The 57,671-nt window shown below is 53.3% G+C and carries 53 protein-coding genes and 1 tRNA gene (1 of these 54 running past the window's edge); 27 read left to right on the top strand and 27 right to left on the bottom strand.

Features of this window, described 5'->3' with window-relative positions:
* The 5 genes from BLO43_RS09900 to BLO43_RS09880 form a co-directional block, all read left to right on the top strand.
* Positions 1-1,945, top strand: the 3' portion of a protein-coding gene (locus BLO43_RS09900) for an acyl-CoA dehydrogenase (RefSeq protein ID WP_090906930.1). 455 nt of this gene lie to the left of the window's left edge; the window shows 1,945 of its 2,400 coding nt (coding positions 456-2,400); its start codon lies beyond the left edge, outside the window; its stop codon occupies positions 1,943-1,945.
* A 30-nt stretch (positions 1,946-1,975) separates the two neighbouring features.
* Positions 1,976-3,790 carry an AMP-dependent synthetase/ligase gene (locus BLO43_RS09895; protein WP_090906929.1) on the top strand — a complete coding sequence of 605 codons (1,815 nt, stop codon included), beginning with the start codon at positions 1,976-1,978 and terminating at the stop codon, positions 3,788-3,790.
* Between the two features lie 29 nt (positions 3,791-3,819).
* Positions 3,820-4,236, top strand: coding sequence for an acyl-CoA thioesterase (locus BLO43_RS09890; RefSeq protein ID WP_090906928.1), 417 nt, complete (start codon positions 3,820-3,822; stop codon positions 4,234-4,236).
* Positions 4,237-4,437: 201 nt separating this feature from the next.
* Positions 4,438-6,978, top strand: a complete 2,541-nt coding sequence (locus BLO43_RS09885; RefSeq protein WP_090906927.1) for a 3-hydroxyacyl-CoA dehydrogenase/enoyl-CoA hydratase family protein — start codon at positions 4,438-4,440, stop codon at positions 6,976-6,978.
* A 232-nt stretch (positions 6,979-7,210) separates the two neighbouring features.
* The gene (locus tag BLO43_RS09880) at positions 7,211-8,410 is read left to right on the top strand and encodes an acetyl-CoA C-acyltransferase (RefSeq protein WP_074630630.1); all 1,200 of its coding nucleotides are present in this window, start codon (positions 7,211-7,213) and stop codon (positions 8,408-8,410) included.
* Positions 8,411-8,562: 152 nt separating this feature from the next.
* Here the strand turns inward: BLO43_RS09880 and BLO43_RS09875 are convergent, their stop codons facing one another.
* Positions 8,563-9,306, bottom strand: a complete 744-nt coding sequence (locus BLO43_RS09875; RefSeq protein WP_090906926.1) for an SDR family oxidoreductase — start codon at positions 9,304-9,306, stop codon at positions 8,563-8,565.
* A gap of 101 nt (positions 9,307-9,407) precedes the next feature.
* Between BLO43_RS09875 and BLO43_RS09870 the strand changes: the two genes are divergently transcribed.
* Positions 9,408-10,328, top strand: coding sequence for an AraC family transcriptional regulator (locus tag BLO43_RS09870; RefSeq protein ID WP_090906925.1), 921 nt, complete (start codon positions 9,408-9,410; stop codon positions 10,326-10,328).
* 82 nt (positions 10,329-10,410) lie between these two features.
* Here BLO43_RS09870 and BLO43_RS09865 read toward each other — a convergent pair whose 3' ends face one another.
* A complete protein-coding gene (locus tag BLO43_RS09865; RefSeq protein ID WP_074630631.1) occupies positions 10,411-10,599 on the bottom strand; it encodes a DUF3460 family protein in 189 nt (62 codons plus the stop codon).
* Positions 10,600-10,771: 172 nt separating this feature from the next.
* Positions 10,772-11,533: a polyamine aminopropyltransferase gene (locus tag BLO43_RS09860; RefSeq protein ID WP_090906924.1), complete on the bottom strand. Its 762-nt coding sequence runs from the start codon at positions 11,531-11,533 to the stop codon at positions 10,772-10,774.
* 142 nt (positions 11,534-11,675) lie between these two features.
* Here BLO43_RS09860 and BLO43_RS09855 point away from each other — a divergent pair, with 142 nt between their 5' ends.
* Entirely contained in the window at positions 11,676-12,155 is a 480-nt protein-coding gene (locus BLO43_RS09855; protein WP_090906923.1) for a hypothetical protein, read from the top strand.
* A gap of 388 nt (positions 12,156-12,543) precedes the next feature.
* On the top strand, positions 12,544-13,992 hold the full coding sequence (locus BLO43_RS09850; RefSeq protein WP_254773420.1) for an SEL1-like repeat protein: 1,449 nt from the start codon (positions 12,544-12,546) through the stop codon (positions 13,990-13,992).
* A gap of 115 nt (positions 13,993-14,107) precedes the next feature.
* On the opposite strand, the gene BLO43_RS09845 is transcribed toward BLO43_RS09850, so the two are convergent.
* Positions 14,108-14,290, bottom strand: a complete 183-nt coding sequence (locus BLO43_RS09845) for a hypothetical protein (protein WP_090906922.1) — start codon at positions 14,288-14,290, stop codon at positions 14,108-14,110.
* 493 nt (positions 14,291-14,783) lie between these two features.
* Between BLO43_RS09845 and BLO43_RS09840 the strand changes: the two genes are divergently transcribed.
* The 3 genes from BLO43_RS09840 (at position 14,784) to trbK (ending at position 16,298) form a co-directional block, all read left to right on the top strand.
* Positions 14,784-15,263 (top strand): hypothetical protein, encoded by a 480-nt coding sequence (locus BLO43_RS09840; RefSeq protein WP_254773419.1) that lies wholly within the window; start codon positions 14,784-14,786, stop codon positions 15,261-15,263.
* Between the two features lie 129 nt (positions 15,264-15,392).
* A complete protein-coding gene (locus BLO43_RS09835; protein ID WP_254773418.1) occupies positions 15,393-15,872 on the top strand; it encodes a hypothetical protein in 480 nt (159 codons plus the stop codon).
* A gap of 228 nt (positions 15,873-16,100) precedes the next feature.
* The gene (gene trbK, locus BLO43_RS09830; protein WP_090906921.1) at positions 16,101-16,298 is read left to right on the top strand and encodes an entry exclusion lipoprotein TrbK; all 198 of its coding nucleotides are present in this window, start codon (positions 16,101-16,103) and stop codon (positions 16,296-16,298) included.
* 472 nt (positions 16,299-16,770) lie between these two features.
* Here the strand turns inward: trbK and BLO43_RS16460 are convergent, their stop codons facing one another.
* The 3 genes from BLO43_RS16460 to BLO43_RS09810 all read right to left on the bottom strand — a co-directional run bounded on the left by BLO43_RS16460 (position 16,771) and on the right by BLO43_RS09810 (position 19,005).
* A complete protein-coding gene (locus BLO43_RS16460) occupies positions 16,771-16,968 on the bottom strand; it encodes a hypothetical protein (protein WP_139149265.1) in 198 nt (65 codons plus the stop codon).
* Between the two features lie 640 nt (positions 16,969-17,608).
* Positions 17,609-18,781, bottom strand: a complete 1,173-nt coding sequence (locus tag BLO43_RS09815) for a patatin-like phospholipase family protein (RefSeq protein ID WP_090906918.1) — start codon at positions 18,779-18,781, stop codon at positions 17,609-17,611.
* Between the two features lie 148 nt (positions 18,782-18,929).
* Positions 18,930-19,005 (bottom strand) — tRNA-Arg (locus BLO43_RS09810).
* A 69-nt stretch (positions 19,006-19,074) separates the two neighbouring features.
* Between BLO43_RS09810 and BLO43_RS09805 the strand changes: the two genes are divergently transcribed.
* From BLO43_RS09805 to BLO43_RS09790, 3 genes are all read left to right on the top strand, one after another.
* Entirely contained in the window at positions 19,075-20,271 is a 1,197-nt protein-coding gene (locus tag BLO43_RS09805; protein WP_254773417.1) for an MFS transporter, read from the top strand.
* Between the two features lie 356 nt (positions 20,272-20,627).
* On the top strand, positions 20,628-21,155 hold the full coding sequence (locus BLO43_RS09795) for a peroxiredoxin (protein WP_175443925.1): 528 nt from the start codon (positions 20,628-20,630) through the stop codon (positions 21,153-21,155).
* Between the two features lie 124 nt (positions 21,156-21,279).
* Positions 21,280-21,675, top strand: a complete 396-nt coding sequence (locus BLO43_RS09790) for a TraR/DksA family transcriptional regulator (RefSeq protein WP_090906916.1) — start codon at positions 21,280-21,282, stop codon at positions 21,673-21,675.
* Positions 21,676-21,710: 35 nt separating this feature from the next.
* Here BLO43_RS09790 and BLO43_RS09785 read toward each other — a convergent pair whose 3' ends face one another.
* The 7 genes from BLO43_RS09785 to BLO43_RS09750 all read right to left on the bottom strand — a co-directional run bounded on the left by BLO43_RS09785 (position 21,711) and on the right by BLO43_RS09750 (position 29,386).
* Positions 21,711-22,310: a Smr/MutS family protein gene (locus tag BLO43_RS09785; RefSeq protein WP_090906915.1), complete on the bottom strand. Its 600-nt coding sequence runs from the start codon at positions 22,308-22,310 to the stop codon at positions 21,711-21,713.
* Between the two features lie 35 nt (positions 22,311-22,345).
* Positions 22,346-23,296 carry a thioredoxin-disulfide reductase gene (gene trxB, locus BLO43_RS09780; protein WP_090907011.1) on the bottom strand — a complete coding sequence of 317 codons (951 nt, stop codon included), beginning with the start codon at positions 23,294-23,296 and terminating at the stop codon, positions 22,346-22,348.
* A 49-nt stretch (positions 23,297-23,345) separates the two neighbouring features.
* The gene (alaS, locus tag BLO43_RS09775) at positions 23,346-25,949 is read right to left on the bottom strand and encodes an alanine--tRNA ligase (protein ID WP_090906914.1); all 2,604 of its coding nucleotides are present in this window, start codon (positions 25,947-25,949) and stop codon (positions 23,346-23,348) included.
* 47 nt (positions 25,950-25,996) lie between these two features.
* The gene (locus BLO43_RS09770) at positions 25,997-26,344 is read right to left on the bottom strand and encodes a hypothetical protein (RefSeq protein ID WP_090906913.1); all 348 of its coding nucleotides are present in this window, start codon (positions 26,342-26,344) and stop codon (positions 25,997-25,999) included.
* Positions 26,341-26,805 carry a recombination regulator RecX gene (recX, locus tag BLO43_RS09765; RefSeq protein WP_074630646.1) on the bottom strand — a complete coding sequence of 155 codons (465 nt, stop codon included), beginning with the start codon at positions 26,803-26,805 and terminating at the stop codon, positions 26,341-26,343. Before recX ends, BLO43_RS09770 begins: the two co-directional genes overlap by 4 nt.
* A gap of 21 nt (positions 26,806-26,826) precedes the next feature.
* Entirely contained in the window at positions 26,827-27,846 is a 1,020-nt protein-coding gene (gene recA / locus BLO43_RS09760; RefSeq protein ID WP_074630647.1) for a recombinase RecA, read from the bottom strand.
* Between the two features lie 220 nt (positions 27,847-28,066).
* Complete coding sequence (locus BLO43_RS09750) at positions 28,067-29,386, bottom strand: tetratricopeptide repeat-containing S1 family peptidase (RefSeq protein WP_175443924.1); 1,320 nt, start codon at positions 29,384-29,386, stop codon at positions 28,067-28,069.
* Between the two features lie 173 nt (positions 29,387-29,559).
* Between BLO43_RS09750 and BLO43_RS09745 the strand changes: the two genes are divergently transcribed.
* On the top strand, positions 29,560-30,198 hold the full coding sequence (locus BLO43_RS09745; RefSeq protein ID WP_090906910.1) for a TIGR00645 family protein: 639 nt from the start codon (positions 29,560-29,562) through the stop codon (positions 30,196-30,198).
* Between the two features lie 14 nt (positions 30,199-30,212).
* On the opposite strand, the gene BLO43_RS09740 is transcribed toward BLO43_RS09745, so the two are convergent.
* From BLO43_RS09740 to BLO43_RS09710, 7 genes are all read right to left on the bottom strand, one after another.
* Positions 30,213-30,734: a CinA family protein gene (locus BLO43_RS09740; RefSeq protein WP_254773416.1), complete on the bottom strand. Its 522-nt coding sequence runs from the start codon at positions 30,732-30,734 to the stop codon at positions 30,213-30,215.
* A gap of 20 nt (positions 30,735-30,754) precedes the next feature.
* On the bottom strand, positions 30,755-31,258 hold the full coding sequence (locus BLO43_RS09735; RefSeq protein ID WP_090906909.1) for a phosphatidylglycerophosphatase A family protein: 504 nt from the start codon (positions 31,256-31,258) through the stop codon (positions 30,755-30,757).
* Positions 31,239-32,210 (bottom strand): thiamine-phosphate kinase, encoded by a 972-nt coding sequence (thiL, locus tag BLO43_RS09730; protein WP_090907009.1) that lies wholly within the window; start codon positions 32,208-32,210, stop codon positions 31,239-31,241. The genes BLO43_RS09735 and thiL overlap by 20 nt, the downstream gene beginning before the upstream one ends.
* Positions 32,211-32,323: 113 nt before the next feature.
* Positions 32,324-32,833 (bottom strand): transcription antitermination factor NusB, encoded by a 510-nt coding sequence (nusB, locus tag BLO43_RS09725; protein WP_090906908.1) that lies wholly within the window; start codon positions 32,831-32,833, stop codon positions 32,324-32,326.
* A 10-nt stretch (positions 32,834-32,843) separates the two neighbouring features.
* Entirely contained in the window at positions 32,844-33,326 is a 483-nt protein-coding gene (gene ribH, locus BLO43_RS09720) for a 6,7-dimethyl-8-ribityllumazine synthase (RefSeq protein WP_090906907.1), read from the bottom strand.
* A gap of 39 nt (positions 33,327-33,365) precedes the next feature.
* Complete coding sequence (ribBA, locus tag BLO43_RS09715; RefSeq protein WP_090906906.1) at positions 33,366-34,487, bottom strand: bifunctional 3,4-dihydroxy-2-butanone-4-phosphate synthase/GTP cyclohydrolase II; 1,122 nt, start codon at positions 34,485-34,487, stop codon at positions 33,366-33,368.
* Between the two features lie 124 nt (positions 34,488-34,611).
* Complete coding sequence (locus BLO43_RS09710) at positions 34,612-35,223, bottom strand: riboflavin synthase (RefSeq protein WP_090906905.1); 612 nt, start codon at positions 35,221-35,223, stop codon at positions 34,612-34,614.
* 156 nt (positions 35,224-35,379) lie between these two features.
* On the opposite strand from BLO43_RS09710, the gene BLO43_RS09705 reads away from it, so the two are divergent.
* Positions 35,380-36,645: an ATP-binding protein gene (locus BLO43_RS09705; RefSeq protein ID WP_090906904.1), complete on the top strand. Its 1,266-nt coding sequence runs from the start codon at positions 35,380-35,382 to the stop codon at positions 36,643-36,645.
* Positions 36,642-37,211 carry a response regulator transcription factor gene (locus tag BLO43_RS09700; RefSeq protein ID WP_090906903.1) on the top strand — a complete coding sequence of 190 codons (570 nt, stop codon included), beginning with the start codon at positions 36,642-36,644 and terminating at the stop codon, positions 37,209-37,211. The genes BLO43_RS09705 and BLO43_RS09700 overlap by 4 nt, the downstream gene beginning before the upstream one ends.
* Before the next feature lie 62 nt (positions 37,212-37,273).
* Here the strand turns inward: BLO43_RS09700 and ribD are convergent, their stop codons facing one another.
* The 3 genes from ribD to glyA form a co-directional block, all read right to left on the bottom strand.
* Positions 37,274-38,359 (bottom strand): bifunctional diaminohydroxyphosphoribosylaminopyrimidine deaminase/5-amino-6-(5-phosphoribosylamino)uracil reductase RibD, encoded by a 1,086-nt coding sequence (gene ribD / locus BLO43_RS09695; protein WP_090906902.1) that lies wholly within the window; start codon positions 38,357-38,359, stop codon positions 37,274-37,276.
* Positions 38,360-38,603: 244 nt separating this feature from the next.
* Positions 38,604-39,083 carry a transcriptional regulator NrdR gene (gene nrdR / locus BLO43_RS09690; RefSeq protein ID WP_090906901.1) on the bottom strand — a complete coding sequence of 160 codons (480 nt, stop codon included), beginning with the start codon at positions 39,081-39,083 and terminating at the stop codon, positions 38,604-38,606.
* A gap of 1 nt (position 39,084) precedes the next feature.
* Complete coding sequence (gene glyA, locus BLO43_RS09685; protein WP_090906900.1) at positions 39,085-40,335, bottom strand: serine hydroxymethyltransferase; 1,251 nt, start codon at positions 40,333-40,335, stop codon at positions 39,085-39,087.
* Between the two features lie 330 nt (positions 40,336-40,665).
* Here glyA and BLO43_RS09680 point away from each other — a divergent pair, with 330 nt between their 5' ends.
* A complete protein-coding gene (locus tag BLO43_RS09680; RefSeq protein WP_090906899.1) occupies positions 40,666-42,966 on the top strand; it encodes a hypothetical protein in 2,301 nt (766 codons plus the stop codon).
* A 96-nt stretch (positions 42,967-43,062) separates the two neighbouring features.
* Here the strand turns inward: BLO43_RS09680 and gyrB are convergent, their stop codons facing one another.
* The 3 genes from gyrB to dnaA all read right to left on the bottom strand — a co-directional run bounded on the left by gyrB (position 43,063) and on the right by dnaA (position 48,302).
* Positions 43,063-45,489: a DNA topoisomerase (ATP-hydrolyzing) subunit B gene (gene gyrB / locus BLO43_RS09675; protein WP_090906898.1), complete on the bottom strand. Its 2,427-nt coding sequence runs from the start codon at positions 45,487-45,489 to the stop codon at positions 43,063-43,065.
* Positions 45,490-45,609: 120 nt separating this feature from the next.
* Positions 45,610-46,719 carry a DNA polymerase III subunit beta gene (gene dnaN / locus BLO43_RS09670; protein WP_090906897.1) on the bottom strand — a complete coding sequence of 370 codons (1,110 nt, stop codon included), beginning with the start codon at positions 46,717-46,719 and terminating at the stop codon, positions 45,610-45,612.
* Between the two features lie 200 nt (positions 46,720-46,919).
* Entirely contained in the window at positions 46,920-48,302 is a 1,383-nt protein-coding gene (gene dnaA / locus BLO43_RS09665) for a chromosomal replication initiator protein DnaA (RefSeq protein ID WP_090906896.1), read from the bottom strand.
* 180 nt (positions 48,303-48,482) lie between these two features.
* Here dnaA and rpmH point away from each other — a divergent pair, with 180 nt between their 5' ends.
* The 9 genes from rpmH to BLO43_RS09620 all read left to right on the top strand — a co-directional run bounded on the left by rpmH (position 48,483) and on the right by BLO43_RS09620 (position 57,085).
* Complete coding sequence (gene rpmH / locus BLO43_RS09660) at positions 48,483-48,617, top strand: 50S ribosomal protein L34 (RefSeq protein WP_004175644.1); 135 nt, start codon at positions 48,483-48,485, stop codon at positions 48,615-48,617.
* The gene (rnpA, locus tag BLO43_RS09655; RefSeq protein ID WP_368086140.1) at positions 48,559-49,002 is read left to right on the top strand and encodes a ribonuclease P protein component; all 444 of its coding nucleotides are present in this window, start codon (positions 48,559-48,561) and stop codon (positions 49,000-49,002) included. Before rpmH ends, rnpA begins: the two co-directional genes overlap by 59 nt.
* Positions 48,990-49,199: a membrane protein insertion efficiency factor YidD gene (gene yidD / locus BLO43_RS09650; protein WP_074630666.1), complete on the top strand. Its 210-nt coding sequence runs from the start codon at positions 48,990-48,992 to the stop codon at positions 49,197-49,199. The genes rnpA and yidD overlap by 13 nt, the downstream gene beginning before the upstream one ends.
* 70 nt (positions 49,200-49,269) lie before the next feature.
* Positions 49,270-50,979: a membrane protein insertase YidC gene (gene yidC, locus BLO43_RS09645; protein ID WP_090906895.1), complete on the top strand. Its 1,710-nt coding sequence runs from the start codon at positions 49,270-49,272 to the stop codon at positions 50,977-50,979.
* A 91-nt stretch (positions 50,980-51,070) separates the two neighbouring features.
* Positions 51,071-52,426: a tRNA uridine-5-carboxymethylaminomethyl(34) synthesis GTPase MnmE gene (gene mnmE, locus BLO43_RS09640; RefSeq protein ID WP_090906894.1), complete on the top strand. Its 1,356-nt coding sequence runs from the start codon at positions 51,071-51,073 to the stop codon at positions 52,424-52,426.
* A 278-nt stretch (positions 52,427-52,704) separates the two neighbouring features.
* Positions 52,705-54,615 (top strand): tRNA uridine-5-carboxymethylaminomethyl(34) synthesis enzyme MnmG, encoded by a 1,911-nt coding sequence (gene mnmG, locus BLO43_RS09635; RefSeq protein WP_090906893.1) that lies wholly within the window; start codon positions 52,705-52,707, stop codon positions 54,613-54,615.
* Positions 54,612-55,241 carry a 16S rRNA (guanine(527)-N(7))-methyltransferase RsmG gene (gene rsmG / locus BLO43_RS09630; protein WP_090906892.1) on the top strand — a complete coding sequence of 210 codons (630 nt, stop codon included), beginning with the start codon at positions 54,612-54,614 and terminating at the stop codon, positions 55,239-55,241. Before mnmG ends, rsmG begins: the two co-directional genes overlap by 4 nt.
* A 174-nt stretch (positions 55,242-55,415) precedes the next feature.
* Complete coding sequence (locus tag BLO43_RS09625) at positions 55,416-56,198, top strand: ParA family protein (RefSeq protein ID WP_090906891.1); 783 nt, start codon at positions 55,416-55,418, stop codon at positions 56,196-56,198.
* A 47-nt stretch (positions 56,199-56,245) separates the two neighbouring features.
* Positions 56,246-57,085 carry a ParB/RepB/Spo0J family partition protein gene (locus BLO43_RS09620; protein ID WP_090906890.1) on the top strand — a complete coding sequence of 280 codons (840 nt, stop codon included), beginning with the start codon at positions 56,246-56,248 and terminating at the stop codon, positions 57,083-57,085.
* Positions 57,086-57,671 lie beyond the last annotated feature (586 nt).

Here is a 57,671-nt window from a genome sequence, read left to right as displayed (position 1 = left end):
CAGTGGCACCGCGGCGGTATCGGTAATGGTGCCAAATTCGCTGGGGCCGGCGGAACTGCTGTTGCATTACGGCACGGAGGAACAAAAAGATTACTATCTCCCGCGTCTGGCGAAAGGGCAGGAAGTCCCCTGTTTCGCTCTGACCGGACCGGATGCGGGGTCGGATGCGGGTTCTATTCCTGATTTTGGAATCGTCTGCCATGGCGAATTCAACGGCGATCAGAATGTGCTGGGCATGCGGGTCACCTGGGAAAAACGCTACATTACCCTGGGCCCGGTGGCGACTCTCCTCGGACTTGCATTCAAGCTGCATGACCCGGATGGGCTGCTGGGTGATGAAAAAGATCTGGGTATCACGCTCGCGCTGATCCCCACCCGTACACCGGGTGTCAATATCGGACGCCGCCACTTCCCGCTCGATGCCGCTTTTCAAAATGGCCCCAATTCCGGCAAGGATGTGTTCATCCCGATGGATTGGGTAATTGGCGGGCGCGACGGAATAGGGTGCGGCTGGCGCATGCTGATGAACTGCCTTGCGGCCGGACGATCGATTTCCCTGCCGGCCACCAGCACCGGCGCAGCCAAACTGGCGGCGCGCACCAGCGGCGCGTATAGCAGAGTGCGCGTGCAATTCAAAATGCCAATCGGGCGCTTTGAAGGCGTGGAGGAGGCGCTGGCGCGTATCGGCGGCAATACTTACATGATGGACGCGGCGCGTGTGATGACGGCGGGCGCGGTGGATCTTGGCGAGAAACCCTCGGTCATCTCGGCCATTGTCAAATATCATCTCACCGAACGCGGACGCCAGGTCATCAACGATGCGATGGATATTCATGGTGGCAAGGGTATCTGCATGGGGCCCAGCAACTACTTGGGACGCAATTATCAGCATATTCCCGTCAGCATCACGGTGGAAGGCGCCAACATCCTGACTCGCAGCATGATTATCTTCGGTCAGGGTGCGATACGCTGCCACCCTTATGTATTAAGGGAAATTCGCGCGGCGAATGACAGCAATGCGGCGCGTGCCTCGGTGGAATTCGATCGCGCATTGATGGGGCACATTGTTTTCAGTATCGGCAATGGTATGCGTTCCCTGCTGCATGGACTAACCGGCGGCTATCTTGCGAGCGCTCCCGGCAGCGTGGGTCCCGAGGTACAAGGTTACTATAGCCAACTAACACGTTTCTCTGCTGCTTTCGCGCTGCTCGCCGACATATCCCTGCTTGTTTTGGGAGGATCACTGAAACGCAGGGAAAGATTATCCGCTCGCCTGGGCGATATTCTCAGTATGCTTTATTTATGCTCGGCGACGCTCAAGCGCTTTAAGGACGATGATCGCCCTGCGGCTGATTTACCGTTGTTGCATTGGTCGATGCGGGATGCACTTTATCGCATGCAGGAAGCTTTCGATGGCTTGATGGGAAATTTTCCTGGGGGCGCTGTAGGAATGCGGCTGCTTCGGTTTCTTGTATTTCCTTTGGGCAAATCATTCTCGCCACCATCCGATGAATTGAGTCATAAGGTAGCCAAACTGATGCTCACGCCGGGGGAAACGCGTGACCGTCTGACCACGGGCATTTACGTGCCGGAATCCGCTGAGGAGTCGCTGGGCATTCTGGAACACGCACTGCGATGCGCAGTCGTAAGCGAGGCAGTGGAATCCAAGTTGCGCGCAGCCGTCAAAGCGGGCCGGATCCCCGCACAGCGGGAGGAAAAAATCACCGCTGCCCTTAAGCAAAGGGTTATCACCACCAACGAGTTGGAATTGATGGGAAAAATGGAGACCCTGCGCCGGCGTGTCATCATGGTGGACGATTTTCCCGCGGATTTTGGCAGCGAGCCGCATGCTGGCCCTGAACCAGCGGAAACGATCCCGGAAATGGCCGCGGAAGTGACCCATGACACGACAGCTGGCAGCCTGCCAGGACCCTCGATTAGTTAACAATAAAACCGTGGCCGGGGGAAACGACTCATGCAAAACAGTCAGCACGACCTGAACATTATTCCGGTGGAAGTAGCCGGGACACTGAACGGTCTGTTCAGTGAGCGAGTCCGCCGATCACCCGAAGGGGTGGCTTACCGGGATTACGACCGGTCAAGCGGCAAATGGCGCGATCTCACCTGGGAACAGATGGATCAGGGTATCCTGCGCTGGCAGGCCGCGCTCTCTCAGGAGAATCTGGTGACCGGCGACCGGGTGGCGGTGATGTTACGAAACTGCCCGGAATGGGTGATGTTCGAACATGCCGCGCTGAGAATGGGGTTGGTGGTCGTGCCTCTTTACACGGCTGATCGCGTGGAAAATGCCGCCTATATTCTGTCCGACGCTGGCGTCAAAGTTTTATTGCTGGAAGAGCTTGCGCAGTGGCGGGCATTTTCCGGCTTGGTCCATCAGGTTGGCGATCTGACGCGCGTTGTGACAATTCAGAGCAGTCCCGAAAAAGTTGACGACCGTCGCGTGCTTGCGCTGCATGACTGGCTGCCGGAGCAGGCCGGAGAGATACAGTCCATCAAAGCCGATCCGCATCAACTGGCCACTATCATATACACCTCCGGCACTTCAGGGCGCCCCAAGGGGGTGATGCTGAGCCATCATAATATACTTACAAATGCCTATGGCTGCTCGCAGATTGTGCCGCTATCACGGGATGATCTGATGCTCTCATTTCTTCCCCTGTCGCATGCCTATGAACGCACGGGTGGTTATTACGTCCCCATGATGTGTGGGGCCACGGTGGCTTATGCCCGCTCGATTCAGCAGTTGCCGGAGGATCTGCTGATCATTCGTCCCACTATTCTGGTTTCGGTACCCCGAATCTACGAGCGGGTGTACGGCGGAATTCGCGCCAAACTCGCGGAAGGGTCTGCCGTCAGCCGTAAGCTGTTTAACTTGACGGTTGACGTCGGTTTCAGCCGCTTTGAATATCAGCAGCAGCGGGATTCGTGGCGTCTTTCTCACTTGTTATGGCCGTTGCTGGACAGCCTGGTGGCAAAGAAAGTGATGGCCAAACTAGGCGGGCGGCTTCGCGGGGCAATGACTGGCGGGGCGGCGTTATCGGCTGACGTTTCGCGGATATTTATCGGTTTGGGACTGCCGCTGCTGCAAGGCTACGGCATGACCGAAAGCAGCCCCGTGGTATGCAGCAACACCTTTGACAACAACGTCCCGGGAACCGTGGGGCGGCCCATTCCGGGTGTGGAAGTGAAGCTTGGTGAGAATAATGCGCTGCTGATTCACGGACCCAATGTAATGCTCGGTTACTGGAATGATCCGGAAGCCACCAAGGCGGTGCTGACACCTGATGGCTGGCTGAACTCCGGTGACATCGCACGCATTGATGAAAATGGCGGGATAACGATCACCGGACGCCTGAAGGAAATCATCGTCATGTCTACCGGTGAGAAAATCCCGCCAGCGGATATGGAAGCCGCGATTCTGCGCGATCCATTATTCGAGCAGGTGATGCTGATCGGTGAAGGGCGCTCATACTTAAGCGCACTAGTGGTTCTGAATTCCGGCCACTGGGAAAGTCTGTCAGGACAATATCACCTTGATCGTGACTGGCGTAACCTGGCGCAAGACCAGAAACTTGAGGAAATCCTGCTGGAAAAAATTACCCGTCAGATAAGCGAGTTTCCAGGCTATGCCAAGGTATACCGCGTGGCGCTGGCGCAAGAGCCATGGACCATCGAGAACGGCATGCTCACGCCAACCTTGAAACTGCGGCGGGGACGGGTCCTTGATCGCTATAAGGCCGAAGTGGGCAGACTTTATGAAGGGCATTAAGGCCACTAAGGAACGATGACAGGACAAAGATGAGTCATAGCCCGGAAATCCACACCCCGCTGCCGGAAGGCTGCGACCCTATTCTGCGTCTGGTGCCAATGCCCACCGACACCAACTATGCGGGCGACGTATTCGGCGGCTGGATCATGGCACAGGTGGACATTGCGGGCAGTCTACCGGCAATCCGTCGCGCCCGCGGACGCGTAGCCACGGTGGCGGTAAATTCATTTGTTTTCAAGCAGCCGGTATTCGTCGGCGATGTGGTGAGCTTTTATGCCAGCATCGTCAAGATCGGGCGCACTTCCATCACGGTGGATGTTGCAGTCTATGCCCAGCGCGGGCTGCGTCAAGGTAGCGACGAAATATGCATCAAGGTCACGGAGGCGGTTTTGACTTATGTAGCGGTGGATGAGAATCGAAGACCACGAGTTGTTCCACAGGAATGATAGGTCCCTCAAAAAATTCAAAGTTATATACAAGCTCATTAGCCAACTCATTAACCAACTGCGAGCGCTTACAAAAAATATCGACACAGCATATGTCCTATGCAGGAAGCATTCGAGTTTGGCAATCGGGGAGCAACAAGGTATTGTGACGAAATCTGGATTTTTGCCTGATGTAAAAAATGAATCAAACTGGAGGCGAAATTGACTAACGGTAAATTCGTCGTACGCAAGGCCGCTGTTCTGGGAGCCGGGGTGATGGGCGCACAGATCGCGGCGCATCTGATTAATGCCAATGTGGAAACGCTGTTGTTTGAGCTTCCTGCTGAGCAGGGAGACCCCAACGCCAATGTGACCAAAGCGGTGGGGAATCTGCAGAAACAAGAACCCGCACCGCTATCCGTCTCCGCCAGGGCAGCCTTTATCCAGCCCGCCAACTACGGCCAGCATCTTGAATGGCTTCGGGATTGCGATATTGTGATCGAAGCCATCGCCGAGCGCATGGACTGGAAAACCGAGCTGTACAAGAAAATCGCGCCACACCTCGGCGAACACACCATTTTTGCCAGCAACACGTCCGGGCTTTCCATCAACCGGTTGGCACAGGCATTCCCCGAGAACCTGCGTCACCGTTTTTGCGGTATCCATTTTTTTAATCCGCCGCGCTACATGCACCTGGTGGAGTTGATCGCCTGCGAAGAAAGCAACACCGCGATGCTTGATGATCTGGAAAAATTTCTGGTCACTTATCTGGGCAAGGGGGTGATTCGCGCAAAGGACACCCCTAATTTCATTGCCAATCGCATAGGGGTATTTTCCACGCTCGCCACCATGCATCATGCCAGCGAATTCGGCCTTGGATTTGACCTGGTGGATGCTTTGACCGGTCCGCTGATCGGACGTCCCAAAAGCGCGACCTTCCGCACCGGCGATGTGGTGGGACTGGATATCCTCGCCCACGTGATCGAAACCATGCGCGACACGCTGCCGGACGATCCGTGGCACTCCTACTATGCCGTGCCCGGCTGGCTGCAAGCCTTGATAAACAGCGGCGCGCTCGGACAGAAAACCAAACGCGGGATATATCAGAAAGTGGGCAAGGAAATCCAAGTGCTCGATCTCGCCACACAGAAATACCGTATTTCCGCAGCAACGGCCGACGACAGCGTAAAGGAATTGCTCAAACGTAAAAATTCCGCGGATAAGTTTGCCGCGCTGCGAACAAACCCTGATCCTCAGGCACAATTCCTGTGGGCCCTGTTTCGTGACCTGTTTCACTATTGCGCTGTCCATCTCGCCGAAATCGCCGACAATGCGCGTGATCTTGATTTCGCCATGCGCTGGGGATTCGGCTGGAATCAGGGACCGTTTGAAATCTGGCAGGCAGCAGGATGGAACGAGATTACAGGGTGGATCAATGAGGATATCGCCGCGGGCAAGAGCATGAGCGCAGCGCCGCTGCCTGACTGGGTCCAGGAAATGGGCCAAGGTGTGAATCAGACCATCAATTCGAGTATACAGGGTGTACACAGGACGCATGGTTCCTATGCGCCGGCCACGAATATCTTCCGCCCGCGTTCAGAATTAGCGGTGTATCGGCGGCAATTGTTTCCGGACCGGCTCCTGAGCGAGGACGTGCAATACGGCAAAACCATATTCGAGACGGATTCAGTACGAATGTGGCATACCGTTGACAGTGCTGGCGGCGCTGGCAATGACGGAATCGCCATTCTCAGCTTCAAGAGCAAGATGCACACCATCGGCAGCGATGTGCTGGATGGGGTGCAAGAGAGCATCGATGAAGCGGAGCGCAACTGGCGCGCACTGGTAATCTGGCAAACGGAGCCACCATTTTCGGCGGGCGCCAATTTGCAAAAGGCCACCGAGCGCCTGAAAAGTGGCGAACCACCCTCCACCTTGAGCGTGCTGGCAAAAAAGCTGAGGAAAACTGCGCAGTCCGCAGTGCTCAAAGCGGCGCGCAGTCTCAATCTTGCCGATGCCTTGATGGCCGGAAAACTGGCGGAAGTCGAGGCAATGGTGGCGCAGTTCCAGCAGACTTCGCAAGATCTCAGATACTCGACGATTCCCACAGTAGCCGCGGTGGATGGGCTCGCCTTGGGAGGCGGCTGCGAATTTGTGATGCACTGCGACCGTGCGGTAGCCACAATGGAAAGCTATATTGGCCTGGTGGAGGCCGGTGTGGGATTATTGCCGGCCGGGGGTGGCTGCAAAGAGCTCGCCCTGCGGGCATCACAGAATGCAAAAGATGGTGATCCTTTTCCGCTGCTGAAAAATTATTTCCAAAGCGTCGCAACCGCGCAACTGGGAAAAAGTGCTGAGAATGCGAAGGAATTGGGATATCTGCGCCATGCCGACCAGGTGGTGATGAACCGGTTCGAATTGCTTTACGTCGCCAAGGCGCAGGCGCTCGCGTTGGCTGAAGCAGGTTATCGTCCTCCGCTGAGAACCCGCAATATTTCCGTGGCAGGTTCAACCGGCATCGCCACCATCAAAGGCATGCTTGTTAACATGCTGGAAGGCAATTTCATTTCCGAACACGATTACCTGATCGGCTGCAAAATCGCTCATGTCATGTGCGGGGGTGAGCTGACACCCGGCAGCCTGGTCGATGAAAACTGGTTTCTGGAACTGGAACGGGCTGCGTTTATAGAGCTGCTGGCCACTGAGAAGACGCAAGCACGCGTGGAGCATACGCTGAAGACGGGAAAACCGCTGAGGAATTAGCGGCTATTGAAAAATACTTCCTGAACACAAATATATCCACTAATCAGATGATCCTAAATCCGGTAGTTGATCGCTCATTTATGAGTTTAGTTCTATGATTCATAAAGATTTCCTGTGTTATTTGAGGATCATCTTCCGTGTGAGTCCGCTACAGGGTTTAGGATGATTTTATAAATCGAAGCATGTCTAACTCACAATCGTTCCTAATGTGAATTAGCGAAGGAGAACTGCCATGAGCAAACAAATTCAGGACGCTTATATCGTTGCTGCCGTACGCACTCCGGTAGGAAAAGCGCCGCGCGGAATGTTCAAAACAGTGCGACCGGACGACATGCTGGCACATGTATTGAAAGCTGCGATGGCGCAATGTGAAGGACTCGATCCGGCCGCCATTGAGGACGTGATTGCCGGTTGCGCCATGCCGGAGGCGGAACAGGGCATGAATGTGGCACGTATCGGGCTTTTATTGGCCGGACTCCCGGATAGTGTACCGGGCATGACGATCAATCGCTTTTGCGCATCGGGATTGCAGGCGGTGGCGATCGCGGCCGACCGCATCCGCCTGGGGGAGGCCGATGTGATGATCGGCGCCGGCACCGAAAGCATGAGCATGGTGCCGATGACGGGTAACAAAATGTCGCTGGACCCGGCGATATTTGCACGGAATGAGAATGTCGCCATTGCTTACGGCATGGGCATAACCGGGGAAAAAGTCGCACAACGGTGGCAAGTCAGCCGCGAAGCACAGGATGAATTTGCGGTAACAAGCCATGCTCGGGCGCTTGAAGCTATCAAAATGGGTGAATTCAGGCAGGAGATCGCACCTTATCCGGTGGAAGAAAAGTTACCTGATCTCGTCACGCATGAGGTCCGTAACGTATCCACCATCCGCGATACTGATGAAGGCCCGCGTCCCGGCACCAACCCGCAAACGCTGGCTACCCTGCGACCGGTATTTGCCGCGGGTGGCTCGGTAACGGCGGGCAATAGCTCACAGATGTCCGATGGTGCGGGAGCCGTAATCGTGGCAAGCGAAGCGGCATTGAAGCGCTTCAATCTCACCCCGATTGGACGTTTCATGGGGTTTGCGGTTGCCGGCGTACCGCCGGAGATTATGGGCATTGGCCCGATCAAGGCGATACCCAAGGTGCTGAAACAGATTGGTTTGAGTCAGGACGATCTCGACTGGATCGAATTGAATGAAGCGTTCGCGGCCCAGAGTCTTGCGGTCATAAACGACCTGGGGCTGGATCGTGCCAAGGTCAATCCGCTGGGGGGCGCAATTGCGCTGGGTCATCCATTGGGCGCCACCGGCGCCATCCGCGTCGCCACATTGCTGCATGGCCTGCGCCGGCACAATCAGAAGTACGGTATGGTCACGATGTGCGTAGGTACCGGGATGGGTGCCGCGGGGGTATTTGAGGCGCTCTGATTTTTTTAATATGTATAGTTTGAATTTGATTGGACAAACAATGTCAGGTTCGGACTGTGCTAAGTGACAGGAGCAGCCGCTCACCCCCCGGTCAAGGAAATCAGCCTCGACAGATGTCCGGCACTGCGCCGTTTACCTAACCCCACTGTTGGCTAACTCGACTGAGCCAGCGCCACAGCGTCGGCACCCGCTGGAAATCGCAACTGCCCAGACGTATCGTTCGCGGCACGCCACACTTCCTTGGCTACGTCGGACTCGGTAGTCACTGCAGTTGGCTCAGCGAACAACGCGAAGACGCTCTGCGCGAAACGCGCATATGCTTCCGGGATCAGTCCATCCATGCGCGATCCTGAATTGCTCGTAAAGCGCGTGGTCGGTGCGTAGCCAGGCTCGACCAGCTTCACCCTTACGTTGAATATCTCAAGCTCGTGTGCAAGCGATGCGGTGAATCCTTCGATGGCCATCTTGCTGGCGGTATATACGGCGACCAACGGCATCGGTACCAGTGTTGCGCTCGAGGTTACGTTAACGACAACGCCCGAGCGGCGCGCATGGAATCGGGGCAGAACCGCCTGCGTCATTGCCATCACACCAAAGGTGTTGGTCTCGAACACCTCGCGCATTGTACTCATCGGAGTTGCCTCGAAAGCGCCGAAGAGCCCGATACCCGCGTTGTTGACCAGTACGTCAATGGGCCCGCTTGCCTTGAGTGCGGCTGCAATGCTTTCCGGATTCGTCACGTCGAGCGCCAATACGCGCAGGCGCTCCGATGCGGGCAACACATCTTCGCGCGGGGTTCGCATGGTGGCGACCACATTCCAGCCTTGAAAGTGGAAGTAGCGCGCGGTCTCGAGGCCATAGCCGGAAGAGCAGCCAGTAATGAGTACAGTTTTCATAATGTTTGTTTCCACGTGTGGTTTCGATAGCGGCACTATAGCGGCGAGAAGCAGGATTATCTACAATTAAAGGTCCTGATTTCTTTTGCTACAGTCCGAATATGAGCGATCCACTCTCGGATGTCATCACGCTGCTTCGGCCCCGCGCTGTGTTCTCAAAGAGTATCAGCGGTGCCGGTTCCTGGGGTGTCCGTTACTCTGATTTTGGCCAGCCGAGCTTCTGTGCTGTGCTCGAGGGACGCTGCCTTCTTGCGGTCGACGGTCAAGATATGCTCACCCTTGAGGCGGGTGACTTCGTACTCCTGCCGGCGACACCCGGGTTTATCTTGTCAGGATTCGATCCAATAATGCCCGAGCTCATCAATCCGAAAGTGGCACCCGCCCCAACGGGAGAGATTCGCCATGGCAGGCAAGGTGGGCTCCCGGACGTACGCTTGCTCGGCGGTTACTTTGCCTTCGACTCACCCGATGCTGCGTTGCTGGTATCGCTTCTGCCGGCGCTGATGTACATACGTGGTGCCGAGCGACTTTCGATATTGGTACGGCTCGTTGCTGAGGAATCAAGCGACGACAGGCCAGGTCGTGACCTCGTGTTGACACGACTCGTGGACGTGTTGCTCATCGAAGCACTGCGTTCGACGTCGGGCAAACATTCTCCCCCTGGGCTTCTACGTGGATTGGCCGACACCCGCATCGCGCTGGCAATGCAGCAGATGCATGGTGATCCCGCGCGTTCGTGGACAGTGATCCAGCTGGCGAAGAAGGCTGCTCTTTCGCGTTCTGCGTTCTTTGATCGCTTCACACGCACCGTGGGCCTGCCTCCGATGGAATATTTGCTTGCGTGGCGCATGGCGGTCGCGAAGGATATGCTCCGCCGCCAGGACATCGGGCTCGCCGAGATCGCCGAACGTGTCGGCTATAGTTCCGCCAGTACCTTCAGCACCGCGTTCAGTCGGCACGTGGGCCAATCCCCAAGCCGTTACGCGCGCGACATTAGAACTTTCTCGGTACGAGCCGCCTAAATGTCTGTTTTAGGTCGAAAGCAGTAAATTAAATGCGACACTCGTCAGATCAAATCTCGACAACTACATTTAATATACGCTGCTATTTTCCAAAATAGACGTAGGCTTTTTGCGGCACGGCCGATTCCTTGAAGCGTTTGCGTTCATCTCTATCCAGATTCTTGTCCCACCAGATCGCGCGCGCTTCCTTCTGATCTTCCGCCAGTTGCGGGTTTTGCTCGAACAATTCGCGCATGAATTTAGTGTGGTCGGATTCGTACAGTTTTGCCATAGCCCTGATTCCCTCTATCTTTGTTCTTGCCCGTTGCTCATTAGCGCGGGCTTGCATAATCTAAAACTTTACCAGCTTATGTAGGATGGGTAAAGCGTAGCGTAACCCATCAAGACGCCAGCCAGAAGAAAACCTGGGCGCGACCGTACTGAAATCCGCCTGAAAGCATGATTCACACAATCTTGCCCCTTCGCAGTTTCTTGACATACTCCTGAAAAGGCAACGCAAACTCCGTTTCAAGTTTTTTTGCGCGTTCCGTTAATTCTTCCCATGCCGGTTTGGCGGGATTCTGCTTGAAAGCAAAGGCGATCAGATTACCACGCGCCTCCGCCGTCATGACTATAACGTGACCATCGAAACTGTTCTCGATGCGTCTCAGATATTCCTGAAGCCCCTTATCCCTGCTGAGCAGATTCACTACCAGTACACCCTTCTTCTTCAATGTCTCACGGGCACGATTGTAGAAATCCTGGCTGCAAAGCGAGGAAACCTGACAGCCATCGTCGAAGCCGTCAATCATCAGCACATCCGCGCTGGCAGGATGGCTGGCGACGTATCCTTCCCCTTCCGCAATAATCACTTGCAGGCGCTCATCATCATCCGGCACAAAAAAATAATTGCGCGCCATCGCAACAATTTGTGGATTAATTTCGATCACGGTTGTTTTCGTCCGCGGCAACCGATGATAGACGAATTTCGCCAGCGACCCTCCTCCCAAGCCAATCATCAGAATATTTTCAGGATTGGGATGAAACAGCATGAATCCCATCATGCATCGAGTATAGATCAGCTCCAGATCATTGGGAGCAGCCAGCCTCATGGCGCTTTGCACCATGCTGTTACCCAGATGGAGCGCACGTATGCCGTCCTGCTCACTCAATTGGATGTTCGACTCATCCTGAGTAAGGATGCGCCGTTTGGGAAATCCATGCACGAGTCTGAATCCTTGAGATTATGCCTGCGCTGTCGTCACAATTCGGCTACTATTAAACCTGTCACCGGCTACAATTGGGCATCGCCATGATCCTCAAAAAACAGTGAACCGATGCAGCAATTCAGGTTAAAAAAGGTAAACCATGAATAAGTCAATCGTAATTTTAGCCCTGCTTTTGTCAGCATGCGCGGGTTTCGGCATTTTCAAACACAAGCCTCAAATTTATGCGGACAAATTCACGGGAAATCACGCCTCCCTTGCCAGTTGCGTGATAAACAAGCTGCGATCGGATACCCGGTGGGTAATCAGCGGCCTGGGATATGAGGTGCGACGATATCCGGACATTGACGCGACCGAAGTTTATGCCTATTCGCTTGGCACATTACCGGGCATGTATGCGCGTACCTTGCCGACGAACCCCGATGCAGTAGGGATTTATGCGGAACCGGTGCCAAAAGTTCGCAACTATGTGGGAAGTCCTTACACAGGCCCCAATTATTCGTTCCTTTTAATGATCAAAAGAACCGACGACGAATCGGTGCGCGCTACGCTGAGAGGGGATGAATACGAAGGCAGCATAGCATGGGAGAATTTGAAAGCTTGCTCATCCTCGTCTTCTTGAGTATCTCTGAATAAGTCTGCTGTGGAGCGGTATGCCGGGAAAAACAGGGGTTTACTCAGAGACTCCCCGAAACCCAGGCAACTTCCTTTAACCTGTGCATACATCCGGTGTTAACTTGCCAGGGGAAAGCGCTCGCCTCACGTGCATCTTGCCCTTCGGTGAGACTGTGGGACTCCGGATTCTCTTCGTTCATTCATTAAAACACGGAAAAAATATCCCCGGCATGACGTGTGGCATGATAATTTTCGCTTGTTTGCCGCGATAGAATGACGATGTTCGGAATACTTGCGCGCAGCCTGTTTACCAAGCTTCTCGGGTGCAGTTCAGGTTTTTGGCAACGGAGCAAAAGGATAAGCGGTACAGGGCTTGAATCGATAATGGTGAGTAAATGGCGCGGTTGTTACCGATAGCGGGACTATTACTGGTGTTGCTGGCACCCCGGGTTTTTGCCGGAGACTTTGAAGATGGGATGAAGTTTGTTCTCAGCAAAGACTACGCCAAAGCGGTGGAACCTTTCAGAAAGGCCGCTGAACAGGGAAATACGGACGCGCAATTCAATCTGGGTGTCATGTACGCCAAAGGCCGGGGCGTTCCGCAGGATTACCGGCAGGCAGTGGTCTGGTACCGTAAGGCGGCGGATCAGGGAGATGCGCCGGCGCAATCCATTCTTGGTTACATGCACCTCAAAGGCCAGGGTGTCACGCAGGACTATCAGCAGGCCATGACCTGGTATCTCAAGGCCGCCGAAAAGAACTATCCTGTTGCGCTATACAATCTGGGTGTCATGTACGCCAAAGGCCAGGGGGTTGCGCAGGACTATGAACAGGCCATGACTTGGTATCTCAGGGCTGCGGAGGTGGGGCACGCCCCCGCACAATCCATTCTGGGCTTCATGTACCTCAAGGGCCAGGGGGTAGCACAGGACGACCAGCAAGCCGCATCCTGGTATCTCAAAGCTGCTGAGCAGGGCTTTGCGGATGCGCAATATGCGCTTGGCGTTCTGTATGCGAAGGGTCGCGGGGTCGCGCAGAATGACCGGGAGGCCGTTTCCTGGTATAGAAAGGCGGCCGAGCAAGGCAACCCCGATGCTCAATACAATCTGGGGCTGGCATACGCGAAAGGACAGGGTACTACACAGGACGAGCGGCAAGCCGCATTCTGGTATCTCAAAGCCGCTGAGCAGGAAAGCACTCGGGCTCAATTCAAGCTTGCCGTCCTGTACGCCAGAGGCCGGGGGGTAGCACAGAACGACGAAGAGGCCCTATCCTGGTATCGCAAGGCGGCGGAGCAAGGGTATGCCCCCGCCCAGTTTAATCTCGGTGTCATGTATGCCACAGGCAAGGGGGTAACGCAGGACGATCATAAAGCCGCATCCTGGTATAGCAAAGCCGCCGAGCAGGGGGATGCGGATGCACAATACAACCTGGGTGTGCGGTACGATGACGGCCGCGGGATTAACAAGGACGAACAGGAAGCCCTGGCCTGGTATCGCAAGGCGGCTGAGCAGGGATATGCCCGGGCTCAATACAGCCTGGGCGTGAAGTATGACAACGGTTCGGGTGTTGCGCAGAATTACGAGCAAGCCCTAGGTTGGTATCGCAAGGCGGCCGAACAGGGACATCCCGGCGCGCAAACCAATCTGGGCGTGTTGTACTACAAAGGCAATGGTGTGAAGCAGGACTTCGTCGAAGCGGAGAAATGGTTCGATGTTGCCGGCGCGACGGGCTATGAGGATGCGAAATTGAATAGTGAGGTTATGGCGAAGCTCATGACACCGGAACAGATTGCCGAGGCGCGAAAACAAGCCGACGAATGGAAACAGGCGCACCAGAAATAATGGGTATCTGTTGGTTGATCAAAATATGGGATTTTCCCCAAAGCGGGCGAAGGAAAAAAATGAGGGGATGCGGGCATATAGCTGGCCGGAATATACCGCGAAGCAAAACAGTGTCCTATTTGGATGGTTGCGTACTACTCTTCTCCTTGGCGACGGGGTTGCGTAGCGTGTAGCCTTTCTCTTTCATCTTGTAGCCACCATAGGCGCCAGCTCCGCCGGCGACCAGGTACCAGCAGCCGGAGAGCATTGGAAGCACAACCAATAGCAACCCCGTACAAATTACTCTTTTTATTCTCATTGTCTGCCACGCCTGTAATTGCGGTAAACGGGTGAAAAGGCGATCCGTTTTCGAGCGTGAAATTTACCCCGTGGAATAGAAGGCTGTCAACTATGTCATCCGAAAGCAGCCATTTTCGTTAATAATGCTCAACAGGCCTCCGCAGGCAGGGAAACGGAATTATGCCTGGTTTCCCGCCGGATACTTCACATCGGCGTTACCGATTATCCTAAATCCGGTAGTTGGACGGGGTGAAATATACGGTTTTTGGGGTGCAGGGCAAGGCGCACAACGCGGAATGGTCATTCCATTCCAAGGCGTTGCAACGCAGTCATGTGCCGCAAAAACCGTGCAATCCACCCCGTAGCGAACTCACCCAAAGGTGAAGGTCAAGTAGTGTAAGAAAACCTTGCAGATCAGGGCACTAATCTGAAAAATGAGCAGTCAACTGCCGGACTTAGGATTATATTCCGTGGGTTGTCCCATTTCCGGAAAGACTTTGGAGAGAAATATCATGAGCTACGTATCAAGCTCTAGCGCATGGATCAGGCGTTTGATAATAATTGCTCTGGTCATACTCCTGCCGGCATGTCAAACCGCGGATACCAGACGGGCGGGCGGCCTGATTGGCAGCATTGCCGGTTCCATTGGAGGAGGCTATCTTGCCAGCTATCTGGGCGGGGGTACGGTGGGCCGCATCGCAGGGGCTGTTGCGGGAGGTCTTGCCGGTTATTACGTGGGTGCCGGGCTGGGAGGCTATCTTGGAGAAGAGGATAAGCAAAAGATGGCTCAGGCATCACAGACGGCCTTCAATACCGGCCAGACGCAGACGTTCAGCAATCCCGATACCGGCTTGAAAGGCAAGGCCGAAGTTGTCCCCTCGACACAAACCGCGCAGCAGGGCGATGACTGCAAGATGATCCGGCAAACCATTGTGCTCAAAGACGGAAAAACGGTTACTGAGGATATAAAAAGCTGTAAAAATCCGCAGTGAGGTATGCGAGGGCCGACGCTGATATCGGCGGCGGTCATACGTTTTTCTCACTCGGTTCCACATCGGCTGTAGCAAATATATTCGATGTTTATCCCCTGGTTCTGGCAACACTTTTGGAAAGGAAATATCATGAACCACGCATTAAACGCTAACGCATGGACCAGGTGGTTGATGATAATTGTGCTGGTCACCCTTCTGCCGGCATGTCAAACAGCGGACGCGAGGCGTGTAGGGGGCGTGATTGGCAGCATCACGGGCTCCCTCGGGGGAAGCTATCTTAGCCAGTATCTCGGTGGCGGCACGGCGGGCCGTATCGCGGGCGCCGTGGCCGGGAGCCTCGCGGGCTACTATGTCGGCGCCTACATCGCGGGCTATCTTGGAGAAGAAGATAAACAAAGAATGGCCCAGGTGTCCCAAACGGCATTCAATACGGGACAAACCCAGACCTTCAGCAACCCGGATAATGGCTTGACGGGCAAGGCCGAGGTTGTTCCATCGACACCGCCGACGCAGCAGAATGGAGAATGCAAAACCATCAGGCAAACCATTGTGCTCAAGGATGGGAAAACGGTTACTGAGGATGTGAGGAGTTGTAAAGAAACGGTTTGAGCCTCATTGATTTGCTATCCATCCATTCGGATGACGCGGTTCTGCGTATAGATGATTGACGGAAACGGTGTAGAGCGACTCAACCGCCGGTCGCGCAAAATGCTGGAATTTATAACTCCTTATGAGGTATCCTTCGGGGTGCCGGTAAGCTCGCCAAGCAACCACCCGTTGTTGTACTTCGGACTTGAATCCGTACCATATTAATAATTTTTAAAGAGGAAGACTTTAATGAGTTTTAAACATATTGTATTTATTATTGCCCTTAGTACCGCTTTGGTTGGTTGTGGTGGTGGTGACGGAGCTCCTGAAATAAATGCAACGAATTGCTCTGGCGGAGGAATGCAGGCGATCCTTCCAACTTTTGATAATGAAACTGCGCGGCAAGCATTCATTGATAAATGCCAGGCGCTGGCAGAAAAAAAATAAAGCGCGGGATAATCTCGAGTTAAGCACAGTTGTTATCACCGGACAGGAATTGATCCAATTCTGAGTTGTTTGCCGGTCGATGACTGATCATGGCACAATTGGGATGATCGAGACATTTCCTTCCGCAGCAAGAAGTGATGTATTGCGACAACCAAATATTTGGCGGGACATGGCGGGGCACTTGCCTCGCCATATCCCGCTAAGGTTCAATTTGCAGCATTATGAATAGAGCCTAAGACTTTGATCCTACGCATTTTGCCCAACGTGTTTCAATAGCGTGTTTCAATAGGGTCAGCCTCTGAGCTATCCTTTCTCTTCAACACACAAAAATTCACGCAATTGAGCGGATGTCTTCTTCCGGTTTTTGGTCGATAAAGTGCCAATGCGCCGAACAAACAAAGTCTCCTCGAATGTTGCGATTTTGCTCGGACGAATGATGGATTCGCCCGGCAACCCGGCGAGTTTCAGATCGCTAATCAGCGATATCTCCATACGACCGTGCGTGCTGTGCGCTCGTAATCATTGACAGGAAATACTTTCCGGTCTTCGTGCTCAATGTCTCGGTCGAAATGATCAGCGCGGGACGTACTTTGGTGTAGTTGCTTTCCGTATAGGGGAAGGGGACAAGCACATCCCACGGCTGAAATCGGGGTTTAGCGGAGCGTATCATAGATGCTGTCTGCTTCCGAATCCCATTCGGCAAACGTGTGGAACGGATTGTCTTTGCGCTCCTCTTCGCTTGTCGGCATAAGAAATTGTGGTTCGCGCGATCTCGAGGCAAGGTAAATTCTTACCGCTTCACGGAAAAACTCCGAACGGCTCCGTCCCTCGATCTCGCATATAATCATCAATCTGCGCTGCCATCCGTTCGGGTACGGTGATCGCGAATCGATGATAACGAGAATGCGCCACGGTATGCTTCCTCACAATGGGCTGGTTCATAATATGCTTAAAGTATTACTCAATGCACACACAATGTAACATTCTGGCATACTTTGCATTCTGGAGTGTTTCGATGAGATCAGACTCATTGATACGAATTGTTCCGACCGTCTAGGCCGTCTATACTCGAACTCTCGGAAAGCAATCAATATATTGCCTTCCATGTTGCATCAATCGAGTCTGACCCCATTGATTCTTGCCATTGATTACCATGACCCCATTGATTACCATTGATTCAACACGGCAACAACCTCGCTTTTTGCGCGAGCGCGGGTTTTAAATTCTAGTCCCTCCCGAAGCAATCGCTACCGCCACGCCGACAGGCAGCACATGTCGCCCCGCACAAATACGACACAGGGAAGTAGCGCCTACTTGATCTGCTCGAGAGCCCAGCTCGGAATATCGCCGGTGTTGGGCGGAACGGTCATCCAATGGTCGGACTTCTTCGCCATCGCGCGTCCTGCATCGAACGCCGCCCGCATTTGTTCCGGATCGAAAGCAAGCGGGTCATTGCCGATATTTACGTCGTTGGGAATGGCTGCCAAATTGAAGTTATAACCCAAAAACCTAGCGCCGAAATACGAGCGCGTCATTGCCGTTAGCATCGACTGGTCCATCATGACGCTGATAGTCGTGGCTGCCACGTTACCAAGAGCTCTGCGCAAAGCCTCGGGTGGGCTTTGCATCCTACCATTGTCGACCAGGTATATGTTCCCCACTCCATAAAGCGGAGGCGCGGGGCGCTCCGACCCGCCCAATCCCCCAATGACGACATTCGAACGGGCGGCGCCGTCGACGAAGAGGTGACCGTCGATTTCCACCGGCGGGAACACGATGGGAAACGCTGCGGATGCGAGCAACACCTGGCGATAAAGCTCTAGGTTGCCGTCCTTCGCGATCAGGGACATGTTCCAGACCCAGGTCTGGCCGTAATCGATGTTGGTCGTGCCCACGAGGAGGTATCGGTTGTCGTTGTACGCGGCAGCCACACGCTTCAAGGTGTCCTCGGTAATGTATTTAGCGATGAGCGCCCGCAGGGGTGTAGTGTCCGAGAGGGAATCGGCGCCGAACGCGAGGCTGAAGATCCCTCTTTCGTTATGGATATTTTTCTTGGTGATCTGTGTGTACATCTCTTCGAGCTGCGCATCGTCGGCTGGCGTGCCGAGCAGCGCGTGGGTCGCGAGCAATGCGCCGGTGCTCACCCCGCCAACCACATCGAACTGGGGGCGTTGACCGCTTTCGCGCCAACCGTTCAGCAGGCCTGCACCAAAGGCGCCGTTCTGACCGCCGCCCGAAAGGGACAGCATGTTGAGCGCGCGACCCACCTTGCGTTCTAGCTGGCGCACGAAATTCGGTTTCCCCTCTGCCGCGGCAGCGAACATGGGCGAAACCTGTTGCGGATTAAGCGGATCCATTCCGTTCGGCAGCATGGCATACGCCGAACCCCTTTGCGAAAGCACCCTTTCCGGATGGGACGCACATCCCGCGAGCAGCAGCGCCGCCACAACAGCCGCAAAAACGGTCAATTTTTCATGTCTCATGACGCTTACTCAGTTCGCCTTCAAGCATTGTGGACCTTCTGTAAGAGTTAATAGGGCTATTTTAAAGATGGCGGTTACAAAATGGTTACATTTATAAAAATAAAAAGAGGGATAAAAGCTCTCTTGCGGCTGAAAGCGTCATGGATAATGGCGCCCTGAACACGAATCGAACGTGTGACCTACCCCTTAGGAGGGGGTTGCTCTATCCACTGAGCTACCAGGGCGACGGCTGCATTTTACGCTAATATGCCGGTATGAATAAACCCGCCGCAGTCCCTGAAGGAAATACCGCGATGCGCCAAAAACTCCCTCGCACCGTAGTTGTTCTCAGCCTGGTCAGTTTCTTTAACGATTTCGCTTCTGATATCGTCATTCCGCTCATTCCCATATTGCTGGCGACGGTGCTGGCCGCCGGGCCGCTGGCTCTGGGATTTATCGAGGGTGTTGCCGACGCGGTGGCGAGCCTGCTCAAGCTGTGGTCGGGGCGGCATTCAGATGTCATGAGCGGGCGGCGCAAGGGGCTGGCGGTAGCGGGTTATACACTGTCCAACATTGCCCGCCCGTTGCTGGGGCTGGCTGGTTCCTGGCCAATGATTTTGGTGCTGCGCAGCATTGATCGGGTGGGGAAAGGTCTGCGCAGCGCGCCGCGTGATGCGCTGGTTGCAGATGCAACGCCGCCCGCGATGCGTGGCTATGCCTTCGGTTTTCACCGGGCGCTGGATAATGCGGGAGCGGTGGCGGGTAGCCTGGTTGCGGCCGCTGCGCTGGCATGGGCCGGCATGAGCCTGACAGAAGTGATTCTCTGGTCGGCGGTGCCGGGTTTTGTCGCGGTGCTGCTGCTGGGTGCGGGTGTCAAAGAAGAGATGCGAGAAGAAGAAGCCGCTGTTCATGCTCCCGTGGTGCTGCCGCCTTTACGCTGGTCGGTTTTATCTGTGCCAATGCGCCGGTATCTGCTGGTGTTGATGCTGTTTACATTTGCCCGCGCCTCGGAAACTTTTATCCTGCTGCTGGGGCACCAATTAGGCGTGGGAGTAGTCGAATTATTGTTGCTGTGGTCGGCCTTGAATCTTGCCAAGGCAGCCACTTCCACCTGGGGCGGGCAATTGGCCGATAGCTGGGGGCGCGGCGCGTTGATACTGATCGGATGGGCAACATTCTCGATCTCGTTTTTGCTACTGGGCACGGTTACGGATAGCATCGGGCTATGGACGGTGAGCATTTTTTACGGTCTTTGCGCGGGCATGAGCGAAGGTGCGGAACGGGCGATTATCAGTGATTATGCGGAACCTCGCGAACGCGGAACGGCTTTTGGCTGGTACCATTTGATGGTGGGCATTGCGGCGATTCCGGCAGGGTTGCTATTTGGTTCCATCTGGCAATTTCAAAGTGCAGAAATGGCATTCTTTTTTGCCGGCGGGCTGGCGGCTTTTGCGGCACTGTTGTTGCGGTTTTGGGCCTGGCCGGTCAGGAAATTGGATGGAGGTTGGTAGATAAGTTTGGTGGGATATAAAAGGCATTAAATAATGCATGCGGGGAAGATGAGCATGAGGATGGCGACTATTACCTATTGCTCTGTCATTCCTGCGAAAGCGGGAATGACAGAGTTGAGTTTCCACCTTTACGGGAAATGCCGATCAGGATTATATCTATTACAATCCGGTCAAACATCAGCATGTTAAGCAGGTTGCGGATTGGTCGTATTCCACATTTCATCGTTATGTTGAAACCGGCACATACTCCAGAAATTGGGCTGGAAGCGGTGAGTCAGGCGATGTGGAATTTGGGGAGATATGAATGATGGGTTGCGCTTCGCTTCACCCATCCTACAAAAATGTATGGAGGATTTATGAAAATACTTTCAATACTTGCAACGTTGATGGCAATAGCTCTGTTTTTTGGGAGTCAGGCCGCACGTGCCGAGCCGCTTAAAGTAGGCCAGCCGGCGCCAGATTTCAATCTCCCTGATCAGAGCGGAAAAAATCATAAGCTTGCGGATTATCGCGGCAAGTGGCTGGCGTTGTATTTCTATGTCAAAGATGACACGCCCGGCTGCACCGAGCAGGCATGCAAATTTCGCGATGATATCCATCAACTTACGGATCTGGGTGCGCAAGTTGTCGGCGTGAGCGTGGATGATAGTACCAGTCATGCCAATTTCGCCAAGAAATATAATCTGCCTTTCCCGCTCCTGGCGGATAGCAAGGGCGAGACCGCTGCGCGCTACGATTCGCTGCGGAGCGATGGCGGGATGGCCAAGCGCAATACTTTTCTGATCGACCCGCAAGGCAAGATTGCCAAAATTTATTTGTCGGCCAGCACTTCGCGCAATTCTGCTGAAGTGATCGAGGATTTAAAGAAACTGAAGGGTTTGTGAACGAACTTATCGTTGGTACGCGGGACTGTGCAGTTCTTGACTTTTGATTCAATCGAAAGTCGCATACTGTATCTTTGCATTCTATGTAAAACGCTGTCACGATAATCATAAGGAAATAATCATCATGGCAAAACTGACCGAAGACCAGTTGACGCAACTGAAAATATCGCTGCAACAACGCTATCTGGATTTGCGGGAAGAAGTTCGTGGTGAACTGGAACGTTCGGGCGAGCAGCGTTATATCGACCTGGCGGGTAGTGTGCGTGATGCCGGCGACGGCTCGGTGGCGGATCTGTTGCTGGATATCAATACTGCCATGGTGGACCGGCAGGTGCATGAGATGCGTGAGGTGGAGGCGGCCTTAAAACGCCTGGCGGAGCTGAATTTCGGCGATTGCATCGATTGTGGTGGCGAAATCGGTTTTGACCGGCTAATGGCTTATCCCACTGCGCAACGATGTGTGCAATGCCAGGAAGTGCATGAGAAAACCTATGCTCACGAAGAAACTCCAACCCTCTAGCAAGCGCTCGGCGATGGCGCCATCATTGCAAGGCATTATCTTGCGGGTGCCGATGCCTTAAGCAACACCAGCACCGCGCCGCTGCCGCCATCTTCCGGTCTGGCCTGACAAAAAGCCAGTACGTCATCGCGCTGCGAAAGCCAGCTTCCAATCCTGACCTTCAGCACCGGCTCGTGAGACTTTGAGCCAAGCCCCTTGCCATGTATTACTCGCACGCAGCGGAAACCGCGTTTGTTACTGGTATCGAGGAAAGTCACCAGTTCCCTGCGCGCCTCGTCACGGGTGAATCCATGCAGGTCGAGTTGCGCCTGAATCCCCCAATGGCCGCGCCGCAGTCGCCGCAAGGTCTGGCGTGAGACACCGGGGCGCAGGAATGACCACTCATCGCCCGCTTCCATCTCCAGCGAGATATGATCGGAGAGCGAGTCATCCAGCGCGGTCTGTTCGTCATGTGGAATCTGACGCGGGATGGGTGGAGGTGGATTCCCGGTCTGGGGCGTCTGGCCGGATTTGGGCAGCGGCGCTACATCCCGAACCGCGTTGCGGAACAATGCAGTGTCGTCATCGACAATTCCGGATACCGCTGCATTACCGGTTGCAGGCTCGGTTGCAGACTTCTTGACCCGCCGTTTCATATGAGCTTCTCAAGCCGTGGTTGCTCAATGGCTACTCAACTCAAAGCATCGAGATACTTTTCCGCATCCAGTGCCGCCATGCAGCCGGTTCCCGCGCTGGTCACCGCCTGGCGGTAGACGTGATCCTGCACGTCGCCCGCCGCGAATACACCAGGGATGCTGGTTGCGGTGGCGTTGCCCTCGTTTCCGCTCCGGGTCACGATATAGCCGTTTTTCATTTCCAGCTGTCCCTGGAAAATATCGGTATTGGGCTTGTGGCCGATAGCGATGAATACGCCTTGCAGCGCCACGGTCTTGCCGGAGCTGTCCTGGGTACTTTTAATGCGCATGCCGTTAACGCCGGAAGTATCCCCCAATACTTCGTCCAGCACATGATTGAGCTCCAGCTTGACGTTGCCGTTTTTCACCCTGTCCATCAATTTATCGATCAGGATTTTTTCCGAGCGGAATTTGTCGCGTCGATGTACGAGCGTGACATTCCGTGCAATGTTCGAAAGATAAAGGGCTTCTTCCACCGCCGTGTTGCCGCCGCCCACCACCGCTACATCCTGCCCCTTGTAGAAAAATCCATCGCAAGTGGCGCAACCCGATACGCCTCTGCCCATATACGTCTCTTCCGAGGGTAATCCCAGGTACTGTGCGGAAGCCCCGGTGGCGATAATCAGCGCATCGCACGTGTACGTGCCTTGATCGCCGATCAGCGTGATGGGTTTATCGGTAAGTTTGGCAGTGTGAATGTGATCGAAAATGATCTCGGTGTTAAAGCGTTCCGCATGTTTCTGGAAGCGTTCCATCAATTCCGGGCCTTGCACGCCCATGGCATCCGCCGGCCAGTTATCGACGTCGGTAGTGGTCATGAGCTGGCCACCCTGGGCCATGCCGGTGATGAGCACGGGCTTGAGGTTGGCGCGCGCGGCATAGACTGCCGCGCTGTAACCGGCGGGACCGGACCCGAGAATGATAAGGCGGGAGTGTTTGCTTGTCATAATACGGTATGTAAGATTTATTTTTAAAAAAACAAGTTCCTGCCAGACGCTACAGCCGTTGTTCAACCCATCCTGCCACGCTCTCCAACGCGGCAGGTAAATTATCCGGCTGGGTTCCGCCTGCCTGGGCCATGTCGGCGCGGCCGCCGCCCTTGCCGCCCACCTGCAAGGCAACAAAATTAATCAGCTCGCCCGCCTTGATTTTCGTCGTGAGATCGTCGCTGACACCCGCGATCAGCTTGACCCTTTCGGCTTCTATCGCGGCCAGCACGACGACGCAGGATTTGAGTTTATCCTTGAGCTTGTCCAGCGTTTCGCGCAGCGTCCTCGAATCCGCATCTTCAAGACAGACTGCCAGGACTTTTGCGCCTTTCACCTCCCGCGCCTGGCCGGCGAGATCATCGCCTTGCGAGCTGGCAAGTTTCGATTTCATGCGTGCGAGTTCTTTTTCCAGCTGTTTTACGTTATCGAGGATTTGGGTAATGCGTACAGCAGCATCCCGCGGCTGCACCTTCACTGCATCCGCCACGTGCTGCAATTGCGATTCCTGTTGCTGAATATAAGCCAATGCGCCCTCGCCGGTTACCGCTTCCACGCGCCGCACTCCGGCAGCCACCCCGCTCTCAGCAACAATCTTGAATAATCCGATGTCGCCCGTGCGCTTGACGTGTGTACCGCCACATAGCTCACGCGAGGAACCAATATCCAGCACGCGTACTTCGTCACCATATTTCTCACCGAACAGCATCATCGCACCGGTTTTCTTCGCATCCTCTATCGCCATCATGCGCGCCCCAGTTGCCGCGTTGGTCAGTATTTCCGCATTGACCAGAACTTCGACCTTGCGAATTTCGTCATCCGTCATGGGCTGATTATGCGCAAAATCGAAGCGCGTTTTATCGGCATCCACCAGTGAGCCTTTTTGCTGCACATGGGCACCCAGTACCTCGCGCAGCGCCTTATGCATCAGGTGGGTGACGGAATGATTACGCTCGGTGCGGGCCCGCGCCTCCGGATTCACCTTTGCCAGCACCTTGTCGCCGATCACCAGCCGCCCGCTGCGCAACAGCCCCTTGTGACCGAACACATCCGCCTGAATTTTTTGCGTGTCGGATACGGCAAAGGTACCGTTTGCCGCCAGCAATTCGCCGCAATCGCCTACCTGCCCGCCGGATTCCGCATAAAACGGTGTCTGATCGAGGACGACCACGGCTTCATCACCCGCCTCGATAAAATCCACGCGGCTACCCTGCCGGTAGATCGCGAGAACCTGGCCTTCGTATTGCACGTTCTCGTAGCCGTGGAATTGTGTCGGGAGACCGCTGTAGGCGATGCCATCCTGCATGGTGAATTTACTTGTTGCCCGGGCCCGCTCGCGCTGACGCGCCATGGCTTGCTCGAAACCGGCGTGGTCGATGGCGATGCCCCGTTCGCGCGCAATGTCGGCGGTGAGGTCCAACGGAAAACCGAAGGTGTCATAGAGACGAAACAGGGTTTCACCATCCAGGATGCGGCTTTCCTGGCCCAGCGCTGCTTCCAGTATCTGCATGCCATTTTCCAGCGTCTCGGCGAAACGTTCTTCCTCCTGTTTCAGCACGGCTGCTATGCGAGCCTTGGCTTCAACCAATTCCGGATAGGCTGAACCCATTGCTTTCGCCAGATCTTCCACCAGCGCGTAAAAGAATGGTTGATTCTGGCCCAGTTTATAGCCATGGCGTATGGCGCGACGGATGATGCGCCGGAGCACGTAGCCGCGTCCCTCGTTGCCGGGAATCACGCCATCGGCGATGAGAAAGGAACAGGCGCGGATGTGATCGGCGATTACCTTGAGAGAGTTGCTCGACAGATCCTGCGCACTACTGCCGTTGCCAAAACATTCCCGGGCCGCCGCTTGGATCAGATCCTGAAACAAATCGATTTCATAATTGCTGTGAACCTGCTGCATTACCGCGGATATACGCTCCAGTCCCATGCCGGTATCCACGGAGGGCTTGGGCAGCGGATGCAATGTACCGGCGCTGTCCCGGTTGTATTGCATGAACACCAGGTTCCAGATTTCGACATAGCGGTCGCCGTCTGCTTCCGGCGTGCCGGGCGGGCCACCCGCAATCTCCGGACCATGATCATAAAAAATTTCGGAACAGGGACCACAGGGACCGGTATCACCCATCTGCCAGAAATTATCCGTGGTGGCGATGCGCGTGAAGCGCGCCGAGGCAATTCCCACCTCGTTGAGCCAGATATCGGCAGCCTCGTCATCCTCGGCATACACCGTGACCCATAATTTTTCCTGCGGCACCTTGAGGGTAACCGTAAGAAATTCCCATGCAAACTTGATGGCGTTGCGCTTGAAATAATCGCCGAAGCTGAAATTGCCCAGCATCTCAAAGAAGGTATGGTGCCGCGCAGTGTAGCCGACGTTCTCCAGATCGTTATGTTTACCGCCCGCCCGGACGCAGCGTTGCGAACTTGCCGCGCGCGCATAGGCTCGCTTATCCTGTCCGAGAAATACATCCTTGAACTGCACCATGCCCGCGTTGGTGAACAGCAACGTGGGATCGTTCGCGGGAACGAGGGGGCTCGACGCGACGACCGTGTGGCCATGCGACGCAAAGAACTCGAGAAATTTTTGTCTTATTTCGCTACTTTTCATATCGGGTTCATCTAATCATAAGTAGGCAGTGGGCGTGGGGGTAGCGGCTAACGCCGTGATAGTTCCGTTACCGTCATTCCCAGCGATTCACCATTGATAATCGCAATATTCGCCACCTTCACCTTGATGGTGATTTTTTCGTTCATTTTAGGCAGATCGGCTTCCGTCAGGATGGTAACCTCTCCGCTATCGTCCTTTAACACGTAGGCCTTTGTATTCAATAACGGAATCCGCGTGGGATCTTTTGCGACACCCCGGAGCGTAACTTCCTTGCCGTCGAAATTGGCAGGAGATATATTGATTTCGTTAATGGGGGTTGCGTTGATGGCGTCGCAACCACCGAGCAGAATCCCTATAACCGCCGCCACTACCGCCTGAGCGAGGCAATTCCTCACGCTTCCTCCTTGTCGGCGTGGCGCAATACCTGACGTATCACTTCCGCCGTAAATCCCCGTCCCATGAGGAAACGCATTTGCCTGCCAAGCTCTTTCGCATTGGCAGGCATCGCACCAAATTTTTTCCGCCATACTTCGCGCGCATTTTCCTGCTCGGTTTCCCTGATATTGGGCAACGCCGCGGCGATTAAATTCTCCGCGATACCCTTTTCACGTAATTCATGCACAATCCGTTGACTGCCAAACTTGTTTTTACGCATGTGTATTACCTGCTCCACCATGCGCACGGCTGACAGAAAGCCGCGTTGTTCGAGTGTGTCCAGCAAGGAAGAAAGTTCTTCGGGAGTTTGAGCATGGGGCGCGAGCTTTCTTTGCAGCTCGAGCCGGGAGTGCTCCCGCCGCGCCAGGTAACCCAAGGCGCGGGTTTTCAGGTTCGGCTCGATACGCCGCGGCGCTTTCACGACAACATCATGCCAGCGCGATTATTCCACGTCGGCGGTTTCGGCCTGATTGGCGACTCCCACGGCCGCGCGGATCTTCGATTCGATTTCCATCGCCACGTCGTGGTGCTCTTTCAGATACTCGCGGGCATTGTCCTTGCCCTGACCTATTTTGTCTCCCTTGTAGGCATACCAGGCGCCGGATTTCTCGATCAGCTTATGTTGCACGCCCAGCTCGACGATTTCACCTTCGCGCGAAATCCCTTCGCCATAGAGGATATCGAATTCGGCCTGTTTGAATGGCGGCGCAACCTTGTTTTTCACGACCTTGACGCGGGTTTCGCTGCCGATCACCTCATCACCTTTTTTGATGGAGCCGGTCCGGCGTATGTCGAGACGCACCGATGCGTAGAATTTCAACGCATTGCCGCCGGTAGTCGTCTCGGGGCTGCCGAACATGACGCCGATTTTCATGCGGATCTGGTTGATGAAAATCACCATGGTATTGCTGCGCTTGATGTTGGCGGTAAGCTTGCGCAACGCCTGCGACATTAATCTCGCTTGCAGGCCCATTTGAGGCTCGCCCATCTCACCTTCGATCTCCGCCTTGGGCGTCAGGGCGGCGACCGAATCCACCACCACCACATCAACCGAGCCCGAGCGTACTAGCATATCGGCGATTTCCAACGCTTGCTCACCGTTATCGGGTTGAGATATCAATAATTCCTGCACATTGACGCCGATCTTTTGCGCGTATTGCGGGTCCAGGGCGTGCTCCGCGTCGATGAATGCCGCAGTACCCCCCCTTTTCTGCATTTCCGCGATGACTTGCAGGGTAAGGGTAGTTTTGCCGGATGACTCCGGACCGTAAATTTCAATGACACGTCCTCGCGGCAACCCTCCCACACCCAGCGCGATATCGAGCCCCAGCGAGCCGGTGGAAATTACCTGGATGTCTTTGGCAACATCGCTGGCGCCCAAACGCATGATCGAGCCTTTGCCGAACTGTTTCTCGATCTGGGACAGCGCCGCCGCCAGCGCTTTGCTTCTGTTTTCGTCCATGGGTTTTCCTCTTAAGAATGAGGCTGATTATCGCATATGTGACCCAGCGCGGAAAGACAAGGGAGAATGACAATGTGTTCGCAATGGTTCACGGGAACGTGATTTCCCATTTCTACCCAATGGGGCATCTTGTTGAAAGGCGATTGAACCGTGAGCGGATGCATCAGGAAATATCAGGAAGACAAGGCGAATTAATCGAGGCCATTTATTCCCTGTGTATCTAAGGCAAAATATAAGTGTTGAAATAACGCTCCGCCCTGGCTGGATCAAGCTTGCGCAGGGCGTGATAAATTCCCCTCATCTTGCCGCGTTCGCCCAGTAGTGCGTAGTTCACACCCAGGTTATACCAGGCATCCGCATTCTCCGGCTGTATACGCACTGTTTCCTGATAGGCCAGAGCCGCCTCTCCATGCAGATTCAGATTGTCATAGGTACTGCCCAGATTGAACCAGGCACCGGAATTCTCCGGCTGTATGCGCAGCGCCTCCCGATAAGCATGAATGGCGTGGGCGTAATGCTTGAGTTCATAGTGAGTATTGCCCAGGTCGTACCAGGCCTCTGCATTCTCCGGCTGTATGCGCAGAGCGTCCCGATAGGCATGAATGGCATGATCGTATTCTTTGAGGCTGGCATAGGCAATACCAAGTTTATGCCATGCCTCGTCATACTCGGCCTGGTTGCGTATCGCCTCGCGATAGGCTTGAACCGCCTGGGTGTATTGTTTAAGATGGGCGGATGCCGTCCCCACGCTATACCATGCTGCCGCGTTTGCCGGATCGCGCTTGACTTCCTGCTGAGCGAATCTTAACAGCGTCTGCCAGTCGGCTTTCTTCTCCAGCACCATGGCACGGTTAAGCCAAGCCAAGCCAGTTATGGTTGTTATCGTTTGAACAGGTTGTGCCCGTTTCGATAATTCACCAACCCACTCCACCGGTAGCGCAAATGTAAAGTTTTGACGTTCTAAAGACTGGAGCGAAAGAAGTCCTATCAGCCGCCCCTGGTCATCGACCAGCGCTCCACCGCTGGAGCCTGAAGAGACAGCGACGGAGACATGCATATATTGTGACCCCCCATGCGGCCGTGTGTTGGATACAACGCCTTCGCGCAGCACCAGCCCATGCCCACCGGATACACTGATGGCATGGACGCGCTGGCCGGCTCTGATTTTTCCGGCTGAACCCAGAGTAATGGGTGTGCCTCTCAAATGGGGTACATTCAGCTGGCAAAGATCACGATCCGGGTCAGCGTAGTGCAGCGTGGCTTTGAAAGTGCTGCCTGATTTTCGCACCAGGGTACTTTTTCCTTCCTTGGCGAGTTCCTTGACTACGTGGCAGTCGGTCACCACCTGATTCGTGCCAACCACTACGCCGCTGCCCTGATGAATGGATTTACCATGGGGATCCACCACGTCTACTTCCACCACGGAAGGCGACACCCGCATAACAATACGTTCAGGGGTCAATGGGATATTGGGTACATGGGAAATATCGGCGGCGGCGAATGACGAAAGCAAGGCCAGTCCCAAACCTCCAATCTTCACTGGCAGGATATCCTGTTTTTTTTGCCGGTTATTCGGACTCACAGCCATATTAACCCGTCAATTTGAATACTCATCGTAGCGCATTGACTCAACTTATGTGCGTCAGCAACGATAATCGCGCGCAATAAAAAAGTGTAAAATGCCGGATTATTTACCGGAAACCGCGGAACCATATGGAAATCAACGAAATTAACAAAGAGGCCGCCAATTATCCCGCGAGGAAACCGATCCAGCCGCTGGCATATTTCATCTTCGCCACACGCTGGCTGCAATTACCGCTGTACCTTGGACTGATTCTTGCCCAATGCGTATACGTGTACCATTTCTGGGTTGAATTGACCGATCTGATTGGCGCCGTCATGGGTAACGCGGCGTCGCTACAGCATATTCTGGACGCAGTGGCTATTGAAGGCGCGCCCAGGCCCACCAAGATCAGTGAAACCACCATTATGCTGGTCGTGCTGGGTTTGATAGACGTGGTGATGATTTCTAATCTACTCATTATGGTAATTATCGGCGGCTATGAAACGTTCGTGTCGCGTATGAATCTGGAGGGCCATCCCGATCAGCCGGAATGGCTGTCACATGTCAATGCATCGGTGCTAAAGGTCAAACTCGCCACCGCCATTATTGGCATTTCGTCTATCCACTTGCTCAAGACCTTTATCAATGCCAACGCATATGACGAAAAAACCATCCTCGCCCAAACCGGAATCCATGTCGTTTTCCTGCTTTCGGCTATTGCAATCGCTTACAGTGATCGCATCATGTCTAGTACTAGCGCGCACAGGGAGGCCCAGGAATCCCACTGAGCGATAACATGTCCTCAAGCGGTCACAGGTGGGATACCTTGCAGCAGATCTATTACTCCTTGTAGTGCTCCCGCCACCGCTTGCCGCCTTATTGCCTCGCGGCTACCACTAAAATAGCGGGTTTCGGTAAGGGCAAGACCATCTTTCATTAGCCAGGCGAAACATACCATCCCGACGGGTTTTTCCGCTGTGCCGCCGTCCGGACCGGCAATGCCGGTAATGGAAACCGCAACCTGCGAATGGCTGCGCGTAATGGCCCCTTCGGCCATTTCATATGCAACCTCCCTGGAAACCGCACCATTTTGTTCGAGCGTCTTGCTCCTCACGCCAAGCATTTCCCGCTTTGAGATATCCGCGTATGTGATAAAGCCGCGTTCGTACCAGGCAGAACTTCCGGCGATTGACGTGATGGTTTGCCCCAGCCAGCCGCCTGTGCAGGATTCGGCGCTGGCAAGCATCAATCCCTGCCCGGCGAGCGCCAGTCCAACTTGCCTGGCAAGATCTTCAAGTGCCGGATCATCCATAATTTTGCCCATTCTGAAATTATTACGCCGTACTATATTACAAATGCTTTCCACGCCGCCAGACACAAAAGCGTGAAAAACGCAGCCAGCAGGTCATCAAACATTACACCGAAGCCGCCACGCAATTTGTTGTCGTAATATCGGATTGGCGGCGGTTTGATAATATCGAACAGGCGAAACAGCAGAAACGCAAATGCCTGCCATATCAAGCTATGGGGCGTGAACACCAGCACCAGCAGAAAAGCCACGATCTCATCCCAGACCATGCCGCCATGATCATGATCACCAAGCGCTTTGCCGGTAACATTGCAAGCCCAGATGCCGATCAGGAACAGCCCGGCAATCAGCAACAGAAGTTTGACAGGATCAAGGAAGTAATCAAGCACCCAGAATAACGGGAAGGCGGCAAGCGTCCCTGCGGTGCCGGGTGCAGCCGGACTCAAACCTGCGCCGCCACCGAATGCGATAAAGTGCGCAACATGACGCCGTACAAACGCTTTATCGGGAATGAAGTGATCAGACGTGGAAGTGGTCATATCCCTTCGTCTCCAGCGTGACGGTATTGCCAGTAGCATCCAGCACGACCAGACCTTCTCCTTCGCAGATTCCGCCAATGCGAGTCAGCGGAATCTGCTGTTCAAGAGAGAGTGTTTCAATTTTTTTTCGCTTGGACCTGGGCGCGGTAAAACAAAGCTCATAGTCGTCTCCGCCGGCCAGCAGGCATTCCAGCGCCAGCGCCTGGGGAAGATATTGCTTCATTGCCGCAGAGCAATTTATTTCACTTATATTAATGACAGCGGCAACTTTAGAACTTTTCAGGATGTGCCCCAGATCCGCCAGCAGCCCATCGGAAATATCGATGGCGCTATCGGCAAGGCCGATCAACCGCTGCCCTAATTCAACCCGTGCCGTCGGGGTATGCAGCGCGGACAGGCATCCCGCGATTTCGCCAGGTTCAAGCACGATACGCCGCTGCACGTGAGCAAGCGCCAGGGCGGCATCGCCTAGCTGGCCGGATATCCAGATATCATCACCCGGCCTGGCACCGCTACGGCGCAACGCTTTTCCTGTTGCTACTTCACCTATGATCGTTACGCTGATAGCGAGCGGACCACGCGTTGTGTCTCCACCGACAAGATCCACCTGATGCGCTTGAGCAAGCCCAAAAAAACCATCAGCAAATGCTTCCAGCCATTTTTCATCCGTACGCACCATAAGTTCCGGCAGGGCCAGCGAGAGTATGGCCCACCGTGGCCTTGCTCCCATTGCGGCCATATCGGAAAGATTCACTGCGAGGGATTTGTGACCCAGCTTGCGTGGATCGGCATCGGCGAAAAAATGCTGGCCAGCTACCAGCATGTCGGTGGAAACTGCCAGTTCCATTCCCCTTGCGGGCTTGATCAGCGCCGCGTCATCCCCCACCCCCAATACTGCGCCGGGGCTCGGATGGGTAAAATAGCGATCGATAATGTCGAATTCGGAGAGCATGGATACTACGCGGATGATCAACCTGAATCCGGTAGCCGGGCAGGGTGGAGTACGCGGTTTTTGCGGATCATAGCCTCGACTGAAAAATGAGCAGTCAACTGCCGGATTTAGGATTACATTTTCGCATTGATCTCAACCGTTCGCAGCTTCGCCGCCAATTTATCCAGCACGCCGTTCACGTATTTATGTCCATCGGTACCGCCATAGGTTTTGGCTAATTCCACGGCCTCGTTGATGACTGCTCGATAAGGCATCTCCAGGTGGCTGGCAAGCTCGTGGGTGCTCAACAGCAGAATGGCAACCTCCACGGGACTGAGCTCCTTCAACGGCCGGTCGAGATGAGGCTGAATTTCCTTCTCCAGTTCGGAGACATTCGCCAGCACGCCTCGCAACAGAACGGAAAGATACTCTTCATCTGTCCTGGGAAATTCGTTGGTTTCACGGAGCTGCGCTTCGATGGCCTCAACGGTTCCACCCGCCACCCGCCATTGATAAAGCCCCTGCAAAGCCAGTTCGCGGGATCGGCGCCGCCGGGTTTTACGGCCCGGTTTGCCCGCCGGATGGCCTGTTGACTGTTTTAATGACGGGGTGGATGATTTATTTGCCGGTTTAGTCTGCGTCATTGGGTCGATTTCATTGGGTCACTTCGTCGAGCTCTCTTAGCAGATTGGCCATCTCCAACGCTACTTGCGCAACTTCGGTACCTTTCTGGCTCATGCGCGCCAATGCCTGATCGTCGGTATCGGCGGTAAGTATGCCGTTGGCGACAGGGATGCCGGTATCAAGCTGCACGGCAGCCACACCACTGGCAGATTGATTGGCTACGACCTCGAAATGATAGGTGTCTCCGCGTATCACCGCGCCTAATGCCACCAGTGCGTCAAACTGGTCGGTTAAAGCCATTCTTTGCAACGCGAGGGGAATTTCCAGTGCACCCGGAACCGTTACCAGCAACATGCCTGACTCCTGCACGCCCCTTTTCACCAGTTCCGCGGTGCAAGCTCCCAGCAACCCCTCGCTCACATTTGCGTTAAAGCGGCTCATAACAATGCCGATACGTAGCTCCGCACCGTCAAGATCGGGTTCAACTTCAAGAATGTTGTCATAACGTGCCATGTGTACTCCTGTTACAAAATTGAATCGCAAACAAAGGATTCAGGAAAGCCGTTGTTTCTGGTTTTTGTCTTCCGGTTCCAGATATCCCGTTACTTCCAGACCGAAACCCGCCATGCTCGGCATTTTACGGGGAATTGCCAACAGCCGCATCTTGCCTACATTGAGATCTCTCAGTATCTGCGCGCCAATACCGTAATCGCGCAAATCCGCCCTGGCGATAACCGGGGGCCTGGATTTCGCCGGCATGACGCGCTCCATCAACTCCGCTGGGCTTTCCCTGCGGTGGAGCAGCACTATCACGCCGCACGCCGCTCCCGCGATTATACGGAGGGTGTCATTCACATTCCAAGAATGGGTGTCATCATTTATGTCAAGCAGATCAATGACCGAAAGGGGTTCATGCACGCGCACGAGGGTTTCGGTGCCAGGATCGATTTTTCCCTTCACCAGCGCCAGATGCGTGGCGTTAACCGTCTTATCGAGGTAAGCCACGAGCCGGAACTCGCCATGAATTGTCTGGATAGAACGCTCAGCCATGCGTCTCACCAGGCTTTCGGTGCGACTGCGATAATGAATCAGATCCGCAATCGCGCCAATTTTAAGTTGATGCTTTGCGGCAAATTCGATCAAATCCGGCAGCCGCGCCATGCTGCCGTCCTCGGTCAGGATTTCGCAAATTACGGATGCGGGAGTTAATCCCGCCAGGTTCGCTAAATCACAGCCGGCCTCGGTATGGCCCGCGCGTACCAGCACACCCCCATTTTGCGCCATCAGCGGGAAGATGTGCCCAGGCTGGACGATGTCTTCTGGCCTGGTGTCCCGATTTACCGCCGCCTGAACGGTACGGGCGCGGTCGGCGGCGGAGATACCGGTCGTGACTCCGCTCGCCGCTTCGATGGAAACTGTAAAATTGGTGCCCAACGGCGAACGATTGGTGGACACCATCAGCGGCAGGTTAAGCTGCCTGCAACGCTCTTCGGTCAGCGTCAGGCAAATCAGCCCGCGTCCATGCGTAGCCATGAAATTGATCGCAGCCGGCGTGACGAAATCCGCCGCCAGAACCAGATCGCCTTCATTTTCCCGGTTTTCCTCATCCACGAGGATGACCATTTTGCCGTTCTTGATTTCGGCAATTATTTCCTGGGTTGAACTGATGATCATGTTAAATTTTACCTATTATCCTGAATCCGGAGTTGTAGCACACTCATCAAACAAAGCGGGGATGAAAGCGCGCAAAAGGCTCTGTGAAACATAACGTCCGGCTGAAAAATAACTGAAAAATGGGTCAACCAGCGGATTGGGGATTCAAGCGATCGCCCATCAATCGCTCCACATACCGCGCCAGCATATCCACTTCCAGATTCACCTTTGCACCGACTTCCAGCGCGCTCAGCGTCGTGACGGCCAGCGTATGCGGGATGAGATTAACCTCAAACTCATCTCCCGTTATCGCATTTACCGTCAAGCTTACGCCATTCACCGTAATTGAACCCTTTTTAGCAATATATCTTAATAATGAAACCGGCGCCTTGATCGCCAGCAGATAGCTTTCCCCATCAGGCTTGAACGTTACCACTGCGCCGATGCCATCCACGTGACCACTCACCAGATGACCGCCCAGCCTGTCCGACAGGCGCATGGCTTTTTCGAGATTGACCCTGCCGCCCCGCTTATCCAGGCCTTCGGTACAACTCAAGGTTTCTCGCGAGACATCCACGGAAAACATACCATCCACCAGAGTGGTGACGGTGAGGCACACTCCATTTATTGCGATGCTGTCCCCCGTATTAACGTCGCGTAAATCCAGCATGCCGGGCGCGATATTCAAGCGCAGCCCGCCCTCCTGAGATGCAACGTGCTTTAGCTCACCGACCGCCTGGACGATTCCTGTAAACATCAAACTGCTCCCACTTTCCAATACAATAAACACTTATTGTATGCGCGTATTGAGGACATGCGGCAATTTGCCGCATAGTCGTGAGTTGCAATATACGCTAATGTTCAAGGCTGCTCGACGACTTGTAAGGAAATAAGGCACGAATGAGCAACGAAAATGTTCAGTGATCTCAGTCAGTCGCCGCTGAGCAAGAATTTACAACGCTTGTTTCTGCTCCGGAATATTGTGATTGCCGCTCAATGCATGACCTTCGCCCTGGCTTACTGGGTGCTTGAAATGCAATTGCAGTGGACGGAAATGGTCGCGGTGACGGCGCTGCTCGCTGTGCTGAATCTGGCAACGTGGCTACGCCTTCGCCGTAACTGGCCAGTGTCAAGCATCGAATTTTTTGCTCAACTTTTAATTGATGTTTTTGCATTAAGCGCATTGCTGTATTTCAGCGGCGGTTCCACCAACCCTTTTATTTCTCTTTATTTGCTACCGCTCACGATTGCCGCCGCGGCGTTGCCCTGGGCCTATACATGGTTAATGGCAGCGATCACGATAAGCTGTTACACGCTGCTGTTGTTTTATTATGTGCCGTTACCGCATGATCATGAAGAGCACATCAGTGAGTTTAACCTGCATGTTTCCGGCATGTGGCTGGCCTTCGTGCTCAGCACTGTCTTAATCGCCTGGTTCGTTGTCAAGATGGGCATATCGATCCGCGAACGCGACAAGGATCTGGCATTGGCGCGGGAACAGGCATTACGCAACGAGCAGATTATTGCGCTGGGAACGCTGGCCGCAGGCGCGGCGCATGAACTCGGGACACCCCTGGCGACAATGGCGATCGTAACGGGAGAACTGCAAAATGACTATACGGACAATAGTGAGTTTCAGAATAGCATCAGAATATTGCGTGACCAGATCACGCATTGCAAGCATACGCTGACGCAATTACTGGCCGATGCCGGACAGGCACGTGCCGAAGATGGCAGCGGGCAAGCTGCCGATTATTTTCTGCGTCAGGTATTGGACAAATGGCAATTAATGCGGCCCTCGGTAAAATTTACTTATCACGGGAAAGGGGTGCAGCCTGCCCCGCAAATCCTGAATACCCAATTATTGAGTCAGTCCATTTTAAATTTATTGAATAACGCGGCTGACGCGTCATTAAAACATATCGAAATAGAAGCCAACTGGAATGATCATGAATTGCAACTCGAAATCCTTGATTACGGCGAGGGGCTTACCGGCGAAGCCGCTCAGCGGGCGGGCGAGGCTTTCTTTACCAGCAAGGCACCAGGGCAAGGTTTCGGGATTGGCTTATTCCTGGCAAACGCGAATATTGAGCGCTTTGGGGGCAGCGTTCGTTTGACCAATCGGGAAGGCGGCGCCTGTACCAAAGTTATTTTACCTCTGATACGGCAATCGACATGACAAATATGACAACACTCCCGGCAATGGAAGTCGATGATCATCCGACTTTACTGATTGTCGACGACGACGCGACTTTTTGTGGCGTGCTCGCTGGTGCCATGACAAAACGCGGGTTTGACGTAACCTGTGCGCACACGGTCGAACAGGCGCTGGAATGCGCCGAGGCTTGCACACCTGAATATGCGATTATCGACCTCAGGCTGCCGGGCACCTCCGGTCTCACCCTGGTTGAAAAATTGAAAACGCTTGATCCCGGAACCCGCATTGTCATGTTGACAGGTTATGCCAGTATCGCCACAGCGGTAGAAGCGATCAAACTCGGCGCCACGCACTATCTCGCGAAACCTGTCGACGTCGATGAAATCATGCTTGCGTTTGAACGCACCTCGGGTGATGTGGATGTTCCGATCAGCGCGCATCCTTTGTCGGTAAACCGGCTTGAATGGGAGTATATCCAGCGCGTATTGACCGAGAACAAGGGGAATGTTTCCGTCACGGCGAGAGCACTCAATATGCACCGCCGTACGCTGCAACGCAAGCTTACCAAGAATCCCGCGAAAATATGATCTGGAGCCTGCCGGACTTAAAGAATCAGGGCGAAAAAGAACAAGTGGGACAGGTTGGCAGGTTATGGGATACGGGCGATGACGCGAATATCCGGTCCCACCATGCGCAAATCGTGAATCATGAGCGCGTGTTTGTCCGCAAGATCCGTTAATTCCGGCAATTTCAGCATGCCCCGCGCCACGTCACCGATCAGATACGGCGCGAGATAGATCACCAGCTCATCCACCAAGCCCGCGTGAATGAGCGCACCATTCAATTTGCTGCCCGCCTCAACCATCACTTCGTTGATCTCGAAATCGGCAAGTGTCCGCATCATTCCAACGAGATCGACATTGTCATTTTTATCCGGCATTACGATGGAATGGGCACCCACATCACGTAATGCTTCAATTTTTCCCTCGCTGGCGGTAGCGGTGAACACCAACTCGCCATCGCCACGTAACACCCTTGCGTCTACTGGAATTTCCAGGCGGCTATCCACTACCACGCGCAACGGCTGCCTGGATGTTTCCACGTGGCGTACAGTAAGCTGCGGATCATCCGCCAGTATGGTACCAATGCCAGTCAGGACAGCGCAGGAGCGGGCACGAAACCGGTGGCCATCGCGTCTTGCCGCCTCGCCGGTAATCCACTGGCTGCTACCGTTACTAAGCGCCGTCTTGCCATCGAGACTCGCCGCGATTTTCACCCGGACCCATGGGCGCTTGCGGGTATGACGCGCGACAAAACCGATATTGAGCGCCCTGGCTTCTGCTTCCATCAAGCCCGTTTGTACTTCCATTCCGGCCTGTTTCAGCAGCTCGCAGCCGCCACCGGCTACCAGGGGATTCGGGTCAGTCATGGCGGTTACCACTTTCGCGATGCCCGCTTTGATGAGCGCTTCAGCGCAAGGGGGCGTGCGCCCGTGGTGACTGCACGGTTCCAGCGTGACATAAGCGGTTGCGCCCCGCGCGGCTGTTCCGGCGGCGTTAAGTGCGTTTATCTCGGCGTGAGGCTGGCCGGCACGCTCATGCCAGCCACTGCCCACCACACGGCCATCGCGCACTATCACGCACCCCACGCGAGGATTGGGGCTTGTGCCATATAGTCCCTTTTCGGCAAGTTGCAGCGCTTGGGACATATAGGCGTGATCGGCCGATGAGAACATATGGGGTCTCATAACTCGAGGTGGCCAATGATCCGGTGAGAAAACACAATGAATTTCGTCATTCCGGGCTTGATCCGGAATCCAGCTTAAACCAGCAGTAGCGTGTTTTAAACGCCATTGGATGCCGGTTTTCATTGGCATGACGTTTGGATTGTTTGTTCACAGGACTCTTAATGTCTTTTGCGAGGAGATGGCTTGCTGCATTAGCCTGGTGGAAACATGAAAGGATGCCGAGGTTTGCAATTCAAGGCTTTTTTATTTCTCTTTTTCGCTGCGGCCTCTGCGCTTCCTTGATCGCGCTATGGAAATCATCCGCATCCTGAAAACTTCGATAAACCGAAGCAAAGCGGATATAGGCAACCTTGTCCAGTTTGTAGAGTTCCTGCATGACCATTTCACCGATCTTACGCGAAGGTATTTCGCGCTCGCCCAGGCTCAGAAGTTTTTGCACGATACGATCCATCGCCGCATCCACATACTCGGTAGGAACCGGACGCTTGTGCAGCGCGCGCATAAAACCTGTAAGCAGTTTATCGCGATTGAACTCGGAGCGGTTGCCGTCCTGCTTTACCACCTGCGGTAAACGTAATTCCACTGTTTCATAAGTCGTAAAACGCTTGTCGCATGTGAGACAACGGCGGCGGCGGCGTATTCTGTTACCTTCCTCGCTGACGCGGGAATCGATCACGCTCGTATCATCTGCGTTGCAGAAGGGACATTTCATCCTAACCGTTATAAACCGGGAATTTCGCGCACAGCGTCTTTGCCTGGTGCGCCACTCGCGAAAGCACCGCCATGTCGGTAGGCGCATCCAGCACATCGGCGATCAGATTCGCCAGTTGCTCCGCCTCGATTTCCCTGAAGCCACGCGTGGTTATTGCGGGGGAACCGATACGGATGCCACTGGTAACGAAGGGCTTCTGCGGATCGTTGGGTATGGCGTTCTTATTGACGGTTATGTGCGCCATTTCCAGGGACTCTGCGGCCTGCTTGCCGGTAAGATCCTTGGCACGAAGATCCACCAGAAACATATGGCAGTCGGTACGCCCGGAGACAATGCGCAGGCCGCGTTCCTGCAATACCTTGGCCATGACGCGGGCATTATCGATCACTTGTTCCTGATAATCCCTGAACTCTTTGGTGGCAGCCTCTTTGAAAGCTACCGCCTTGGCGGCGATGACATGCATCAGCGGGCCGCCCTGAGTTTGCGGAAAAATCGCCGAATTGAGCGCCTTCTCGTGCTCTGGCTTGGCCATGATGATGCCGCCGCGCGGGCCGCGCAACGTCTTGTGAGTGGTGCTTGTGACAAAATCGGCAATACCGACGGGATTGGGATAAAATCCAGCGGCCACCAGGCCGGCATAATGGGCCATATCCACGAACAAATAGGCACCCACTTCATCGGCGATCTTGCGAAAACGCTTCCAGTCTATGACCAGCGCGTAAGCGGAAGCGCCGGCGACGATCATTTTGGGTTTATGTTCGCGCGCCAGTTGCGCCACCTGATCGTAATCAAGCTCCTCGGTTTCCGATTTCAGCCCGTAGGAAACCGCGTTGAAAATTTTTCCGCTGAGATTGACCGAAGCCCCGTGAGTCAAATGGCCGCCATGGGCGAGTGACATGCCTAGAAGCGTATCGCCAGGCTTCAGGGCGGTCAGATATACCGCGGCGTTGGCCTGGGAGCCGGAATGCGGCTGGACATTGACATACTCGGCATTAAACAGCGCTTTCAACCGATCGATCGCAAGCTGCTCCACGATATCGACATATTCGCAGCCGCCGTAATAACGCTTGCCAGGATAGCCCTCGGCGTATTTGTTGGTAAGTACCGACCCTTGTGCCTGCATTACCGCCGGGCTGGCGTAATTTTCCGATGCAATCAACTCGATATATTCTTCCTGGCGTCGTACTTCGCCCTTGATCGCTTTCCATACTTCGGGGTCAACAGTTTCCAGGGTCAGGCTCGGGGACAACATGGCGGTTTATCCTCTGAATAGTAGTAAATAAATTGTGCATTCTACCATCATCAGCAGGGCTCGCAGCGCGATACAAATGACGGGGTGTCAGCACCATCAGTCGTCAGTGAAGATTGGACTGATCTCGAAATGAAGTGAAGGTACCACCAGTGCTAGAAGATTTCCTAGATAGCGTTTTATCGGTGTAAATCGGATCTATGAGTATTGACGTAATGAAATGGCTTTCTCAGTATTGTCTCAAAGAAATGAAAAATCCTGCAGCTTGCTCAATAATAAGTGAAAACTCCCACGCTAGGAGTAGCGTCTCATAGGCAGGCGAGATAAAAAAACATGAAGAAAAAGAAATCTAAGCCGCATAAAAAACGATCTGCTTCAAAGCGCGGGCCATTTATTTCCGGCCATCCTCTTAACGGCGTTCCATTAGAGATTCGTCAGCATATTGCTGTCGAGCACGGCAGGAGAGAGCATGAGAGGTTCGAAACTCTTCTTCCACAAATTACGGAACTTGTGGCGCGTATTGATCCCTTACATACGCTCTCGTTGATGGCAACATATGGGCTTATGGGGGCGTCCAATGAGCAAGGAAATCTTAAGTCGTCCTCTTGGAATCCAAAGGTCCAGCAAGGACACATAGAGTTTCTACAAGCTCTTTGCCTCAGAAAGAAACTCGAACTAAGTAAGGAGTTCCCCGAACCATCATCTATCCAGTTGCTCTTTGACTGGCTTCCGGATTTATTCAGCGCATACCATCAAATGCGACTCGGCTCTCCAGTAGCAGCTGAAACAGAAAACTCATCCAAATATGGGGCTGGCTTCATCCCAGTACAGGAGTTCATGCGCGCTCACACAGCGGTGGTTCGCAATTGGGGTTATTTCGGAAACGTTACTCGTATCTCCCGCGAACTGCTTTCAAGAGTAGATGATGATTATGAGCGCTTAGCCGGCATGAAGCTGTCGAAGATTGTTGATATTTTTGAGGGTCTGGTCAGGCGTCATGAGCGAAAAATTAACGAGCACCAGAAAAAAGTACATAGCGCATTGAGCCTACGCACCAAGGAGGCAATGCTCGAGAAATTCTTCGCCACGTTTGAACTCAGGGGCGCTGTTGACGACTTTCGCACACGGCTTGCTAGCCCTCGAATCACCTACGAGCAGGCAAAGTGGGAGCTTCTGCCATGGTCCGACCGCTTTATAGGTCCAGCATTAATCATAACAAACCAAGAGATTGCCGAGGAATTTGGGTTGGACCTAAAAGCAGTTGATATCCTAACGAATAGAATCAGTCTGGCGTTCTCCGATTTGGCAGAAGAAGATCCCGAAAACTTCTTCTTGGACAACCCCGTCTGGCTCCGCCCCCTCATCTATATGCAGAAAGACTGCTACTTGTGCGCTCTGCCGCAAACTCTCCTGAGTTTCATGCTCCCCATCGCCGACGAGCTTTTGATACCGTTTGATGGCCTTCAAACGAAACTTAGCAATGTCCGAGCGATATTCCTCGAGGACGAGGTCGGGCGACTCTTTGAAACTGCATTTCCCAGCTGTATCAAACATCGAGGCTTCAAATGGAAAGAAGGCTCACAGCAATTCGAGAGCGATCTAGTTATTCGCTTCGATACTACAGTAATCCTAGTTGAAGCTAAGTCAGGGCGCGTTTCTTGGCCGGCGCTCCGCGGTGCACCCAGCCGACTCATTGAACACATTAGAAAGCTCATTGTGGAGCCATCCGATCAGTCAGGACGTCTAGCGCAACGTTTGGAAAAAGACATTGCTCGCCTAAAGAACAATGAAACTCCAACTCTTGGCTTTCCTTTACCAATGGATGGAGTGACTTGTGTGGTGCGTCTTTCAGTGATGCTACATGACTTTGCCACAATTCAAAGTGTCCCCTCCATGTTGGCAGACACTGGTGTATTAAAGAATGTGTATCCGTTAGCGCCATGTATGTCCCTCGCAGACTTGGATGTAATGCTAGATCTTCTGGAAACTCCGTATCTTCGTCTTCACTACCTCCGCCGTCGAGCTGAACTATTGATGTCACTGCGCACCATCGGGGACGAACTCGACATGCTGGGCATGTACCTAGACACAGCCATGAATCTAGGCACGATACAAAATAAGGATAAAACAATTATTATTTCAGGCTATTCAGCCAAGATTGATCGCTTTTACTCTTTGAGAGATGAGTCCCGCCCAAGCAAAAAACCGAAGCCGAACATTTCTCAGTGGTTCAAGAGTTTATGCGAACAACTAGAAGAGCGAGCCCGCCCCGGCTGGTCCGAAATAGCTTGTGCATTGCTATCTATTGCACCTATTGATCAGACCAAGGTCGAGCGCTATGTCAGATCTTTTGCCCAAAGAGTCAAGGCAGGGAAACCGCTCAAGTACGATCAAGACACCATGGTACTCATACCTCCTGAGTGGAGCGATCAAGCTCTCGCATTCCAGGTTAAGTCCAAGTACGATCTCGACCCCTATAGTTCCCACTCTCAGAATATTGCACAGCAGGCTTTTGAATCAGAACACGTTAAACGATGTTTTGTCTTAGTAGTTGACTCCTCGGACAACCATCTCAACTACTTGAGCGCTGCGATGTACATAGAGGGAGATACAAGTCGTGCCGTCTTTTACTAGTGTGTGTCCTAATATGACTAGTAGCTCAAACTTTCGCACAACCGACTTTTCACAATTGTGCGAAAGTTTTCATTATCTCTGCGAACCTACAAATGGCTATACATCGAGATTTCTAACCCCCAATGCATTGTTCTCAATGAACGCGCGACGAGGCTCGACCACATCACCCATCAACGTGGTAAAGATTTCATCAGCGGCGATACTGTCTTCTATCTGTGCACGTAGTAGCCGTCGGCTCTTGGGGTCCATGGTAGTTTCCCATAACTGCAAGGGATTCATTTCGCCCAGGCCTTTGTAGCGTTGAGTACCGATGCCTTTTTTTACTTCCTGCAACAACCAGTCGAGTGCCTGTTTGAAGTCGCTGACGGGATGTTTCTGCTCGCCACGCTGGACGTACGCCGTCGGCCCCATCAGACCCTCAAGTACTTGAGCAGTTTGCCTGATTTGCGCGTAGTCACCACTTTGCAGAAAATCCTGATCGAGGTAACTGGCACGGGCATTTCCGTGATGCATACGGGATATCTTCAACCGGTGTTCCTCTGTGACGACGTCATACTCCGGTGTTATCTGTACCGTGGTTACATGTGTCGCCAGTTTGGCAGCGCTTTCGGCGGCATGGCCTTCACTGCTCAAATCCACGCCCGGATGGCGGAACAAGGCATGCATCACCTCGCTATCGATCAGACGGCTCATGCGCTCAATGACAGCTTCCGCCAGCAAGTATTCATTGGCGATGTTTTCCAGCGTCTCCCCGGTGAGCGGCGGCTTGTCCTCATGGGTATGCAGCTCCGCATCGGTCAGCGCCAACCCCAGCAGGTATTGCTTAAGTTCGTGGTCGTCCTTGACGTAGCGTTCCTGCTTGCCATGCTTGACCTTATAGAGCGGCGGCTGCGCGATATAGATATGACCGCGTTCGATCAACTCGGGCATCTGCCGGTAAAAGAACGTGAGCAACAAAGTGCGGATGTGCGAACCGTCCACGTCCGCATCCGTCATGATGATGATACGGTGATAGCGTAATTTGTCAGGGTTGTATTCATCCTTACCGATACCGGTCCCGAGCGCGGTAATGAGGGAAATAATTTCCTGCGATGAAATGAGCTTATCAAAACGGGCTTTTTCGACATTCAGGATTTTTCCCTTCAACGGCATAATCGCCTGAAATTTGCGATCACGTCCCTGCTTGGCGGAGCCGCCCGCTGAATCACCCTCAACCAGATAAAGTTCACATAGCGCAGGATCTTTTTCCTGGCAGTCGGCAAGTTTTCCAGGAAGTCCCATGCCGTCCAGCACGCCCTTGCGCCGAGTCAGTTCGCGTGCTTTTCGCGCGGCTTCACGCGCCCTTGCCGCATCGATGATCTTGCCGCAGATGGTTTTGGCGTCGAGCGGGCGTTCCAGCAGGAATTCCGCCAGTTTTAACGCCACGATTTCCTCTACGGCCGGACGCACTTCAGAGGACACGAGCTTTTCCTTGGTTTGCGAGGAAAACTTGGGTTCGAATAATTTCACCGATAAAATGCAGGATAAGCCTTCCCGCATATCGTCTCCCGACGTTTCAATCTTGGCTTTTTTTGCCAGCTCATTTTTTTCAATATAATTATTGAGCGTACGCGTCATCGCAGCGCGCAAACCGGTGAGATGAGTTCCACCATCCTTTTGCGGGATATTATTGGTAAAGCATAAAACCTGTTCGGAATAACTGTCGTTCCACTGCATCGAAACTTCCACCACGATGCTGTCCTTCTCTCCGCTAGCGTAAAAAATATTCGGATGAAGCACTGATTTGGTACGATTGATATATTCGACAAAGCTTTTCACCCCCCCGCTGAAGGCAAAATTTTCTTCTTTGGCATTGCGTTGATCAACCAGATGAATTTTCACGCCGTTATTGAGGAAGGAAAGTTCGCGCAAGCGCTTCGCGAATATGTCGTAATGATATTCGATGTCACCGAAAATTTCCTTGCTGGCCAGGAAATGTACTTCCGTACCGCGACGCTCGGTCTTACCGGTAACCACCAGCGGGGCAACGGGAACACCCATGCGAAACTCGATCTGATGGGTCGACCCATCGCGGCGGATAGTCAGGCGCAGCCATTCCGATAAGGCATTGACCACGGAAACGCCCACACCATGCAGACCGCCTGACACTTTATAAGAATTGTCATCGAATTTTCCGCCCGCATGAAGCTCGGTCATGACAATTTCCGCAGCGGAACGTTTCATTTCATCGTCATACTTGATACCGGTGGGAATGCCCCGGCCATTGTCCTGTACCGTTATTGAATTGTCCGGGTGGATAATGACGGAGATTTCATTGCAGTAACCAGCCAGCGCTTCGTCAATGGCGTTATCCACCACCTCGAATACCATATGGTGCAAACCTGTACCGTCGCTGGTATCGCCTATGTACATACCGGGACGTTTGCGCACCGCATCGAGGCCTTTCAGGATTTTTATGCTGTCTGAACCGTAATCAGCTGAATCGTCGATTTTTTTCTGCCGGGAGAAGTCTTTTTCGTTCATTGTCTGGCTACTGTGGTTTCACGTGAAACTAGGATTTGTCGAAAGTCGTATTTTACTCGCGGACATTGCTTGCCCGGACGAAATAATATTTAGTAATTTTCTATTTCAGTACGGCACTTTTTATATTCTCATTGGCATCACAACATATTTGAAATCCTCGTTTCCGGGAATGGTGATAAGTGCGCTGCTATTCGCGTCGCCAAAAGAACATCGCACAGTTTCGCTGGTTAAATTGTTCAACACGTCCAGCAGGTAAGTCACATTGAAGCCGATATCAAGCGCTTCACCATCATACTGGACTTCCAGTTCTTCCTCGGCTTCTTCTTGTTCCGCGTTGTTGCAAACAATGCGCAGGTTCCCAGTGGTCAAAATCAGACGAACGCCACGGAATTTTTCGTTTGAAAGGATTGAGGCGCGCTGAAGGGTTTGCAAAAGCAATAGACGATTTATATCAATCTGTTTTTGATGGTCGACCGGAATCACGCGATTGTAATCCGGGAATTTCCCATCCACGACTTTGGATATCAATATGACACTTGAGAATATAAAACGTATCTGATTTTGTAGAATTTCCACCGTTATCGGCTCGTCACTGTCATTTAGTTGCTTTGCCAACTCAAGTACCACCTTGCGTGGCAAAATGACTTCTCTTTTTTCCTGTGGCGTTTCCAGCGCAAGCAAAGCGAATGCCAGACGATGGCCATCGGTGGCCACGGCTTTGAGGTGATTTTCTTCCATCAACAAAAGCAGGCCATTCAGGTAATAACGAATATCCTGTTGTGCCATGGCATATTGCACCAGGAATAAAAGATGTTTCAGTTCTTTTTGCTTCACGGTTATTTTTGCTTGGGATTCTGTATTTTCAGGAAATTTAGGAAAGTCTTCGACAGGAAGCGTTTGTAAACTAAAACGGCTTTTTCCGGCTTTTCCCTGAAGCCGGTTTTCTTTGGTTTCCAGCGTTACTTCGGTTTTGTCAGGCAGTGCACGTAATATGTCTTGAAGCTTTTTTGCCGCTACGGTAACTGAATGTCCTTCAGTTACCGTGTTGCTATCCCGCGTGGAAGTCGTTATCTGAATTTCGAGGTCAGTTGCGATGAATGAAATTTCGTCGTTTTTCCGTTCTATCAGCACATTGGAAAGTATAGGCAAAGTATGACGGCGTTCAACAATTCCAGTAACCGTTTGCAACGGTTTAAGCAAGATATCCTTATCGGCTTGTATTAGTTTCATTTATTTAGAATCCAGATAATCGTTAATAGAGGTCGGGTAAGTCCGGTATAAATTAAAAAATACAAATAATATGCGTGAGTTAGTGATTATTTTCTGTCTGTATCGAGAGAGTATTGCCTGTGGATAGTTTGTGGACATAAATTCGAGTCAGGTACAAACGGCGAGTTATCCCCAAATCATACTATTGTTGTTTGTGTTGTTCAGCCCCGGAGAATATGCAATAAGGTATTGAAGTCCCGGTTAATCGATGGATCGGAAGCTCGCAACTCGGCAATTTTGCGATAACCGTGCAGTACCGTCGTATGGTCTCTGCCTCCAAAAGCTTCACCGATATCAGGCAAACTCAGAGGGGTGAGTTCTTTGGATATGGCCATTGCCATTTGCCGGGGTCTTGCGACGATGCGCGAACGTTTTTTGGAATACATTTCGGCGACCTTGATTTTATAGTAGTCCGCCACGGTTTTTTGGATATTTTCAATTGAAATCTGGCGATTTTGCACGGCCAGCAAATCCTTTAGCGCTTCCCGCGCCAACTCCAGCGATAACGAATGGCCTGTGAAGCGCGAATAGGCAAGTACCCGTTTTAGCGCACCCTCCAGTTCACGCACGTTGGATCGAATATGCTTGGCTATAAAAAAGGCGACATTTTCATCCAGGACAATTTTTTCCATCAATGCTTTTTTAAGCAGGATGGCAACGCGCATTTCCAGTTCCGGTGGTTCAACCGCTACGGTCAAGCCCCAGCCAAAACGGGAAATTAGCCGTTCTTCCATACCGGAGATTTCCTTCGGGTAAGAATCGCAGGTGATAATGACTTGTTTGTGCGCTTCGATCAGCGCGTTAAAGGCATAAAAAAATTCTTCCTGCGTCCGGTTCTTGCCCCCAAAAAATTGGATATCGTCTATCAGCAGGAGATCCAGGGAGTGATAGTATCGCTTGAAATCATCGAACGCTTTATGTTGGTAAGCCCTTACTACGTCTGAAACGTATTGTTCTGCGTGGATATATCTCACCTTGGCGGTGCTGTTGTGCTCCAGCACGGAATTCCCGATGGCTTGAATCAGATGGGTTTTTCCCAAGCCCACGCCACCGTAGATAAAAAACGGGTTGTATGCGACACCCGGACGCTCGGCTACCTGGATAGCGCCTGCACGAGCCAGCTGATTGGCTTTTCCGGTGACAAAACTATTGAAGGTGAAAGATGGATTGAGGCGGCTTGGATTTTTTTCCTTCGAGGTTTTCGGGGTTAAACGCACGGGCGCGCTAATAGCAGCCGGGATTGGCGTCACTGCGGCACTATTCACCGCTGGAGCGGTTTCTTTCGTGGAATCCTGGTTAGCAAGTGTTAATTGAAAATGTATGCTGCGCGCAAAATGCTTTTCAGCCATTTCTTCGATACGCGATAGAAAATGGTCTTTGACCCATTGCTTGACAAACCGGTTGGGAGCAACGAGGATCGGTTCATCGGCACTATGCGACAAGTCCAGGTGAAGAGGTTTGATCCAGGTATTGAATTGCTGGGCACTTAGTTCTTTCTCAAAATATCCGAGACAGGAAAGCCAAAAATTTTGCATTGCCGATATGATCTAAAAATGCTTAAACGGGGAAAAAGCGGAATTCGGAAGCAGCATTGAGTACCCTATTCTAGACGCTTCCTACCCAGTTATCCACAGGGCCGGGAAAAAATATAGGTTGACACCACCCGCTGTAAAGAGTTGTAATGCGGGGTTTTATTTACCAGTCTCAAGGGAAAAGGGAAAACAATGAAACGTACTTACCAGCCTTCCGTGACGCGGAGAAAGCGGACACATGGCTTTCGGGTTCGCATGAAAACCACGGGTGGCGCAGCTGTTATACGGGCGCGTCGAGCCAAGGGGCGTGTCCGTTTGGGGGTATAGATTTAGCCAAGCGCGGGAATCCGTTATTGAGGAGTCGACTATTCGCTTTCCGAAAAGTCACCGGTTGCGCCAGGCGGATGAATTCTCGTCGGTACTCCGGTTCAGATGTTCAGCCAACGGCGAATTTCTTCAGGTTTTTGCTAAGCCCAATAATCTTGTGCATTCAAGATTGGGATTGATAATCGCCGGTAAGGTCGAGCGGCTGGCGGTAAACCGCAATCGGGCAAAACGTCTGTTACGGGAGATATTTCGCACACGGCAGCAGGAATTGGCTGGGTTGGATCTAGTGGTACGTTTGCGTTGCCGCGTGCCCCAAAGCAGCATTGTGCGAATGGCAAGAGAAGCGGAAATGCTAATGATTCAATTACAGCGATGTCGCGGATAATTATTGGTTTTATCAAGCTCTATCAATATTGCCTGAGTCCGTTTCTCGGGCCATCGTGCCGGTTCAGCCCATCTTGTTCGCACTACGCGTGTGAGGCGCTGGCAAGGCATGGACTGCTGCGCGGGATGCGCCTCAGTGTAGGGAGAATATTGCGCTGCAATCCTTGGGGCGGCGGCGGCTATGACCCGGTTCCATAGGAATTGATCCGACCTGAATTATTTCCGGTACGGTTTATGCGTATCATAAAAAATAAAATTGCGAAGCAAGATGGACACACAAAAATTTGTACTTTTCCTGATATTCTCAACATCCATGTTGTTCCTCTGGGACGCATGGCAGAAAGAACAGAACCCGCCTCCTCCAGCAGCAGTTACGGCGCAAGGACCGGGAGGGGAGTCATCTGTCCGCCGTCAGGAAGATACTCCGGTTCCGGGAGAAAAACTTGTTTCGACACAGCCCGGCAAGAGCGAACCCTCCGCGGAAGGCACCGATTCGGTGAAAATTTCCGGCAAACTGGAGTCGGGAGAAAAAATTGTAGTCAAGACTGACCTGGTAGTAGCGGAAATCAATACCGCCGGAGGGGATTTACGTCAACTCGAGCTATTGGATCATCCGGATACAGAAAACAAGAATAAGCCTTTTGCATTGTTGCAAAGCCAATATGACCATGTTTATGTGGCCCAATCAGGGCTGATTGGGGAGGGTCTGCCCAGCCACAAGACGCGTTATACGACTGAGTCGCACGCCTATGAGTTGGCGGGAGGCCAGGATAAAATCGAAGTGCGACTCGTGGCGCCGGAGGCGGACGGAGTGCGGGTAACCAAGATTTATACTTTTCATCGCGGCAGCTATCTTATCGATGTGAGTTTTGAAGTTACCAATCAGGGGACAGCGGCAATTCAGCCGTTCTCGTACTTTCAAATGCTGCGCGACAGCAAACCCCCCGTTGGCTCGGTTTTCATGATCCCGACCTACACTGGTGCGGCACTTTACACCGAAGAGGAGAAATTCAAAAAGATAGAATTTTCGGCGCTGGACAAGGGTAACGCAAGCTACCCGAAAAACGCCGATAATGGCTGGATAGCAATGCTCCAGCACTATTTTCTCACCGCGTGGCTGCCAACAGACAAATCACAGCGCGAATATTATGCGAAGCGCCTGGGCGAAAATGAATATACCGCTGGGGTAATTGTGCCGGTGGGGCAGATTGAACCAGGAAATACAGCAACCGTTACCGTGCCCCTTTATGCGGGTCCCGAGGAACAGAGCAAACTCGCGGCGGTTGCACCGGGGCTGGATCTCACGGTGGATTATGGCTGGTTGACGGTGATTGGGGCGCCGCTTTTCTGGTTGCTGTCGTTTTATCATTCCTGGACAGGAAACTGGGGAGTCGCGATTATTCTTTTGACCATGTCGGTCAAGTTGGCGTTCTTTCCCCTGTCGGCGGCAGGTTATCGATCAATGGCGAAGTTGCGGGTGGTGACACCCAAATTGCAGCGCTTGCGCGAACAGCACGGTGCCGACCGCCAGCGTATGCACCAGGCGATGATGGATTTTTACAAGACGGAAAAAATCAACCCGATGGGAGGCTGTTTGCCCATTGTGGTTCAGATTCCGGTATTTATCTCACTTTACTGGGTATTGCTTGCCAGTGTCGAGTTGCGTTATGCACCGTTTGCGCTGTGGATAGAAGACATGTCGTCGCCTGATCCCTATTATGTGCTACCCGTCATCATGGGAATTTCGATGTTTGTCCAATCAAAACTCAGTCCACCGGCGACGGATCCGATTCAAGCCAAGGTGATGCAGATCATGCCCCTTGCTTTCAGTGTTTTCTTTTTCTTCTTCCCTGCCGGCCTGGTGCTGTATTCGTTGGTGAATAACATCCTTTCCATTACGCAGCAATGGCAAATCACGCGCATGATCGAACGTGCGGCGGCTAAATCCTCCAACACGCCAGCACTCAAGAAGAAGTGATTCGGCTGGAAATACAGTAATTCGCCTGACGGCGAAAGGCCAATCTGGATACTTGCGAGTGACTGACCTCTTCTCGGTGCAATTTGCCTGAATGGGGAGCACGGACCTCATTGCGGCCATCGCCACGCCCCCCGGACGGGGCGGCATCGGTGTGGTGCGGGTTTCCGGTAAGAACCTGTCATCCCTGGCAGTAAGGCTTATCGGGCATATCCCGAAGCCGCGCCATGCCAGCCTCAGCAGATTTCTGGGTGAAGATGGGTCGGTCATAGATCAAGGCATTGCGCTTTATTTTCCGGCTCCACATTCCTATACGGGTGAAGATGTCCTGGAGCTGCAGGGTCACGGCGGCCCGGCGGTCATGAATTTATTACTGTCCCGTTGTCTGTCCGCAGGCGCCCGACTGGCACAGCCGGGGGAGTTTACCTTGCGTGCGTTTCTTAACGGCAAGCTGGATCTTGCCCAGGCGGAAAGCGTCGCCGACGTTATAGATGCCAGCACCAGCGAGGCTGCGCGCTGCGCTATGCGCTCGCTGCAGGGGGAGTTTTCCACGGTTATACATAGCTTGGTGCAAGCGCTTACAGATCTGCGCATGCTGGTGGAGGCGACCCTGGATTTTCCGGAAGAAGAAACGGCTGTTCTGAAACAGGCGAACGTTTGCGGCAGGTTGGAAGCGATCCAATCGCGATTGGAAGATGTGCTTACCTCTGCCAAACAGGGCAGTCTGTTGCGCGAAGGCGTGAGCGTGGTTCTGGTTGGACAGCCCAATGTCGGCAAATCCAGTTTGATGAATCAGTTGGCGGGGGAGGAAACGGCGATCGTCACGGAAATCCCGGGCACCACTCGCGATGCTATTCGCGAAGTGGTGGAAATAGAGGGGGTTCCGTTTTATCTGACTGATACCGCGGGATTGCGGGAAACAGATGACCCAGTCGAGAAGATAGGCATGGCTCGTGCGCGTTCAGTGATAGAAAAAGCGGATCTGGCATTGTTGCTGATCGACTGCCGGTTGGGCACCGTATCTGACGATCGGGCGATAGTTGACAGTCTTCCGGCTGAATTACCGGTGATCCACGTATATAACAAAATAGATTTGCTGGACGGGATTCCACAGATCAGCGATGGTGAAGACGGATCGCTGATCTACCTTTCGGCTAAAACAGGTGCCGGGATCGATCTGCTTCGCCGGAAACTGCTGGAGATGGCCGGCTGGCAGCCGCATTCGGAGGCGGAAGGCATATTCATGGCGCGCCATCGCCATATGGAGGCGTTGACAGAAGCCGGCGAATATCTGCGGAATGCAACGGAGTTGGCCAGACAAGAGACGCAACTGGATTTGCTGGCCGAAGAGCTGCGGGCCGCCCAGCGAAGGTTGTCGTCTATCACCGGTGAATTCAGCGCCGATGACTTGTTGGGTCAAATATTTTCCCGTTTTTGTATTGGTAAATAGATTCAGCCTGGTTGTTTTAGGGTATCCGGGTCGTACGCCTTAGAACTTGCCCTCCCCCGCAGAGCTCTTCCCGGCTGTATTTTGATGTTGTACATTCGCCGCATTGTTTCACGTGAAACATTCCGCACCCATCGCGCCGGATAATAGGCGACGCGATCGGTATTTTTCTAGTATGGTGGAAGTACGCGCCCTTACACAACCTTTCGTTTTGCCGTAGAATGCTTTAGTGCTTTTTTTCCCATGCGTGCCCATCCGGTGGTAAGCGCAACGAGGCTCAAATGATTTTTTCCGAGGATTTTGACGTAATCGTGGTTGGCGGCGGCCATGCCGGCACCGAGGCGGCGCTTGCGGCCGCGCGCATAGGGCAAAAAACGCTGCTGCTTTCGCATAATATCGAAACACTGGGGCAGATGTCATGCAATCCTTCCATTGGAGGCATTGGTAAAGGACATCTCGTAAAGGAAGTAGACGCATTGGGTGGCGCAATGGCCGCGGCCGCCGACGAGGCTGGCATCCAGTTTCGTATCCTTAATTCAAGCAAGGGGCCGGCAGTACGCGCAACGCGTGTCCAGGCTGATCGCATCCTTTATCGCCAGGCGATTCGACGGCGCGTGGAAAATCAGCCTAACCTTTGGCTGTTTCAGCAGGCCGTGGATGACCTTACGCTTGAGGGTGACCGGATTATGGGAGTGGTTACCCAGTTAGGAATAAAATTTTCCGCGAGAGCGGTGGTACTTACCGCTGGCACGTTTCTCGGCGGATTGGCGCACGTCGGATCATCCAGTTTTCAGGCGGGCAGAGCTGGCGATCCGCCATCCATCAGTCTCGCTATGCGCCTGCGCGAGATGAAGCTCCCAGTCGGACGACTAAAGACCGGCACCCCTCCGCGCATAGACGGACGCACCATCGATTATTCGGTAATGACCGAACAACTCAGCGATACTCCGGCGCCGGTTTTTTCTTTTATGGGCAGCGCCGCTCAGCATCCCCGCCAATTGCCGTGCTGGATCACGCATACGAATAGCCGCACGCATGACATTATTCGTGGCGGCCTGGATCGTTCGCCGCTATTTACAGGTGTTATCGAAGGTGTCGGGCCGCGTTATTGCCCTTCCATCGAGGATAAGGTGGTACGGTTTTCCGCCAAGGAATCACATCAAATCTTTCTGGAACCGGAAGGACTCAGTACCCATGAGATATACCCTAACGGGATCTCAACAAGTCTGCCATTCGATCTGCAGATTGAACTGGTGCGATCCATCAAGGGGATGGAAAAAGCCCACATCACGCGCCCTGGATACGCTATCGAATATGATTATTTTGATCCGCGTGGATTGAAAAGTTCGCTTGAAACCAAAATGATCGAAGGGCTGTTTTTCGCCGGACAAATCAATGGCACCACCGGTTATGAAGAGGCCGCAGCGCAGGGGTTGCTGGCGGGCATCAATGCGGCGCTCAAAACACTGGATCGGGATGCGTGGTGTCCTCGGCGCGATGAAGCTTATCTGGGTGTTCTGGTGGATGACCTCATCACTCGTGGCGTCACTGAGCCTTATCGCATGTTCACCAGTCGCGCCGAATACCGGTTGCAGCTGCGTGAAGACAATGCGGATTTGCGCCTGACGGAAATCGGACGCAGGCTCGGTGTAGTGGACGACGCGCGCTGGTCCGCATTCGAAACCAAACGAGAAGCCATTGTTCGCGAGCAAGACAGATTGAAAGCCATTTGGCTGAGCCCGAAAACGAATTCAAGCGCATTGTCAGAAGCAGATGTGCTGCGAGTGCTGGGGAAAACGATTGAGCGTGATTATTCGCTGAGTGAGCTGTTACGCCGTCCCGGCGTGTCCTATGCGAGCCTCATGAGTTTGCCGGGCGTGGGTGATGCTGTCGCTGATCCTCTGGTGGCGGAGCAGGTTGAAATCCAGGCCAGATATCACGGTTATATCGCCCGTCAGAAGGATGAAGTCGCGCGCAATGCGCATTTTGAGGAAATTCGTTTGCCGCAAGATCTTGATTATGCCACTGTACGCGGCCTTTCCAGCGAGGCACAGCAAAAATTGAATCAACATAAGCCGGAAACCGCGGGACAGGCCGCGCGAATTTCCGGCATAACACCCGCGACGATTTCGTTACTGCTGGTACATGTGAAGCGTGGGTTTTCCAGCCAGAATAAAAAGAAAAGCGCGTGAATCTCGCCATGCAGCTCGCTGATGGACTTGCAGCGTTGGGAGTGTCGCTTCCGGACGAAACCCAGGCCTGTTTATTGCAATATCTTGCGTTAATCAGGAAGTGGAACCGGGTACATAATCTGACGGCAATGCGTGAGCCCGAAATGATATTGATTCGTCATTTGTTTGACAGCCTTGCGATCCTGCCGCACATTGCCGGATCGCGTATCGTGGATGTCGGCAGTGGCGCCGGTTTGCCGGGCATTCCTCTGGCTTTGGTGCGCCCTGAATGGCAGGTGGTATTGCTTGAAAGCAATCATAAAAAAGCTGTATTTCTACAACAGGCGCGTATCGAATTGAAGTTGAACAACGTCGAAATAGTCGCCGAACGGGTCGAAAATTTTCGTTCGGCAAGCGGATTCGACACGGTCATTTCACGCGCTTTTTCGGACTTGGCGGACTTTGTCAAACTGGCAGGGCATCTGGCCATCGAAGGTGGAGGCAGGCTCGCTGCCATGAAAGGCGTTTATCCGCACGAGGAGTTGGCGCAATTGCCGCCACCGTTTGTTATTGAAAATGTATTCCCGGTTGTGGTTCCCGGACTCGAAGCAAAGCGGCATCTGGTCATGATTAAGCCCGGGGTATAAATGTATTTCCGGCAATATCGGAATATCGCAAGGCGCATATCACAGTGAGCGCTCACTTTCACGTAATCTGGTTCTCGGGGCCGTTATCATGTCGCTGATATCACAGTCGGGTACTGTTTTGAGGCTGCTTAAAGAGCAGCCTGTGTCATTATTTGACCACCTGGGAGTAGCGCGGTGGTGAAGATTCTGGCGATAACCAATCAAAAAGGCGGGGTGGGAAAAACCACCACCAGCGTTAATCTGGCCGCGAGCCTCGCGGCGGCAAAGCGGCGTGTGTTGTTGATTGATCTGGATCCGCAGGGTAACGCTACCATGGGAAGTGGTGTGGATAAACGTACTTTGCAATACACGGTTTATCAAGTTTTGCTGGGTAGCCAACGTACCGCAGACGTGCGCGTGGTTGCCACCAGCGGCAAATACGATCTGATTCCCGCCAATCGTGATCTGGCCGGTGCTGAAATCGAGATGGTGAATCTGCCCCAGCGGGAAACGCGCTTAAAAGAAGCATTGCGGGAGGTGGAAGGCGAATATGATTTTATCCTCATCGATTGTCCGCCGGCACTCAACCTGCTTACGCTCAACGGGCTGTGCGCAGCCCATGCGGTAATGATTCCGATGCAATGCGAATACTACGCGCTGGAGGGGCTGAGCGATCTGGTCAATACCATAAAAAAAGTGCGCGCCAACTTGAATCCGGTGCTGGAGATCGAAGGATTGCTGCGCACCATGTTTGACCCGCGCAACATACTGGCGCAACAGGTATCGGAACAATTACAGCAGCATTTTGGCGATAAGGTTTACCGCACCGTGATTCCACGTAACGTGCGGTTGGCCGAAGCCCCAAGCTTTGGCATACCGGCGCTATATCACGACAAGTTATCGAAAGGTACACAAGCCTATCTGGCGCTGGCGGGGGAAATGCTTAGCAGAGATTCGACCAACGCCGCGCCTGTCTGACAGATGAAAACCAGCGGAATAGATGACATGCAGCGAGGCGGGAGATTATGAAATTGAAGGGATTGGGAAGAGGATTGGATGCGCTCCTAGCGGGGAACGACGATGGTGCCAAGATCGGGGAGTCGCTGCGGAATTTGAAAATAGCGCAGCTGCAACCTGGCAAGTATCAGCCGCGTACCCACATGGATCAGGAATCTTTGGCCGAGCTGGCCGAATCCATTAAAGCGCAGGGTGTGATGCAGCCGGTGCTGGTGCGGCCTGTTTCTCCCGAAGGTTACGAAATCATAGCCGGAGAGCGGCGTTGGCGGGCAGCGCAAATCGCGGGGCTTTTGGAAGTCCCCGCACTGATCCGCGAAGTGCCGGATGAAGCCGCGCTGGCCATGTCGCTGATCGAGAATATTCAGCGCGAGAATCTAAACCCATTGGAAGAAGCGATGGGTATCCAGCGGCTCATCAAGGAATTCGGCATGACGCACCAGGCCGCCAGCCAGGCGCTAGGCAGTTCACGCAGTGCTGTTTCCAATCTTCTGCGACTACTTAACCTGCCTCCCCCTGTACAGGAATTATTAATGCGGGGAAAAATCGATATGGGCCATGGACGCGCGCTACTCGCTCTTCCTCCAGCCAAGCAAATACAAACCGCAAATCTCGTGGTACACAAACAGCTTTCAGTACGCGAGACTGAAAAGCTGGTGCATCGGATGGAACGCCCGGTAGTAAAGCAGCAACATCCCAAACACGACCGGGATTTACTGCGCTTGCAGGAAAATATATCGGCTAAACTGGGTACGCAAGTGGTCATAAATCCGGGGAAAAAAGGCACCGGAAAAGTGATAATTCAGTACAGTAGCCTGGAACAATTAGATGGAATATTGTCCCGCTGGTGAGTTTAAATTAAGAGGTTCTGCCGCGTAACCGGTTTAAAAAATGCATGCAATGCGCTTTCGAAACAGGGAACCCAAAAGCGTATTGCTTATAGATTATGTAATAGATATCCGATAGATACGTTCGTCAGTGCCTCTATTCACCATTTCCCCCAGCGTCTTTCAAAGCCATTTCATCTGAGCGGTTTCGCAGTACGAAAAATCCGGCCGGATACTCCCCAGTGGCGAATTCAGGGCGGTTCAGGGGGTATGTGCATCAGCGTAATCCATCCGTTTTGCACTTGTGTTTTCCCGACAAACTGCTTGACTTGGCGCATCTTCGGGGATAGTCTTTACGGGGTTGTGGGTATGTAATGGTTTAGTAATATGGCGGCGACGCATTCTGTCTTTGAGTAAGGCAGGAGACGGAAGCGGCGGTGTCAGCGAAAGCATAGAGCAGCAGCGGGTACTTGATTAACGTAAGAGGAGATAAAAGAAATGGCAACAACACTGGGAACATCAGGCAGCCATGCGGGGTCGAGCGGACGCGACTACGACATGTCGCTGTGGTACGACTCAAGGTGGTACAAATTTGGGCTGATCACCATGC

It is taken from the genome of Nitrosospira sp. Nsp13, assembly GCF_900101945.1.
GTDB lineage: Bacteria > Pseudomonadota > Gammaproteobacteria > Burkholderiales > Nitrosomonadaceae > Nitrosospira > Nitrosospira multiformis_D.
This window is presented reverse-complemented; position numbering and strand designations above follow the sequence as displayed.

Excerpts from the sequence above, each read along its gene's own strand:
- BLO43_RS09895 (WP_090906929.1), top strand. The coding sequence starts at position 1,976 with ATGCAAAACAGTCAGCACGACCTGAACATTATTCCGGTGGAAGTAGCC.
- BLO43_RS09890 (WP_090906928.1), top strand. The coding sequence starts at position 3,820 with ATGAGTCATAGCCCGGAAATCCACACCCCGCTGCCGGAAGGCTGCGAC.
- BLO43_RS09880 (WP_074630630.1), top strand. The coding sequence starts at position 7,211 with ATGAGCAAACAAATTCAGGACGCTTATATCGTTGCTGCCGTACGCACT.
- BLO43_RS09875 (WP_090906926.1), bottom strand. The coding sequence starts at position 9,306 with ATGAAAACTGTACTCATTACTGGCTGCTCTTCCGGCTATGGCCTCGAG.
- BLO43_RS09870 (WP_090906925.1), top strand. The coding sequence starts at position 9,408 with ATGAGCGATCCACTCTCGGATGTCATCACGCTGCTTCGGCCCCGCGCT.
- BLO43_RS09865 (WP_074630631.1), bottom strand. The coding sequence starts at position 10,599 with ATGGCAAAACTGTACGAATCCGACCACACTAAATTCATGCGCGAATTG.
- BLO43_RS09855 (WP_090906923.1), top strand. The coding sequence starts at position 11,676 with ATGAATAAGTCAATCGTAATTTTAGCCCTGCTTTTGTCAGCATGCGCG.
- BLO43_RS09850 (WP_254773420.1), top strand. The coding sequence starts at position 12,544 with ATGGCGCGGTTGTTACCGATAGCGGGACTATTACTGGTGTTGCTGGCA.
- BLO43_RS09845 (WP_090906922.1), bottom strand. The coding sequence starts at position 14,290 with ATGAGAATAAAAAGAGTAATTTGTACGGGGTTGCTATTGGTTGTGCTT.
- BLO43_RS09840 (WP_254773419.1), top strand. The coding sequence starts at position 14,784 with ATGAGCTACGTATCAAGCTCTAGCGCATGGATCAGGCGTTTGATAATA.
- BLO43_RS09835 (WP_254773418.1), top strand. The coding sequence starts at position 15,393 with ATGAACCACGCATTAAACGCTAACGCATGGACCAGGTGGTTGATGATA.
- trbK (WP_090906921.1), top strand. The coding sequence starts at position 16,101 with ATGAGTTTTAAACATATTGTATTTATTATTGCCCTTAGTACCGCTTTG.
- BLO43_RS16460 (WP_139149265.1), bottom strand. The coding sequence starts at position 16,968 with ATGATACGCTCCGCTAAACCCCGATTTCAGCCGTGGGATGTGCTTGTC.
- BLO43_RS09815 (WP_090906918.1), bottom strand. The coding sequence starts at position 18,781 with ATGAGACATGAAAAATTGACCGTTTTTGCGGCTGTTGTGGCGGCGCTG.
- BLO43_RS09805 (WP_254773417.1), top strand. The coding sequence starts at position 19,075 with ATGCGCCAAAAACTCCCTCGCACCGTAGTTGTTCTCAGCCTGGTCAGT.
- BLO43_RS09795 (WP_175443925.1), top strand. The coding sequence starts at position 20,628 with ATGAAAATACTTTCAATACTTGCAACGTTGATGGCAATAGCTCTGTTT.
- BLO43_RS09790 (WP_090906916.1), top strand. The coding sequence starts at position 21,280 with ATGGCAAAACTGACCGAAGACCAGTTGACGCAACTGAAAATATCGCTG.
- BLO43_RS09785 (WP_090906915.1), bottom strand. The coding sequence starts at position 22,310 with ATGAAACGGCGGGTCAAGAAGTCTGCAACCGAGCCTGCAACCGGTAAT.
- trxB (WP_090907011.1), bottom strand. The coding sequence starts at position 23,296 with ATGACAAGCAAACACTCCCGCCTTATCATTCTCGGGTCCGGTCCCGCC.
- alaS (WP_090906914.1), bottom strand. The coding sequence starts at position 25,949 with ATGAAAAGTAGCGAAATAAGACAAAAATTTCTCGAGTTCTTTGCGTCG.
- recA (WP_074630647.1), bottom strand. The coding sequence starts at position 27,846 with ATGGACGAAAACAGAAGCAAAGCGCTGGCGGCGGCGCTGTCCCAGATC.
- BLO43_RS09745 (WP_090906910.1), top strand. The coding sequence starts at position 29,560 with ATGGAAATCAACGAAATTAACAAAGAGGCCGCCAATTATCCCGCGAGG.
- BLO43_RS09740 (WP_254773416.1), bottom strand. The coding sequence starts at position 30,734 with ATGGGCAAAATTATGGATGATCCGGCACTTGAAGATCTTGCCAGGCAA.
- BLO43_RS09735 (WP_090906909.1), bottom strand. The coding sequence starts at position 31,258 with ATGACCACTTCCACGTCTGATCACTTCATTCCCGATAAAGCGTTTGTA.
- thiL (WP_090907009.1), bottom strand. The coding sequence starts at position 32,210 with ATGCTCTCCGAATTCGACATTATCGATCGCTATTTTACCCATCCGAGC.
- nusB (WP_090906908.1), bottom strand. The coding sequence starts at position 32,833 with ATGACGCAGACTAAACCGGCAAATAAATCATCCACCCCGTCATTAAAA.
- ribH (WP_090906907.1), bottom strand. The coding sequence starts at position 33,326 with ATGGCACGTTATGACAACATTCTTGAAGTTGAACCCGATCTTGACGGT.
- ribBA (WP_090906906.1), bottom strand. The coding sequence starts at position 34,487 with ATGATCATCAGTTCAACCCAGGAAATAATTGCCGAAATCAAGAACGGC.
- BLO43_RS09710 (WP_090906905.1), bottom strand. The coding sequence starts at position 35,223 with ATGTTTACAGGAATCGTCCAGGCGGTCGGTGAGCTAAAGCACGTTGCA.
- BLO43_RS09705 (WP_090906904.1), top strand. The coding sequence starts at position 35,380 with ATGTTCAGTGATCTCAGTCAGTCGCCGCTGAGCAAGAATTTACAACGC.
- BLO43_RS09700 (WP_090906903.1), top strand. The coding sequence starts at position 36,642 with ATGACAAATATGACAACACTCCCGGCAATGGAAGTCGATGATCATCCG.
- ribD (WP_090906902.1), bottom strand. The coding sequence starts at position 38,359 with ATGTTCTCATCGGCCGATCACGCCTATATGTCCCAAGCGCTGCAACTT.
- nrdR (WP_090906901.1), bottom strand. The coding sequence starts at position 39,083 with ATGAAATGTCCCTTCTGCAACGCAGATGATACGAGCGTGATCGATTCC.
- glyA (WP_090906900.1), bottom strand. The coding sequence starts at position 40,335 with ATGTTGTCCCCGAGCCTGACCCTGGAAACTGTTGACCCCGAAGTATGG.
- BLO43_RS09680 (WP_090906899.1), top strand. The coding sequence starts at position 40,666 with ATGAAGAAAAAGAAATCTAAGCCGCATAAAAAACGATCTGCTTCAAAG.
- gyrB (WP_090906898.1), bottom strand. The coding sequence starts at position 45,489 with ATGAACGAAAAAGACTTCTCCCGGCAGAAAAAAATCGACGATTCAGCT.
- dnaN (WP_090906897.1), bottom strand. The coding sequence starts at position 46,719 with ATGAAACTAATACAAGCCGATAAGGATATCTTGCTTAAACCGTTGCAA.
- rpmH (WP_004175644.1), top strand. The coding sequence starts at position 48,483 with ATGAAACGTACTTACCAGCCTTCCGTGACGCGGAGAAAGCGGACACAT.
- yidD (WP_074630666.1), top strand. The coding sequence starts at position 48,990 with ATGTCGCGGATAATTATTGGTTTTATCAAGCTCTATCAATATTGCCTG.
- yidC (WP_090906895.1), top strand. The coding sequence starts at position 49,270 with ATGGACACACAAAAATTTGTACTTTTCCTGATATTCTCAACATCCATG.
- mnmE (WP_090906894.1), top strand. The coding sequence starts at position 51,071 with ATGGGGAGCACGGACCTCATTGCGGCCATCGCCACGCCCCCCGGACGG.
- mnmG (WP_090906893.1), top strand. The coding sequence starts at position 52,705 with ATGATTTTTTCCGAGGATTTTGACGTAATCGTGGTTGGCGGCGGCCAT.
- BLO43_RS09620 (WP_090906890.1), top strand. The coding sequence starts at position 56,246 with ATGAAATTGAAGGGATTGGGAAGAGGATTGGATGCGCTCCTAGCGGGG.